This is a genomic window from Sunxiuqinia elliptica, assembly GCF_900113005.1.
In the GTDB taxonomy this organism is placed as follows: Bacteria; Bacteroidota; Bacteroidia; order Bacteroidales; family Prolixibacteraceae; genus Sunxiuqinia; species Sunxiuqinia elliptica.
Map to the genome: position 1 here is coordinate 173,015 of NZ_FONW01000002.1, position 57,671 is coordinate 230,685.

At 41.7% G+C, this 57,671-nt stretch carries 56 protein-coding genes (2 of these 56 running past the window's edge); 27 read left to right on the top strand and 29 right to left on the bottom strand.

The annotated features are described in order from the left end of the window. From BM156_RS05385 to BM156_RS05415, 7 genes are all read left to right on the top strand, one after another. On the top strand, positions 1–1,560 hold the 3' portion of the coding sequence (locus tag BM156_RS05385) for a nucleoside kinase (RefSeq protein ID WP_244525712.1). It extends 156 nt beyond the left edge of the window; only the last 1,560 of its 1,716 coding nucleotides appear in the window; its start codon lies off the left edge, out of view; its stop codon occupies positions 1,558–1,560. Between the two features lie 420 nt (positions 1,561–1,980). Beyond that, a complete protein-coding gene (locus tag BM156_RS05390) occupies positions 1,981–2,580 on the top strand; it encodes a TetR/AcrR family transcriptional regulator (RefSeq protein ID WP_093918822.1) in 600 nt (199 codons plus the stop codon). A 51-nt stretch (positions 2,581–2,631) separates the two neighbouring features. Beyond that, a complete protein-coding gene (locus BM156_RS05395) occupies positions 2,632–3,249 on the top strand; it encodes a TetR/AcrR family transcriptional regulator (RefSeq protein ID WP_093918823.1) in 618 nt (205 codons plus the stop codon). 41 nt (positions 3,250–3,290) lie between these two features. Next, on the top strand, positions 3,291–4,589 hold the full coding sequence (locus BM156_RS05400) for a TolC family protein (RefSeq protein WP_093918824.1): 1,299 nt from the start codon (positions 3,291–3,293) through the stop codon (positions 4,587–4,589). Positions 4,590–4,610: 21 nt separating this feature from the next. Continuing rightward, the gene (locus tag BM156_RS05405) at positions 4,611–5,660 is read left to right on the top strand and encodes an efflux RND transporter periplasmic adaptor subunit (RefSeq protein WP_170846871.1); all 1,050 of its coding nucleotides are present in this window, start codon (positions 4,611–4,613) and stop codon (positions 5,658–5,660) included. 39 nt (positions 5,661–5,699) lie between these two features. Further along, the gene (locus BM156_RS05410) at positions 5,700–8,819 is read left to right on the top strand and encodes an efflux RND transporter permease subunit (protein ID WP_093918826.1); all 3,120 of its coding nucleotides are present in this window, start codon (positions 5,700–5,702) and stop codon (positions 8,817–8,819) included. Positions 8,820–8,871: 52 nt separating this feature from the next. After that, positions 8,872–9,165 (top strand): PG0541 family transporter-associated protein, encoded by a 294-nt coding sequence (locus BM156_RS05415; RefSeq protein WP_093918827.1) that lies wholly within the window; start codon positions 8,872–8,874, stop codon positions 9,163–9,165. 121 nt (positions 9,166–9,286) lie between these two features. Here BM156_RS05415 and BM156_RS05420 read toward each other — a convergent pair whose 3' ends face one another. Continuing rightward, positions 9,287–10,594 (bottom strand): MATE family efflux transporter, encoded by a 1,308-nt coding sequence (locus tag BM156_RS05420; RefSeq protein WP_093918828.1) that lies wholly within the window; start codon positions 10,592–10,594, stop codon positions 9,287–9,289. Positions 10,595–10,851: 257 nt separating this feature from the next. Between BM156_RS05420 and BM156_RS05425 the strand changes: the two genes are divergently transcribed. Both BM156_RS05425 and BM156_RS05430 read left to right on the top strand, forming a co-directional pair. After that, positions 10,852–11,451 carry a superoxide dismutase gene (locus BM156_RS05425; protein ID WP_093918829.1) on the top strand — a complete coding sequence of 200 codons (600 nt, stop codon included), beginning with the start codon at positions 10,852–10,854 and terminating at the stop codon, positions 11,449–11,451. A gap of 136 nt (positions 11,452–11,587) precedes the next feature. Then, complete coding sequence (locus tag BM156_RS05430; RefSeq protein WP_093918830.1) at positions 11,588–12,265, top strand: VOC family protein; 678 nt, start codon at positions 11,588–11,590, stop codon at positions 12,263–12,265. Here BM156_RS05430 and BM156_RS05435 read toward each other — a convergent pair. Beyond that, positions 12,262–12,621, bottom strand: coding sequence for a cupin domain-containing protein (locus BM156_RS05435; RefSeq protein ID WP_093918831.1), 360 nt, complete (start codon positions 12,619–12,621; stop codon positions 12,262–12,264). The two genes, BM156_RS05430 and BM156_RS05435, sit on opposite strands and share 4 nt — an antisense overlap. A gap of 282 nt (positions 12,622–12,903) precedes the next feature. Between BM156_RS05435 and BM156_RS05440 the strand changes: the two genes are divergently transcribed. Further along, the gene (locus tag BM156_RS05440; protein ID WP_093918832.1) at positions 12,904–13,482 is read left to right on the top strand and encodes a superoxide dismutase; all 579 of its coding nucleotides are present in this window, start codon (positions 12,904–12,906) and stop codon (positions 13,480–13,482) included. A 27-nt stretch (positions 13,483–13,509) separates the two neighbouring features. Next, positions 13,510–13,686 (top strand): minichromosome maintenance protein MCM, encoded by a 177-nt coding sequence (locus tag BM156_RS05445; protein WP_093918833.1) that lies wholly within the window; start codon positions 13,510–13,512, stop codon positions 13,684–13,686. Between the two features lie 42 nt (positions 13,687–13,728). Here the strand turns inward: BM156_RS05445 and BM156_RS05450 are convergent, their stop codons facing one another. The 6 genes from BM156_RS05450 to BM156_RS05475 form a co-directional block, all read right to left on the bottom strand. Then, positions 13,729–15,594: a pyruvate kinase gene (locus BM156_RS05450; RefSeq protein WP_093918834.1), complete on the bottom strand. Its 1,866-nt coding sequence runs from the start codon at positions 15,592–15,594 to the stop codon at positions 13,729–13,731. Between the two features lie 127 nt (positions 15,595–15,721). Next, positions 15,722–17,107, bottom strand: coding sequence for a D-xylose transporter XylE (gene xylE / locus BM156_RS05455; RefSeq protein ID WP_093918835.1), 1,386 nt, complete (start codon positions 17,105–17,107; stop codon positions 15,722–15,724). Between the two features lie 81 nt (positions 17,108–17,188). Next, positions 17,189–18,514, bottom strand: a complete 1,326-nt coding sequence (gene xylA, locus BM156_RS05460) for a xylose isomerase (RefSeq protein ID WP_093918836.1) — start codon at positions 18,512–18,514, stop codon at positions 17,189–17,191. A gap of 164 nt (positions 18,515–18,678) precedes the next feature. After that, positions 18,679–20,031, bottom strand: a complete 1,353-nt coding sequence (locus tag BM156_RS05465) for a Gfo/Idh/MocA family protein (protein WP_170846872.1) — start codon at positions 20,029–20,031, stop codon at positions 18,679–18,681. A 30-nt stretch (positions 20,032–20,061) separates the two neighbouring features. After that, positions 20,062–21,540 carry a xylulokinase gene (locus BM156_RS05470; RefSeq protein ID WP_093918838.1) on the bottom strand — a complete coding sequence of 493 codons (1,479 nt, stop codon included), beginning with the start codon at positions 21,538–21,540 and terminating at the stop codon, positions 20,062–20,064. A gap of 113 nt (positions 21,541–21,653) precedes the next feature. Then, the gene (locus BM156_RS05475; RefSeq protein WP_093918839.1) at positions 21,654–22,649 is read right to left on the bottom strand and encodes a GntR family transcriptional regulator; all 996 of its coding nucleotides are present in this window, start codon (positions 22,647–22,649) and stop codon (positions 21,654–21,656) included. A gap of 319 nt (positions 22,650–22,968) precedes the next feature. Here BM156_RS05475 and BM156_RS05480 point away from each other — a divergent pair, with 319 nt between their 5' ends. Continuing rightward, positions 22,969–23,535: a nitroreductase family protein gene (locus BM156_RS05480; protein ID WP_093918840.1), complete on the top strand. Its 567-nt coding sequence runs from the start codon at positions 22,969–22,971 to the stop codon at positions 23,533–23,535. A 117-nt stretch (positions 23,536–23,652) separates the two neighbouring features. On the opposite strand, the gene BM156_RS05485 is transcribed toward BM156_RS05480, so the two are convergent. Next, on the bottom strand, positions 23,653–24,564 hold the full coding sequence (locus BM156_RS05485) for a proline dehydrogenase family protein (protein ID WP_093918841.1): 912 nt from the start codon (positions 24,562–24,564) through the stop codon (positions 23,653–23,655). Between the two features lie 323 nt (positions 24,565–24,887). On the opposite strand from BM156_RS05485, the gene BM156_RS05490 reads away from it, so the two are divergent. After that, complete coding sequence (locus BM156_RS05490) at positions 24,888–25,484, top strand: OmpH/Skp family outer membrane protein (RefSeq protein WP_093918842.1); 597 nt, start codon at positions 24,888–24,890, stop codon at positions 25,482–25,484. Positions 25,485–25,553: 69 nt separating this feature from the next. After that, a complete protein-coding gene (locus tag BM156_RS05495; protein WP_139218218.1) occupies positions 25,554–26,765 on the top strand; it encodes a glycosyltransferase family 2 protein in 1,212 nt (403 codons plus the stop codon). A gap of 6 nt (positions 26,766–26,771) precedes the next feature. On the opposite strand, the gene BM156_RS05500 is transcribed toward BM156_RS05495, so the two are convergent. The 3 genes from BM156_RS05500 to BM156_RS05510 form a co-directional block, all read right to left on the bottom strand. Continuing rightward, entirely contained in the window at positions 26,772–28,208 is a 1,437-nt protein-coding gene (locus tag BM156_RS05500) for a pyridoxal-dependent decarboxylase (protein WP_212733427.1), read from the bottom strand. 112 nt (positions 28,209–28,320) lie between these two features. Continuing rightward, positions 28,321–28,602 (bottom strand): acylphosphatase, encoded by a 282-nt coding sequence (locus BM156_RS05505; protein ID WP_212733428.1) that lies wholly within the window; start codon positions 28,600–28,602, stop codon positions 28,321–28,323. Beyond that, the gene (locus BM156_RS05510; RefSeq protein WP_093918845.1) at positions 28,592–28,978 is read right to left on the bottom strand and encodes a hypothetical protein; all 387 of its coding nucleotides are present in this window, start codon (positions 28,976–28,978) and stop codon (positions 28,592–28,594) included. The genes BM156_RS05505 and BM156_RS05510 overlap by 11 nt, the downstream gene beginning before the upstream one ends. A gap of 299 nt (positions 28,979–29,277) precedes the next feature. On the opposite strand from BM156_RS05510, the gene BM156_RS05520 reads away from it, so the two are divergent. The 4 genes from BM156_RS05520 (at position 29,278) to BM156_RS05535 (ending at position 31,107) form a co-directional block, all read left to right on the top strand. Then, on the top strand, positions 29,278–29,748 hold the full coding sequence (locus BM156_RS05520) for a hypothetical protein (RefSeq protein ID WP_093918847.1): 471 nt from the start codon (positions 29,278–29,280) through the stop codon (positions 29,746–29,748). A 24-nt stretch (positions 29,749–29,772) separates the two neighbouring features. After that, on the top strand, positions 29,773–30,213 hold the full coding sequence (locus tag BM156_RS05525) for a peptidase associated/transthyretin-like domain-containing protein (protein WP_093918848.1): 441 nt from the start codon (positions 29,773–29,775) through the stop codon (positions 30,211–30,213). 38 nt (positions 30,214–30,251) lie between these two features. Then, complete coding sequence (locus BM156_RS05530) at positions 30,252–30,638, top strand: hypothetical protein (RefSeq protein ID WP_093918849.1); 387 nt, start codon at positions 30,252–30,254, stop codon at positions 30,636–30,638. A 220-nt stretch (positions 30,639–30,858) separates the two neighbouring features. Beyond that, positions 30,859–31,107: a hypothetical protein gene (locus BM156_RS05535; RefSeq protein WP_093918850.1), complete on the top strand. Its 249-nt coding sequence runs from the start codon at positions 30,859–30,861 to the stop codon at positions 31,105–31,107. A 251-nt stretch (positions 31,108–31,358) separates the two neighbouring features. Here the strand turns inward: BM156_RS05535 and BM156_RS05540 are convergent, their stop codons facing one another. Then, entirely contained in the window at positions 31,359–32,363 is a 1,005-nt protein-coding gene (locus tag BM156_RS05540; protein ID WP_093918851.1) for an FAD:protein FMN transferase, read from the bottom strand. 405 nt (positions 32,364–32,768) lie between these two features. Between BM156_RS05540 and BM156_RS05545 the strand changes: the two genes are divergently transcribed. Both BM156_RS05545 and BM156_RS05550 read left to right on the top strand, forming a co-directional pair. Further along, complete coding sequence (locus BM156_RS05545) at positions 32,769–33,479, top strand: YebC/PmpR family DNA-binding transcriptional regulator (protein ID WP_093918852.1); 711 nt, start codon at positions 32,769–32,771, stop codon at positions 33,477–33,479. A 146-nt stretch (positions 33,480–33,625) separates the two neighbouring features. Then, positions 33,626–34,813, top strand: coding sequence for a transglutaminase-like domain-containing protein (locus tag BM156_RS05550; protein WP_093919408.1), 1,188 nt, complete (start codon positions 33,626–33,628; stop codon positions 34,811–34,813). 110 nt (positions 34,814–34,923) lie between these two features. Here the strand turns inward: BM156_RS05550 and BM156_RS05555 are convergent, their stop codons facing one another. Then, a complete protein-coding gene (locus tag BM156_RS05555) occupies positions 34,924–36,783 on the bottom strand; it encodes an alpha-1,3-galactosidase-related protein (RefSeq protein WP_244525713.1) in 1,860 nt (619 codons plus the stop codon). 192 nt (positions 36,784–36,975) lie between these two features. Next, on the bottom strand, positions 36,976–38,442 hold the full coding sequence (gene pdxR, locus BM156_RS05560) for a MocR-like pyridoxine biosynthesis transcription factor PdxR (RefSeq protein WP_093918853.1): 1,467 nt from the start codon (positions 38,440–38,442) through the stop codon (positions 36,976–36,978). 87 nt (positions 38,443–38,529) lie between these two features. Between pdxR and BM156_RS05565 the strand changes: the two genes are divergently transcribed. Then, on the top strand, positions 38,530–38,976 hold the full coding sequence (locus BM156_RS05565) for a GNAT family N-acetyltransferase (RefSeq protein ID WP_093918854.1): 447 nt from the start codon (positions 38,530–38,532) through the stop codon (positions 38,974–38,976). Between the two features lie 130 nt (positions 38,977–39,106). Here BM156_RS05565 and BM156_RS05570 read toward each other — a convergent pair whose 3' ends face one another. Together BM156_RS05570 and aroB are read right to left on the bottom strand one after the other, a co-directional pair. Next, complete coding sequence (locus BM156_RS05570) at positions 39,107–40,336, bottom strand: 3-phosphoshikimate 1-carboxyvinyltransferase (protein ID WP_093918855.1); 1,230 nt, start codon at positions 40,334–40,336, stop codon at positions 39,107–39,109. 17 nt (positions 40,337–40,353) lie between these two features. Next, complete coding sequence (gene aroB, locus BM156_RS05575; RefSeq protein WP_093918856.1) at positions 40,354–41,418, bottom strand: 3-dehydroquinate synthase; 1,065 nt, start codon at positions 41,416–41,418, stop codon at positions 40,354–40,356. A 99-nt stretch (positions 41,419–41,517) separates the two neighbouring features. Between aroB and BM156_RS05580 the strand changes: the two genes are divergently transcribed. The 3 genes from BM156_RS05580 (at position 41,518) to BM156_RS05590 (ending at position 44,554) form a co-directional block, all read left to right on the top strand. Continuing rightward, complete coding sequence (locus tag BM156_RS05580; RefSeq protein ID WP_093918857.1) at positions 41,518–41,967, top strand: hypothetical protein; 450 nt, start codon at positions 41,518–41,520, stop codon at positions 41,965–41,967. Positions 41,968–42,016: 49 nt separating this feature from the next. Then, positions 42,017–43,123: a DNA-processing protein DprA gene (dprA, locus tag BM156_RS05585; RefSeq protein WP_093918858.1), complete on the top strand. Its 1,107-nt coding sequence runs from the start codon at positions 42,017–42,019 to the stop codon at positions 43,121–43,123. Between the two features lie 117 nt (positions 43,124–43,240). After that, the gene (locus BM156_RS05590) at positions 43,241–44,554 is read left to right on the top strand and encodes a DEAD/DEAH box helicase (protein WP_093918859.1); all 1,314 of its coding nucleotides are present in this window, start codon (positions 43,241–43,243) and stop codon (positions 44,552–44,554) included. A 48-nt stretch (positions 44,555–44,602) separates the two neighbouring features. Here BM156_RS05590 and BM156_RS05595 read toward each other — a convergent pair whose 3' ends face one another. The 9 genes from BM156_RS05595 to BM156_RS05635 form a co-directional block, all read right to left on the bottom strand. After that, complete coding sequence (locus tag BM156_RS05595; RefSeq protein WP_093918860.1) at positions 44,603–46,408, bottom strand: histidine kinase N-terminal 7TM domain-containing protein; 1,806 nt, start codon at positions 46,406–46,408, stop codon at positions 44,603–44,605. A gap of 47 nt (positions 46,409–46,455) precedes the next feature. Then, on the bottom strand, positions 46,456–47,019 hold the full coding sequence (locus BM156_RS05600) for a manganese efflux pump MntP (RefSeq protein WP_093918861.1): 564 nt from the start codon (positions 47,017–47,019) through the stop codon (positions 46,456–46,458). 33 nt (positions 47,020–47,052) lie between these two features. Continuing rightward, positions 47,053–48,390, bottom strand: coding sequence for a 1-acyl-sn-glycerol-3-phosphate acyltransferase (locus BM156_RS05605; RefSeq protein WP_093918862.1), 1,338 nt, complete (start codon positions 48,388–48,390; stop codon positions 47,053–47,055). A 70-nt stretch (positions 48,391–48,460) separates the two neighbouring features. Continuing rightward, positions 48,461–49,408, bottom strand: a complete 948-nt coding sequence (locus BM156_RS05610) for a bile acid:sodium symporter family protein (RefSeq protein WP_093918863.1) — start codon at positions 49,406–49,408, stop codon at positions 48,461–48,463. 106 nt (positions 49,409–49,514) lie between these two features. Beyond that, positions 49,515–50,663 (bottom strand): alkaline phosphatase, encoded by a 1,149-nt coding sequence (locus BM156_RS05615; protein ID WP_093918864.1) that lies wholly within the window; start codon positions 50,661–50,663, stop codon positions 49,515–49,517. Positions 50,664–50,751: 88 nt separating this feature from the next. Then, the gene (locus tag BM156_RS05620) at positions 50,752–51,528 is read right to left on the bottom strand and encodes a zinc metalloprotease (RefSeq protein WP_093918865.1); all 777 of its coding nucleotides are present in this window, start codon (positions 51,526–51,528) and stop codon (positions 50,752–50,754) included. Between the two features lie 132 nt (positions 51,529–51,660). Continuing rightward, the gene (locus tag BM156_RS05625; protein ID WP_093918866.1) at positions 51,661–52,329 is read right to left on the bottom strand and encodes an AlbA family DNA-binding domain-containing protein; all 669 of its coding nucleotides are present in this window, start codon (positions 52,327–52,329) and stop codon (positions 51,661–51,663) included. 46 nt (positions 52,330–52,375) lie between these two features. Continuing rightward, positions 52,376–53,257, bottom strand: a complete 882-nt coding sequence (locus tag BM156_RS05630; RefSeq protein ID WP_093918867.1) for a VIT1/CCC1 transporter family protein — start codon at positions 53,255–53,257, stop codon at positions 52,376–52,378. A gap of 3 nt (positions 53,258–53,260) precedes the next feature. Beyond that, positions 53,261–53,785 (bottom strand): GNAT family N-acetyltransferase, encoded by a 525-nt coding sequence (locus tag BM156_RS05635; RefSeq protein WP_212733429.1) that lies wholly within the window; start codon positions 53,783–53,785, stop codon positions 53,261–53,263. 131 nt (positions 53,786–53,916) lie between these two features. On the opposite strand from BM156_RS05635, the gene yjjX reads away from it, so the two are divergent. Further along, complete coding sequence (gene yjjX, locus BM156_RS05640) at positions 53,917–54,441, top strand: inosine/xanthosine triphosphatase (protein ID WP_093918868.1); 525 nt, start codon at positions 53,917–53,919, stop codon at positions 54,439–54,441. Here the strand turns inward: yjjX and BM156_RS05645 are convergent. The 3 genes from BM156_RS05645 to miaB form a co-directional block, all read right to left on the bottom strand. Then, positions 54,438–54,746 carry a NifB/NifX family molybdenum-iron cluster-binding protein gene (locus BM156_RS05645; RefSeq protein WP_166642784.1) on the bottom strand — a complete coding sequence of 103 codons (309 nt, stop codon included), beginning with the start codon at positions 54,744–54,746 and terminating at the stop codon, positions 54,438–54,440. The two genes, yjjX and BM156_RS05645, sit on opposite strands and share 4 nt — an antisense overlap. Positions 54,747–54,783: 37 nt before the next feature. After that, the gene (locus tag BM156_RS05650; protein ID WP_093918870.1) at positions 54,784–55,128 is read right to left on the bottom strand and encodes a carboxymuconolactone decarboxylase family protein; all 345 of its coding nucleotides are present in this window, start codon (positions 55,126–55,128) and stop codon (positions 54,784–54,786) included. A 100-nt stretch (positions 55,129–55,228) separates the two neighbouring features. Next, positions 55,229–56,563, bottom strand: coding sequence for a tRNA (N6-isopentenyl adenosine(37)-C2)-methylthiotransferase MiaB (miaB, locus tag BM156_RS05655; RefSeq protein ID WP_093919410.1), 1,335 nt, complete (start codon positions 56,561–56,563; stop codon positions 55,229–55,231). Between the two features lie 326 nt (positions 56,564–56,889). Here miaB and BM156_RS05660 point away from each other — a divergent pair, with 326 nt between their 5' ends. After that, positions 56,890–57,369 (top strand): SPOR domain-containing protein, encoded by a 480-nt coding sequence (locus BM156_RS05660; protein ID WP_170846873.1) that lies wholly within the window; start codon positions 56,890–56,892, stop codon positions 57,367–57,369. After that, a protein-coding gene (locus BM156_RS05665) for an amidophosphoribosyltransferase (protein ID WP_093918872.1) crosses the window boundary here: on the top strand, positions 57,362–57,671 show its beginning. It continues 1,589 nt past the right edge of the window; the window shows 310 of its 1,899 coding nt (coding positions 1–310); its start codon is at positions 57,362–57,364; the stop codon falls past the right edge of the window. The genes BM156_RS05660 and BM156_RS05665 overlap by 8 nt, the downstream gene beginning before the upstream one ends.

Here is a 57,671-nt window from a genome sequence, read left to right on the forward strand (position 1 = left end):
AACCCAGTTTGTGGAGCCTTGGTCAACCATAAGGTGAAAGAGTTGTCTTTTGCTGTCGTTAAATCAAAACGAATTCAGTTCATCGATTATTCTCATGTCGATGGGCGACGCTTATACACCCGTTCCTTGTTGTTTTTGTTGTACGTTGCCGTTCGGGAGACTTTCCCTCAGGTGAAACTTCGGATTATGAACGGAATATCGCAAGGATACTATTGTGAGCTTGTTGGTTTGGAGCGGGAGATTACGGAATCGGATATTTTTGAACTGAAAAGCGAAATGCGTTCGTGGGTTGAGCGCGATTTACCTTTTGTGAAAAAGGGAATTCCAACAGAAAAGGCTGTTGACATTCTGGTACAGCAAGGATTGGAGGAAAAAGCTAGGTTGTTCGAGCAGCAAGGTACCTTGTTCTCTTACTTGTACTTTGTTAATGGCTTAGCGAATTATTTTTATGGACACCATGTGCCGTCAACAGGATATTTGACCAACTTTGGCTTGGTTCCTTATTTTGATGGCCTTCTACTTCAGATTCCTCAGACAGATAATTTTGATTTGCTTTATCCGGTCATCGAACAGGAGAAGCTTTTTGGAGTGTTTAAGGAACACAAACAACGAGCTACCATTCTGGATGTCCCGGATCTTGGTAAGCTGAATGAATATACGCAGATGGGCAAGAGCGGAGATATTATCAAAATATCGGAAGCACTTCATGAAAAGAAAATTGCAGAGATTGCCAACCAAATTGATGAACGAAGGGATGAGATTAAAGTTATTTTGATTGCTGGACCTTCAGCGTCGGGAAAAACAACTTTTAGCAAGCGATTGGCGGTTCAATTGGCGGTGAATGGTTTGGTCCCTCATATGATTTCTCTGGACGACTACTTTGTCGATCGGGAGAAAACACCGCTTGATGAACACGGTGAATATGACTTTGAGTCCTTAGAAGCTATCGACATTGCCTTTTTTAATGAACAGCTGTTGCAGTTGTTTAATGGCGAAGAAGTTGAGTTGCCCAAATTTGATTTCAACCTTGGTAAACGTACCCGCTCAGGTGAAAAACTTCGCATTGGTGATGGGCATTTACTTATTGTAGAAGGGATTCATGGGAATAATCCGGGGCTTACACCTCATGTGTCAAATCACCAGAGTTTCCGAATTTTCTTGTCCGCATTGACTCAGATTTCATTTGACGATCATAACCATATTTCGACAACAGATAATCGTTTAATTCGACGAATGATTCGCGATAGCCTTTATCGTGGCTACTCAGCTGCCGAAACCATCAAACGATGGCCAAGTGTAAAAAATGGAGAGGAAAAGAATATTTTCCCCTACCAGGAGAATGCGGATATCATGTTCAACTCAGCCTTAGTTTACGAATTGGCTGTGTTGAAAAAATATGCCGAGCCTTTATTGAAGAATGTCCCTGAGAATCAGATTGAATACTGTGAAGCAAATCGACTATTGAAATTCTTTAGTTACATCAATAGTATTGATGATATTGAAATTCCACCAACGTCGCTGATTCGGGAATTTTTGGGAGGCAGCAGCTTCCTTTATTAAGGAAAAGAACTTGGAAGAGGCAATGCTGCTGGTTCATTAAGAGTCAGTGCTGCAACCTTTTTTGTTGGGTAACGATATTGTAAAGAGTTTTTAAGTGCGCATGGAAACAGGCGTATTTAAAAACTCTTTTTTGTGGTTTGAAGTGTGCAAACTAAGAAATAATGCAATTTCGCTTGTAAGCAGAGTTCGCTTGAACTACACCTTTGATTTTAATTTCCTTGCCTAAGGAACGCAAATAACCGATCCCTTTTGTAGTCTTTGTTTGTTGTATGGTATTGATTGTTAATTTATTATGTGCTTGTGTGACAGGGGGAGTAAATGTTAACAGGATATGTTGAAAAATGAGAAAATCCGTTAAAACTCTACAAAAACTATTACAGTTCTCAAAGTTTTTATATATTTGCGTCTAATTAGAAAACAATGGAAGTACGCGAAAGAATTATTGATGAATCAGCCAAACTCTTCTTTAAGTTTGGAATCCGCAATGTCACTATGGATGATATTGCTGTATCTTTAGGTATCTCAAAACGTACTGTCTATGAGGTTTTTAAGGATAAGACAGAGTTGATTGAAACTTGTTTGCGGTATTTGTCTGAGAAGCAAGAAGAACGGAATCATAAGGTGATGGCCGCTTCTGCAAATGTGGTTGAGGCAATCATAACTTCGATGAAGGACGGAATTAAGGCGATTAATGCTATAAATCCGGTGTTTTTTTATGACATAAGAAAGTATTATCCAAAGATTTGGACAACGCTTTATGAGGAAAACCAAAAACGGAATTATAACAATATATACAGACAGTTACGTAAGGGAATTAATGAAGGTCTTTTTCGGAAAGATATTAATGTGGATATTGTTACGAAGCTGTTTCAGGCCCAGATTAGCATGCTTTCAGATCAAGCGATCTTTCCTTCGGAAGAATATCGATATGCTGATTTATTCGAAAACCTCATGGTAAATTTTGTAAGAGGAATAAGTACCCAACGGGGGATTGAATTAGTAGATAGTATGTTGGACTAAATTTTTTTGCCCAATAGAAAACTCAAAGTAACTTCAAAGTTTTTTTGGTTTATGGTTGATGAGAGAACAATAGTGGAGAAAACTTATGAGCTGTACCGTAAGTATGGTGTCAAAAGTGTGAGCGTGGACGAGATTGCTGTTGCTTTGGGGATTTCGAAAAAGACCCTTTACCAGCATATTCGAAGTCGTGATGAGTTGCTAAAGCTGGTTGTCGAGCATAGCTTGAATAAGTTTTCAACAGAACTAATCAAGCTGGTTACACCCGAAGAGAATCTGATAAAGAAGCTGGCTTTGCTTTATGCTTTTATTGTGAAAAGTTCAAGAAATGTGAATCCAACCTTCATTTTGGATTTGAAAAAGGTGAGTTACAAGCAGTATTTGTATGTGCAGGAATTTAGAAACAAGAGGCTTTATGATGGGGTGAAATCCATTTATGAACAAGGTGTTGAAGAGGGGATTTTCCGAACTAATGTAGATATCCGGTATGTCTATTACAATCAGATTTACAAAGTCTCGGAGATCGCTTACAAGATTTTTCCCGACTATGATGAAGCAAGCTCAGGCGATACGCTTTATCGGTTGATTTTAAATGACATTGCCGGAATAACGACCGTGAAGGGACATCAGGTATTTGACGAAATATTTGACGAACTGCTTCAATTGCTATGAAGTATTTAGATAGAAAAACAGAAAACAATTACAATTAAACAATGAGACGAAAACAGATTGCTATGCTGTTGCTGGCGGGCTTGCTTTGTCATGGGGCTTGGGCTCAAGAGCAACTTCAGATTAATTTACAGGAAGCCAAAAACTATGCTTTGCAGTTTAATAAAACGATTGCAAACTCGGGTTTGGCCGTTGAAAAATCGCAGGAGCAAATTTGGGAAGCTATTGCCAGTGGCTTGCCCCAGGTTGATGCGACCGCCGATTACACCAATGCTTTGGGGGCCGAAATCTCCATCCAGTTTGCCGAAGGTCAACCTGCCTCTCAAATTCCGATTGATCCAACAAGTAGCTTCAACTTAACAGTTGGACAGCTGCTGTTTAGTGCCAATTATTGGGTGGGTGTTCAAACGGCAAAACTGTATCAGAAGTTATCTGAAAAGAACCAGACAAAAACCGAACGGGATGTGGTTAGCCAGGTGATTGAAAGCTACTACTTGGTTGTGGTTGCCGGTGAAACACTGGAAATTTTACAGGAGAATGTTAACAACTTGCAGGCAATTTACGACAAAACAGCTCCTATGGTTGAGTTTGGAGTGACCGAGAAAGTTGAACTAGATCAATTACTGGTACAGTTAAATTCGTTGAAGAATGCAGTAAAGTCAGCCGAAAGACAGCATGTTATGGCAAAAAATATGTTGCGCCTTCAATTGGGAGTTGATGCCGATACGGAGCTTCTACTGACTGAGGAATTGGAAAACTTATTGGCAAACGAAGATTTTGATGGCCAATTGCTGGAAGGATTCAATCTTTCAGAAAATGTTGATTATCAGTTGATGGAAGCGCAGGGAGCACTTCAGGAGAAGCAGGTTGAGATGCAGAAAGCCAATTACTTGCCAACGCTTTCAAGCTACTATTCATTTAACCACAAAATTCTGAAACCAGCTTTTGATATGGCTCCAAACCATGTCGTTGGATTACAGATGAATATTCCAATTTTTTCGAGTGGTGAACGACGTTCCAAAGTTCGCTCAGCCAAAATCGATCTGGAAACTTATCGGAACGAACAGGCGCTGCTGGAAGATCAACTTTCAATTCAACACAAACAGTTGAACTTCAATTTAAAGAGTGCTTTGGAAAACTACAGAAATCAGCAAACGAATATTGAAGTATCGCGTGAGGTATATAAAAACTTGAAACAGAAATACGACCAGGGGATGATCTCCAGTTTGGAGTTGACCAGTGCTGATAACAACTACCTCAAAGCCGAATCGGACTACCTGCAAGCAGCTTTGGAATTGCTGCAGGCCCAAAACCAATTAAACACGTTAACAGGAAAACTTTGATAAACAATGAAACAAATAAGCATGAAACGATTGAATTACAGTATAGCTCTGGGAGCATTGGTTTTATCTAGCTTGGGAGCTTGTTCTTCTGGTCAGGATAAAAAGGCAAAGGCTACGCCTGATGTAGTTACTGAACGGGTGAGAACAACAAGGTTGGGGAGCGAAGAAATTACGCGAACAGTAGTTTACACCGCAACTTTGGAACCTTTTAAAGAAGTTCACATGGCGCCAACTTCTCCGGGACGAATTGAGAACATCCAGGTAGAGCTTGGCGACCGGGTAAAAAAGGGACAGGAGCTCGTTCGAATGAATGATACCCAACTGATTCAGGCAGAAATTCAGTTGAATAATTTGAAAGCAGATTATACCCGTTTAGATACCTTGAAAAAATTGGGAAGCATTGCCCAGCAACAATACGAGCAATTGCAGGCGCAGTACGAAGCAGCTCAGGAAAATGTTGATTTCTTAAGAAAAAATACCATCCTGAAAGCTCCTTTCAATGCGGCAATTTCCGGTAAGTATTTTGAATCGGGTGAAATGTACTCGGGAACACCCGTGGCAGCTGTTGGTAAAGCAGCCATTCTTTCGGTTATCCAAGTGGATAAATTGAAAGCAATTGTGAGTGTGTCAGAGAAGTATTTCCCTAAAGTAGAACTGGGAATGGCTGTTAACTTGCGTTTTGACGTTTTTCCAGAGGAGTCTTTTGAAGGCAAAATCTTTCGTATAGCACCTACAATTGATCCACAAAGTCGCTCATTTGAAGTTGAGGTAAGTGTTGATAACTCCAATGGTCAGCTGCGTCCTGGTATGTTTGGTCGGGTAACCATTGGTTTGGAAAAAACGGATGCAATTGTGCTTCCTGCCTTGGCTATTTTAAAAATGCAAGGCTCTAACGTGCGTTACCTGTTTATTGAGGAGAATGGTCGCGCAAAACGGATTGAAGTTCAGCTTGGAAACCGCTTTGACGATAAAGTGGAAGTGATTTCAGATCAACTAAAAGTGGGGAATCAGGTGATTGTTGAAGGTCAGGCCCGCTTGTTGGATGGAGGCCCTGTTGAAGTGGTACGGTAAGCATGCCAGAAACATTGTAGAATTTTAGAAACAACAATTATGAGTATATATAAAAGCGCGGTTGATAAACCGGTAACTACCTTCATGATTTTTATAGCGATCATGGTCATGGGGGCTTTTTCGCTGATTAATATTCCGATTGACCTGTATCCGGAAATGGAACCTCCTTATGTCTCGGTGATGACAACTTACTCGGGAGCTAACGCAGCGGATATTGAAACGAATGTGACCAAAGTACTTGAAGATGCTTTGAATTCAGTCGATAAATTGAAGGAGATTTCTTCCACATCGTCTGATAATATTTCGGTAATTTCTCTTGAGTTTGAATGGGATGCCAACCTTGATGAGGCGACCAACGATATCCGGGATGTGATTGACAGGATGTTGGATAATCTTCCGGATGGCGTTGACCGACCCACCATTTTCAAGTTCAATACCAGCATGTTCCCAATCTTATTCTATGCCATTACGGCTGAAGAAACTTACCCGGGATTGGAAAAACTGATTGATGAAAAAGTGATTAACCCATTGAATAGGGTTGATGGAGTAGGATCAGTGGCGATGGTTGGAACCCCTCAGCGGATGGTTTATGTTGATGTGGATCCGAAGCGTTTGGATGCTTATGATCTAACCTTGGAGCAAATTGGTTCAATCATCTCTGGTGAAAACCAGAACCTGCCATTGGGTAATGTGAAGATGGGTAAGATTGATTACCAGCTTCGCGTTCAGGGAGAATTTTCAGAAAGCGAACGAATAAATAACCTGGTCGTTGCAAATAGAGATGGAAAGCAAGTTTATGTGAGAGACATTGCAACAGTGCGCGATACGCTGAAAGATGTTACGCTGGAGGAACGGATTAACGGAGAAGAAGGGGTACGCTTGTTCGTAATGAAGCAGTCTGGTGCCAATACCGTAAAGGTTGCCCGTCAAATCAAAGATCGGCTGGAAGAGCTGAAAACTACCTTGCCTCCAGATGTAAAAATTCAGGAGATTTTTGACTCGTCAACCTTTATTAAAGGCTCCATTAGCAACTTGTCATCGACCTTGATGTATGCCATGATTTTTGTGGTATTTGTTGTCTTGTTCTTCTTAGGGCGCTGGCGAGCCACCTTTATTATTGTACTAACAATTCCAATCTCACTGATTGTTTCGTTTGTTTACCTCTATTTAACAGGGAACTCGTTGAACGTTATTTCCTTGACATCGCTGTCGATTGCGATTGGTATGGTGGTGGATGATGCGATTGTGGTATTGGAAAACATTACGCGACATGTGGAGCGGGGAAGTAGCCCTCGGGAAGCTGCCATTTATGCAACCAACGAGGTGTGGCTGTCGGTTATCGTAACAACCTTGGTGGTTGTGGCTGTGTTCTTCCCACTGACCTTGGTTTCAGGAATGACGGGTGTCTTGTTTAATCAGTTAGGATGGATTGTAACAATTACGGTTGTAACGTCAACGGTTGCCGCAATCTCGCTAACGCCGATGTTGGCTTCTCGCTTGTTAAAACTGAGTAAAAAGAAAAAGCCACGCAGATTCTCTTGGGAAAACACCGTTGAAAAATGGCTTGTAAAGTTGGATGAGATGTATGAGCGGTTACTGCGTCGCTTGTTGCATTACAAATCTGTTGTTATTATTGGAACCTTCCTGGTGTTTTTTGCTTCTTTATTTCTGACGAAGTTTATTGGAAGTGATTTTATGCCTGAGTCCGATGAAAGCCAGATTACAGCCAATGTTGAATTACAAACAGGCTTACGGGTAGAAGAAACTTCGAAAGTGACTCGTCAGTTGGAAGCTATTATTAAAGAGCGTTATCCTGAAGTGGAACTAATCTCTTCATCTTCTGGTGCTGATGACGAGGGAGGTTTTATCTCCATGTTCAGTACAACAGGATCGAACATCATCAACTTTACCTTGCGCTTGAGCGAGATTGACGAGCGTCAGCGGACTGTTTGGGAAATTGCGGATGATTTCCGGGCTCAGATTGCTTTGCTGCCAGAAGTGGTTAGTTCAACGGTTTCAACCTCAAGTCAGGGACTTGGAGGTTCAGGGAACACCGTAGACTATGAAATTTATGGTTATAACTTCGATGTCACCAACCGCTATGCCGAGCAAGTCTTGGAACGTTTACGCAAGCTTGAAGGAGCTCAGGATGTAACCATTAGCCGGAAGAATGACAAACCGGAGTTACAAATTGTGTTGGATCGGACAAAACTGTCAGAACACGGTTTGACCAGTGCTCAGGTTTCTATGTTTGTTCGTAACCGGGTCAATGGGCTGATTCCTTCTTATTATAAAGAAGAGGGTGAAGAGTATGATATTAAGATACGTCTGGAAGAAGATTACCGGAACTCAATTTCTGACCTCCAGGAGATGACGATAATGACTGCTACCGGCAAGAAAGTCAAACTGAAAGAGCTTGGAACGATTGAAGAATATTGGTCACCACCCAGTATTGAGCACAAACGTCGTGAGCGTTTGGTAACAATCTCGGCTACCCCAAGTGGAATTTCGCTGGGAGAGCTAGCAAACCGGATTAAAACGGAGACTGCCGCCATTGACACTCCTCCGGAGATTGTGATTGCTGTGGGTGGAGCCTATGAAGATCAGCAAGAATCGTTTATGGATTTGGCGATGTTGTTTGGCTTGAGTTTGATCCTGGTATTTATTGTGATGGCTTCTCAGTTTGAGTCTTTGCGAATGCCATTGATTATTATGATGTCTATTCCGTTTGCTTTCACCGGCGTAATTCTAGCCTTGGTTCTAACCGGAACGACCTTGAGTGTTGTTGCTGCATTGGGAGCAGTGCTGCTGGTTGGTATTGTTGTGAAAAACGGAATTGTATTGGTTGACTTTATTAACCTGATGCGGGATCGTGGCATGGATTTGTATGAAGCCATTGCCCTGTCCGGAAAATCACGTTTGCGTCCGGTATTGATGACGGCTGCAACCACAATTCTAGGTATGCTTCCTTTGGCAATGAGCACAGGTGAAGGTGCTGAGATTTGGCGCCCGATGGGAATCACCGTAATCGGAGGTCTGATTTTCTCAACTTTGGTAACGATGGTTATTGTGCCTGTAATGTACGCGGTGTTAGCCAGCAAGGGAGAACGTCGTAAGCAGGATGAAGTGAGAAAGCAATTCGTATTTATGGATGAGTAGGAGTCTTCGCTTGAAGACTTCTTAATGAATTCAAATCAAGAAATTAAAGAAAATGAAAGCCGTATTTATAGTATTTAATCAAGCTAATACCGAACGTGTTGAGTACATGTTGGATCGTTTGGAAATTAGAGGTTATACCTGGTGGAACGATGTTATGGGCAGAGGATCGGTTGATGGGGAACCCCGGATGGGGACTCATACCTGGCCCGAAATTAACTCGGCCGTGTTGACAATTGTTGGAGATGAGCAAGTAGATGTCCTGTTGGAAAAGGTTAAGAAGATGGATGAAATAAACAAGGAAGTAGGCGTTAGAGCCTTTGTTTGGGACATTTTAAAGACCGTGTAAATCAGTTTTCTCTCAGCTTGGGGCTTCTTTCCTTTTGGTTAAACGATGGAAAGAGGCCCCTTTTTTTTGCCTTTTTAGCAGAAGTAGAGAGGCTTTGACAAATTTATTTGTGTTGGTGCTATTAAGAAGCAGGGAAGGTTTTTTGAAGAACTTTAGGAAATAGAAAGGTCTGAAAAACACCTCGGCTTAGCATAAATAGCAACATAGCTACCCACAAAGCATGATTTCCTATAACTGGTTGCATTAAAAAGTACCCGGGAAGAAAAATAAGTATGGTTGCCCCCAGCATACTGTTGCGCATTTCTCGCGAAGCCGTGGCTCCAATATAAATGCCATCCCAGATAAAAGAGGCAAAGGATAAGACAGGAGTTACCACAATCCACCACCTAAAATCTAATGCTGACTGAATTAACTCTTGCTGATTGGTCAGAATACTTAGAATAAGTTTATTGGCGACCAGGTAAAGGAGTGAGAATGCCAAAGCCAGTAAACTTCCCCAGTAAAATAAAGAGCGGGTCACTTTTTTAAAGTGTGAGCGACTCTTCTCTCCAACAAAACGACCAGCCAGGGCTTCTCCGGCATATGCAAAACCATCAATGAAAAAGGCGAAGAACAGGAGAAACTGAATCAGGATTGAATTAACAGCTAGAATGTGATCATTGATACTTGCCGACTTGGAAGTAAAGAAGGTAAAAACAAAAATGACACAGAAGGTTCGGATAAAAATGTCAGAGTTTACCTTGAAAAAGCTTTTTAAGGTTGTTGGATTGATAATGGCTTTCCAGTTCCAGTGCTGTGTTAAACTTTTGTAGGATCGGAAAAACAAATAGACACCAATAACAACTCCCAAATATTGAGCAAGGACTGTTCCTAAAGCTACTCCTGCTGAGTTTAGATGAAATAGTTTGACAAATGAAAAGCTAAGGACAATATTAAATACATTGGCAGCAATTGAAGTAATCATTGGATAGCGGGCATTTTGCATCCCCAAAAACCAACCGTTCAGAACATAAAGTCCGAGTGTCGCGGGGGCTGCCCAAATGCGAATTCGAAAATACTCGCGGGCCAGTGCCTCCACTTCCTGGCTGCCGTTGATCAGCCGGAAACTTAACCATTCGATTGGAAATTGCAGGCTGATGATCACCAGGCTGATCGCCGTTGAAATGAGCATGGCTCGTGAAAGGATGTGATAGCTTTCTGCTTCTTTCTTTTCACCATAAGCTTGGGCTGTGAATCCGCTTGTGCCCATGCGTAGAAAGCTAAATCCCCAGTAAATAAAGTTGAAAATCACTGTTCCCAGAGAAACAGCACCAATAAACACTTCCGAATCCAGGTGTCCCATGAGGGCAAGGTCGACCAATCCTAATAAAGGGATGGTAACATTACTAACGATATTGGGAATTGCTAGGTGGAGGATTTTTCGATTCACAGCTTTTTAGGGGCAAAGAAAGGAAAAAATAATGAATGTGGGTTTTGAAGAAAAATCAAAGATTAACAAAATTTTGGAGTAAGTGACTGAACGCGAGTTATTCCCCGTGGTTGTTGGGGTTTGCCTTATTGAATATCCCTATCAGGTATAGAAAAATTCAATAAAAATTAACTAATTCTGATTTGGTGGAGAACAATTTAGCATGTAGTTTTGTATATAAAGATAAAGAAATCTGAAAATCATAAAATAAATAGACTATGTCATTTGAATTACCAAAATTAAATTACGCATACGACGCACTCGAACCATATATCGATGCGCGCACAATGGAAATCCACCACAGCAAACACCATGCTGCTTATACCAGTAAATTGAACGATGCTGTTAAAGGAACCGATTTAGAAGGAAAAACGATTGAAGAGCTGCTGGCTAATGTTTCAGCACATTCAGGAGCGGTTCGTAATAATGGTGGCGGTTTTTATAACCACAACTTGTATTGGGAGATTATGACACCGGGTGGTGCCTCTCAACCTGAAGGAGACTTATTAAACGCAATAAATGGCTCATTTGAGTCAGTTGAAAACTTTAAAGACGCTTTTGCCAATGCTGCTGCAACCCGATTTGGTTCAGGTTGGGCTTGGTTGGTAAAGCAGGGTGATAGTTTGGTTGTTTCATCAACACCCAATCAGGATAATCCATTAATGGATGTTGCTGATGTAAAAGGGACACCAATTCTTGGAATTGACGTTTGGGAACATGCTTACTATTTAAAGTATCAGAACAAACGTCCCGATTACATTGAGGCTTTTTGGAAAGTCATCAATTGGGATGAAGTGGCCAAACGGTTTAAAGGTTAGTTGATTTTTGGTTTTTTTCCCCGAAGCAGAGGCTTCGGGGTTTTTATGCTTTAAATCCTAATATTATTGTTCAATTGATTGCTTTGTAAGTAGTCGGTTGACAAAACATAGAGTTATTTCTTTGCTAGGTTCAATTATGAAAATTCAAGAGCTTACATTATATACGTCTCAGCTTGCTGCCCAAAAGGAATTTTACAGGAAGGGATTTGGCTTGCCATTGCTTCATGAGTCGAAAGATTCCTTTGGAGTTCAGGTGGGGGCATCGGTTTTGAATTTTGTGTTTAAGAAAAATGCAAAGCCTTATCATTTAGCTTTTAATATTCCGTCAAATCAAGAGGTGGAAGCCTTGCATTGGCTGCAACAGCGAGCTCAAGTTTTAAATTATAACGGAATCGAGCTGATTGACTTCGTGAGCTGGAATGCGAAATCTGTTTATTGTTATGATCCGGATCGAAACTTGGTTGAGTTGATTGCCCGCAAAAACTTGTTTATAGAGAATAAAGATCCCTTTTCTTCGAAAGCATTGTTGAATATCAGTGAAGTTGGTGTGCCGGTTTCAGAAATTGAAACCTGTTATAATCAGTTGAATGAGCTGGTTGAAACACCCATTTTTGATGGCGATTTCGATCGTTTTTGCGCTGTTGGTGACGAAGAAGGTCTGCTAATTCTGATTAATAAACTCAAGCGAAACTGGTTTCCAACGAACGACCGGGCTTACTCGGCCGACTTTGAGCTAATTCTTAAAAAGGATGATACTGACTTCCCAATCCTGTTTCAAAAAGGGCAACTTCAAAAAAAGAAATCAACGGTTTAATAAACCTCTTCATCTTCAATTCGCCAGGCTGGATCAACAATACAGATAAACTTCAAATCAGTCTTTCCAGTGTTGGTAATGTATTGCTTTGCATGCGGTGGAATGTAAATGGCCTGCCCGGGATAAACCATTTGTTTTTCCTGGTCGATGTGCATCAAACCTTCTCCTTCCAAAATATAATAGACTTCTGATGTTTTTAACGAATGCAGTTGAGAACTCAGCCCCGGATTTAGAACGGCATGAGCCAAGCTATAGCGTAGTTTTAGGTCAGCTTTGTCGGGGTGAAGTAGCTCACGTAAAATGGTATTGTCTCCGGCGATAAACTCTTCACAATCTTTTAGGTCTTTGATATGCATATTTTTTTGTTTAGTGAATAACAAAGATAAAAAGAGTCAGTCAGCATCGGTTTTTTAGGTCAATTTATTTTAATGATCGAAGGTTCGTTTTAGCCTGACCTGCTTCTCTTTCTTATTGCTAAGCGATGATGCTCAAAATACTAGATGAATGGGGTGATGCAGTAATAATCTGGAATAGTTTTAAATAGCCAAAATTCACTTTTTTCTTCAAACTTTTTGGGCTTACTTCATGTTAGAAAGACAAAACTGAAGGAAATCACTAACTTTTAAATTATAAAGATTATGTTATTTGAATTACCAGCGTTGCCATACGCAAAGAATGATTTAGAGCCATACATTAGCGAGCAAACATTGGAGTTTCACTACGGGAAGCACCATCAGGCTTATGTAAATAACTTGAATAACTTGGTTCCGGGAACCGCTTTCGAGAATGCTGATCTTGAGACGATTGTTAAAGAGGCTGAAGGCGGAATTTTCAATAATGGTGCCCAGGTTTGGAACCACACATTCTATTTCTTCCAGTTTTCAGCAAGTCCTGCAACTGCACCTGCTGAGGCGTTGAAAGCAGCCATTGAAGATTCTTTTGGCTCAGTCGAGGAATTCAAAGAAGCTTTCTCAAAAGCGGCAGCGACTCTGTTTGGTTCGGGTTGGGCTTGGTTGGTAAAAGACCAGCAAGGAAAATTGAGCATTGTACAAACCAGTAATGCCGGTAACCCATTGCGCGATGGATTAACGCCATTGATGACTTGCGATGTTTGGGAACATGCTTACTACCTGGATAAGCAAAATGCACGTCCGAAGTACATCGAAGATTTCTGGAAAATCTTGGACTGGAAAGTGGTTGCAGAACGTTTTGCCTAAGTGCACTTGATTTAATTTATTGGGAATATGAGCACCGAAAAAGTGTTGAAAACCTTGCAGGATGCAGGGAAACCAATGAAAGCCGGAGAAATAGCAGAAGCTTCTGGCTTGGATAAGAAAGACGTGGAAAAAGCGATGAAGGAGCTAAAAGCCACAGGACAAATTGTTTCACCTAAGCGGTGCTATTGGGCACCTGGAAACTAAGAAATAAGAAAGCCTTTTGTTGCAGAACAGGAGGCTTTTCTATTAGGAGTTGTAACTGTCGTGTGAGAGTTGAAGCTGGTTTGCTTCGTTCAACCGAGGAAGCAAAGTTTCTTTCTTTTTGTTGAAATGCTGCATTCGTTGTAAGATACGGTCAAGCATCTTGACCGCCTTTTCGATGTAGGCTCCTTTGTTGAGCATGACACATTCGGCCCGTTGAGCCATTGCTGCATCTGTAATTTCAGATCGGGTAGGGACTCCTTTCTTAGCCAATGATTCAAGGACTTGAGTCGCCCAAATGTCAGGAATATGGGCAGCTTCACAAATTCGTAAAATCTCTTCCTGGATGCTTGCAAAATTCTTCCACCCGGTTTCAATAGCTAAATCACCACGGGCAATCATCACCCCAATTGGGTAGGTTTGCATTGCTTTCAACAGGATGGAAGGCAGATTTTTAAAACCTTTCTGAGTTTCAATCTTCAGAATTATTCCAACCTGCTGATTCAGTGATTGAAAAACATCCAATAAGTCTTGAACGTCTTGTTGATCATTGACAAAAGAGAGGTTCACAGCATCGGCATGTTTACACACAAAGCGTAAATCTTCTCGATCTTTGTTGGTAAGCCCACGAATTTTCAAGTCAGACTCAGGTAAATTAATGCCTTTATCGGATCGAAGCCGGGTTCCATTTGTCTTGGCATGAATGATCTCGATGTGAAGTTCTTCTGCATGAGCTTTCTTGATAATGCCTTCGATTTTTCCATCATCAAAAAAGATGGGGTTTCCAACTTTAACATCCTTAAAAACTTCAGGCAAGGTGCAGGAAATATGTGCGGGGCGTACAAGTTTTCCTCGTGAACTATAGCTCGCAGGTTCGCCATTACGTGGGTTTTTATGAAGGATCAAAGGATCTCCCGGATGAAGGATAATGGCTTCTTCAACAGGGAGCAATTCACCTACTTTCAAATTGATCGTGTTGCCTTTTTGTTCTTTCTGTAGCGTCAGTACGGCACCGGTTTCAACAAAGGCTGAATCGTAGGATAAACCAATTCGGCCTTCGTCAAGTTTGTTGTCAATGATAATTTCCCGCTTCTTACCACGAGTATCTTCAAACGATAAAATATCGCTTTTTTTCAGTTGCTCAAAATACTCCTCATTAATCGGGAGAATGGCTTTGACCAATCCTTCTGGAGGGTTAATCCCGGGAGGAGCCAACCAAACCTGTGCTGGCTTGGTTACTCGTCCCAAGGCATTGCGCTTGGGCTTGATGTGAACAACCTGAGGTCCAGGTTGCATCTGTCCTGTTCTCAGTTTTGGACCTGCCAGATCCATCATGATTTTGCATTTTCGTTGTTTGGCGGGGCAGGCATTTTTAACTTGCTCAATCATCTTCTCCCATACTTCCGGGTTGTCATGAGCACAGTTGATTCGTGAGCTGTTCATGCCTAGCTTCAACAAGCGCTTAATAAACTGAGGATGTTTTGCCGCAATCCCCGGTAAGGTCACCATAATTCTTGTCCGGCGATTTTTCGATTTACTTCCCAAAAGCATCTTGGTATTTTTCGTTAACAGACTTTTGCTCTGAGGGATTGTTAGAACTCCTGGGATCTTTTCAACAACTTGCTTCCCCTGTAAATGATTGATGATCGTTTTAATATTGAGCAAGCTGTGAACGACGTGACTTTCAATATTGGATAAACTGGGGAGACTGAGTTCCCGCAATTTATTTTGTAAGTGATCGACATCGAAATTTCTGAACGCCAGGTAGTGAATCAGGTTTTTGGCACTTTTTGCATAGACCGGATGCACCTGCCTTAGTTCCTGGGCATATTCCTTTTCCATCGCGATAGCCTTTTCCAGAATCAGACTGATCTCTTGGGCGATTGTTTCCAGTTTCTGAGGTTGATACATTGGTTCATCTTTTTGATCTTACCTCAAAGATAGAAATCTATGGATCTTAAAGCTATTATAAAGGCGAAAAGGGACTGCTGTAGCCCCTTTCCGTTGATTGGTGTGTATGGTGTTTGTAGTAAATCTCTTAGTTCTTCGGTTTGAGCAGGGTTTCCATTTCTTCCAGTGTTTTTCCTTTGGTTTCGGGAACAATTTTCCAAACAAAAATGAAGGAAAGTAAGCTCATTGCTCCATAAAAGCAATAAGTTGCACCACTGCTAAATTCCATCATCGCGGGGTAGGTGGATGAAATGAAGTAGTTGGCAGCCCATTGTGCGGCTACAGCAATCGCGACCGCCTTGCCCCGGATCTTATTCGGGAAGATTTCCGAAATCAGGACCCAGGTAATTGGTCCCCAGGACATCATGAATGAGGCCGTATAGACGATGATGAAAATGAGCGTGCCAATTCCGATGACTTTGAGAAAAGCTAAGGTGCCAATGGCAAACATGCCAATTGCCATGCCGATAGAACCAACCATCAGTAGCGGTCTGCGTCCCCAGCGATCGACTGTAAGTATGGCAACAACGGTGAAAATGACGTTGACAAGTCCCATTACGACTGTTTGCAGCATAGAGGCATCTTTTTCAGCGCCCATACTTTCGAAAATTCGGGGGGCATAGTAAAGGGCAACATTGATTCCGACAAACTGTTGGAACACGGAAAGCAAAATACCGATGATAATGATGAGCTTACCATAAGCAAACAAGCGGGCGGAGCTTTGTTGAACAGTGCCTTTGATATCTTCGAGAATTGTTTGGGCTTGTTGAGCTCCATTAATTCGTTTTAAAATGGCCAAGGCCTTTTCATCCTGATGGTTGATTGCTAAGTAGCGCGGGGTTTCAGGCACAAAAAATAGCAATGCTCCAAAGATGCCGGCAGGAATTGCTTCAGAAACAAACATGCGGCGCCAGCCGATGGTGTTGATCCATTCCAGAGATTGCCCATTGGCAATACCCCAATTGACAAAATAAACCACCAGCATCCCAAAGATGATTGCAAACTGGTTGAGCGACACTAAACGTCCACGAATGTCTGCTGGTGCAATTTCTCCGATGTACATGGGGCATACGGCTGATGCCAGGCCAACACCAATTCCTCCAATAATCCGGTAAAGGTTAAAGACGTATAGTAAGCCCATGGTTGGCTCCCCTTTTTGGAAGAACAAGAATTCGGGATTACCAGAACCAAGAGCAGAAATAAAAAACAAAACAGCTGCAAGCATCAGCGAGCGTTTTCTTCCTAAACGAGAAGCTAAAAAACCGGAGAGAGCCCCCCCAATGATACAGCCGATTAATGCGCTTGATATGGTTGCTCCGTGAGCCCACGAACTGAGCCCAAGTCCGTTTATCAAGTATGCCTGAATTGATTTTTCAGCTCCGGAGATTACAGCGGTATCGTAACCAAAGAGTAAGCCGCCTAAGGTTGCCACCAAGGTGATGGCTACAATGTAAAGTGTGTTTTGACCTTTCATGCCTGTTTAGTTAATACCAAGACATTGGAATTTGGCTCCAGATGTCTTGGCTTTTATGAGTTTAGCTAGAAAATTGGAGCTTTAAATATAGCTGTTAATTAGTTGTTCAAACATCTCCTGTTTACCACTAACCTGCTTAGGTTCTCCAGCTTCTTTGCAGTACGTATATAAATCTTCTAACTTTAGTTTGCCTGCTTCAAATTCAGCCCCTTTGCCCGAATCAAATGATGCATAACGCTCTTTGCGAAGCTTAAGGTAATCAGATTCTGTCAAAATCCTGTCAGCAATGACCAATGAGCGGGCAAAAGTGTCCATGCCACTAACATGGGCAATAAAAATGTCTTCGAGATCAGTCGAGTTGCGACGGGTTTTGGCATCGAAGTTAATTCCACCATTTGTGAAGCCTCCGGCACTGATGATTTCCAACATGGCCTCAGTTGTCTCATAAATGTTTGTTGGGAATTCATCGGTATCCCAGCCATTTTGGTAGTCTCCTTTGTTGGCATCAATGGAACCTAACATGTTGGCATCAGCAGCCATGCGTAGTTCGTGAGCAAAAGAATGGCCGGCCAGGGTGGCGTGGTTTACTTCAACATTAATTTTGAAGTCGTCAGCAAGCCCATGTTGGGCCAGAAAACCCAAGATTGTTTGTGTGTCGTAATCGTATTGATGTTTGGTCGGCTCCATTGGTTTAGGCTCGATTAGGAAGGTTCCTTTAAAACCTTGCTTGCGGCCATAGTCACGAGCCATACGCAGGAATTGTCCCATGTGGTCAAGTTCCTTTTTGGTGTTGGTGTTGAGTAAGCTCATGTAGCCTTCCCTGCCGCCCCAAAAGACATAGCTTGTTCCTCCTAGCTCGATGGTTGCATCGATGGCATTTTTTACCTGTACAGCAGCATTGGCCAAAGCGGAAAAGTCAGGATTGGTTGAGGCACCATTCATATAACGGGGATTTGAGAAAACATTCGCGGTTCCCCACAGTAGTTTTACTCCAGTGGCTTCCTGACGCGATTTGGCTTCACCAACGAGTTGGGATAAGCGCTGTTCAATTTCAAAAACCGAACCGTCACCAACTAAGTCAACATCGTGAAAGCAATAGAATGGGGCTCCCAGTTTGGTAATAAACTCGAACGCAGCATCCATGCGTTCCTTGGCAGCATCCATTGGGTTGGCAGTACCGTCCCAAGGAAAAATCTGGGTTCCCGGCCCAAAAGGGTCGCTACCGGTGGCGCAGAAAGTATGCCAGTAGGCCACAGCAAACCGAAGGTATTCCTTCATGGTTTTTCCACCGACTAAACGATTTTCGTCATACCACTTAAATGCAAGTGGGTTTTTGGATTCAGGGCCTTCATATTGAATTTTATCAATGCCCTGAAAATACGTTTTGTTACCTTTAAATACAGTCATGTTTTTTAATTTATACCTGCCACCTATTGGTCTCTCTACTACTTGTTACAGGACTTGAAAGTCATGGTAGCAAATCTATCCTATCAGCACAGTAGCAGGTTTTAATGATTAATTATTTTCTGGAATATATTGATCTTGTCTTTAATTCGGCGTTTTCTTGCGAACTACCACAGGTTTTCTCCATACGACCATCCTTCGCGTACCGGTTCTTTGATGTAAGCATCCAGTTCCGGACGGTTAGTAACTTTCATATTGTCTGCATCGTAGTCGAGTCGGCCACCAAATCGCTGGGCTAAAACACCTACCTGTGCCATTTCGGTTAGGCTGGCAGCATAGTCGAAGTTGGAGCCCGGTAAAGTTCCATTTTTGATGGCAGCAACCCACTCCTGAACGGGCTGTTCTTCGCCAACCCGCGGAATGGTTTGTGCGGGCGCATTTTTCAAAAAGGCTTTCAGTTCTTCTTCCGGGACAAGCAGGCGAGGATCATTGGGGCGGGCACCTGTCAGTAAGGTTTTTTTATCACCAATCATGAGCATGCCACTTCCAGGGAGCTCATCAATTCCCCATTCAGGTCTTACCTCTGGCTTGGCAATCCCTTCGTACCATTTCATGGTTACCGGAGCTTTATTCTCACGTGTTGGGAAATGCCAGGTAACGACAGACTCTTCAGCAACAAAGCTGTGATCTGGAACGGGATTCGGGATCATAGCTTCAACCGTTTGGGGCATTCCTAGATCTAAGGCCCAGAAAGGAGCATCAAGGGTATGGCAGCACCAATCTCCAAGCTTGCCGTTTCCATAGTCGTAGAACCCTCGCCAGGTTCTGGGGGCATAAAGTTTATTGAATGGACGTTGGTGAACGGGACCTTGCCACAAATTCCAATCGAGTCCATTGGGAACTTCATGAGTTGATGGAGGGAATGTTGCTGGTTTGCCAAAATAACCATCGTTTTCAAAGTCAATCTTGCCTTGCCACGCAATCACTTCACGCACTTCTCCCAACACTCCTGCCTCGTACCATTCTTTAACGAGACGAATTCCATTGGTGGTATGTCCTTGGTTACCCATCTGAGAAACAACACCATAATAGTTGGCTGCCTTTTTTAAGGTGCGTAATTGCCAAATATTGTGAGCCAATGGCTTTTCAACGAATACATGTTTGCCTAATTGCATCGCTGCCATGGCTGCAGGAAAGTGGGTGTGGTCTGGAGTGGCTATAATGACAGCATCAATGTCATTCCCCATTTCGTCAAGCATGACTCTAAAATCTTTGTATTTTTTAGCATGAGGACGTGCTTCAAAACCTTTGGCCGATGTTCGGTCGTCGACATCACACATTGCCACGATGCTTTCTGGTCGAACTTGGGTCCAGCATGCAGATCCACGTCCTCCGACACCTATTGCAGCGACATTTAATCGGCTATTGGGAGAACAGCTTATCATGTTGGGAATGACAGCTACGCCGGCTGTGGCTGCAGCTGCTGTTTTCATAAATGATCTTCTGGAGAAATGTTTCATGAGTATAGGAATTAGGTTTTAATTAGTTCGTTACATTATTTTATGAAGTTCATATTTCCACTTTTCATAAGATGCTTGGTATTGCTCAGCATTTGATGGTTGAGGGTCAATGGATGCTAGCTTAACTAGGTTCTCAAATGCTTCAGCTGGCGACTGATAGTATCCTGAGCCAATACCGGCTCCTCGGGCAGCACCAATCGAACCATCGGTATTGTACAACTCAATGGTTGCTCCGGTAATTCCAGCGAGTGTTTCGCGGAAAATAGGGCTGAGAAACATATTGGCTTTTCCGGCACGTATTACCTTGGGCTGAATGCCCATGCTTTTCATGATTTCCATGCCATAGTGGAAGGAGAACACAATCCCTTCTTGTGCTGCGCGGAATAGGTGAGCTTTGGTGTGGGTGTTGAAATTAAGCCCAGCGATAGAGGCTCCTGGATTTTTATTTTCAAGAACACGTTCAGCGCCATTGCCAAATGGCAGAATACTTAGGCCCTCAGAACCAATGGGAATTTGAGCAGCTAGTTCGTTCATTGTTTCATAAGAACTGGCTCCAACTTGTTTGTGCAGCCAAGAATTTAAGATCCCTGTTCCATTGATGCAAAGTAAAACGCCCAACCGGTTGAGGTTTGCTTTGTGGTTGACATGGGCAAAAGTATTTACCCGCGACTTAGGATCGTATTTGACTTCCTCGCTAACGCCATAAACAACGCCAGATGTTCCTGCTGTTGTGGCTACCTCACCCGGATTGAGCACATTGAGTGATAGTGCATTGTTGGGTTGATCTCCCGCCCGGTAGCTGATTTTTGTTCCGGCCGCCAACCCGGTCTCGCGGGCAGCAGCTTCGCTTACAACGCTTTGCACTTCAAATGTGGGAACAATATCGGGGATGAGACTTTCACTAATTCCATAATAATCAAGTAAAAGCTTGGCCAGTTTGTTTTCTTGGAAGTTCCAGAGAATTCCTTCGGAAAGTCCACTGACGGTAGTTTGGATTGCTCCACTGAGTTTCATCGCAATGTAATCACCCGGAAGCATGATTTTATGTATGCGGTCGTATGAGTCAGGTTCATTTTCTTGTACCCATTTTAGCTTGGAAGCAGTAAAGTTCCCCGGAGAATTCAGCAAATTGGCCAAGCACTTATGCTCACCAATTTCATTCATTGCTTTTTCTCCGATGCCTGTCGCCCGGCTGTCGCACCAAATAATGGAAGGGCGAATTACTTCGTGTTGCTTATCAACCAAAACTAATCCGTGCATTTGGTACGAAATACCGATGGATTCAATATTGGATGGATTGATTCGGGTAGAATTCAGGAGTTCCTGTAATGCGAGTTTTAGGTTGTCCCACCATTGCTCGGGGGCTTGCTCGGCCCACCCGGCTTGGGGAGCTGTGATCGTCATCTCTTGTTTTGGGAAAAAGGACGAAGCAAGACATTTGCCTGTTTTTCCGTCAACTAATGAAGCTTTCACTGAGGAGCTTCCAATATCAAAACCAAGTAAATACATATGGTAATGTTTATTTTAAAAAGTGAGCCGTTCTGTTCTGGTATGCTTCTGTAAAAGTAGATGGACTCTATTCGATTTCAAAATCGTTTTTTTATGTTTTAAAACAGATATTGCTACAAGGAGCTTCGTAAAGTCAATTTTGTGGGTACACAAAAGTTCACCGATTCTCCTCCAGAGACAAATTCAGCCGCTTTGCGTCCCATGAGTTCAAAATCGGTAGAAATAACGGTGATACCTTCTTTGACATATTTTTTCATAGGCGTCTCGTTGTAAGAAATAACGCCCACATCTTTTCCTGGAACCAGTTTTTTCTGGTCACACTGATCCAAAAAACGAGCAAGCATTCGGTCGCTAACCATCAGGTATAAATCGCCGGGTTGGATATTGAATTCGCGGCTGTTCTTTAGCACTTCGGAACTTATCTTATTGTCCTTACAGAAAGCGTTAAAATGGGTGATTGACTCCTGCGGATGGTACGTGAACTCCGGATACATGTAGATAAAACGTTCGTACTTTTTTATGGGCTGAAGGTGGGCTTGTAAACAGTCGTACAAGCTCTGCCCAAAATCTTGGAAAACCGATGAGTTCTCTGGTTTTGCATGCACCTCCCAATCGATAACCAGTAGCTTGTTGTTCGGAATTTGTTTGACAATTTCAGGAACCCGCTTATGGTCAAAGTTCATGACAATGTATTTGGTGTATTTCCCCAGACTTTCTTTAATGATGGTTTCAAACACATTGATGTTGTAGTGATGAAAATGTAGATCAACGGCAATATTGTCTGGAAGATTCTCAAGGAAGGAACCGTATAGCACCTCTTTGTATGCTTTAAAGGTATCCAGAAACAGGAAAACTTTCGTCGTTGCTTTGCTCACAAAGTAGCCTTTATTTGGAACAGACTCAATGATTCCACGATTTTTCAATTCAGCATAAGCTTTAAAAACGGTGTCGCGCGACAGTGAACTTTCCTTACATAATTGGTTGACCGAAGGCAGGATGTCGCCTGCCTGAAGCAGGTTTTTACTGATTGCTTCAGTAACGGAATCGATTAACTGTTGAAATTTTAGTTGATTAGAGGCTGGATCAATTTTAAAGTGGAATTTGCTCATTGATGTTAAGCTATTTAAGTGGTCTGTTCTGGTATGCAAACATACAAAACTAATTGTGAAATTTCTGATTTTCTTTTTGAATGAAAGGTAATAATCGGAAGTAAATGCCGTTTAAAGAGCAAAAGGATAAGTGGAGAGCTTTCAATTTATACTTCTAAAGTTTGGTCAATTCGGTATATTCTCCCTTATCCTTTTGATTTGCTAAATTTAATCTTTTCCAATCAGATCTTAAAGCCTTTAGATCGAAAACAAGCTTTATTTAATACCTTAGTGGCTCCTTGGTTTTAGTAGATCAAAGAAATCCAAAAATAAAACTGAAATGTTGAAAGAATTAATCATGAAAAACCGGAGCTATCGACGGTTTGACGAAAAGCAACGATTAAAACCTGAGCAACTGCTTAAATGGATTGATTTGGCTCGTTGCTCTGCCAGTGCACGAAATGCCCAGTCGTTGAAGTATTTGGTGGTTACCGAAACGGATCAATGCGAGATACTGTTTCCTGTATTGGCATGGGCGGGCTACCTGAAAGACTGGAAAGGGCCTCGAGAGGGGGAGCGTCCGGCTGCCTACCTGGTGATGTTGAATGATCTGCAAATTACGGAAAACTATTATTGCGATCATGGAATTGCTGCCCAAAGTATTTTGTTGGGCGCTGTTGAAGACGGCTATGGTGGTTGTATTGTTGCGGCGGTCAATCGGAATAAGTTGAAACAACTGTTTCAGCTTGCTGATCATCTGGAAGTGGTTCAGGTAATTGCTTTAGGAAAGCCTGTAGAGCAAGTTGTATTGGATGAAATGGTTGACGAGGATTATAAATACTGGCGCGATGAACATCAGGTTCATCATGTTCCCAAAAGGAAATTGGAAGATCTTATTATCAGCTAAGAGACCGTTTAAATTTTAGCGACAAAATAACTCAAAATAAGATGAGCGATAAACCTTAAACAGTTTCAAAAAGGAAGGGGTGATTCTGGCAATGAATCCCCCCTTTTCCTATCAAAATTAACCCCTAAAAAACAGTGCTTTGATAATATGGCTGGCCATTTTGGGATTTTCTTTCAACCGTCGGGTTGAATAGTTAAACCATTGTTTCCCAAAAGGCACATAAACCCTCATTTTATGTCCGCGCTTAACAATTGAACTACGTAGCTCCGGTGTTACACCATAAAGCATTTGGAATTCATACATCGTTTGGGGGACCTGGTATTTTTCAATAAGCTTTAAGGCTTCTTCAACTAGAAACTTGTCGTGAGTTGCGATACCTGCGTACATCTTGTTTTGAAACATGAATTCCAAATCTTCCAGGTAATGCTTTCTAACTTCTTCGTAATCCTTGAAAGCGATTTGTTTAGGCTCAACATAAATGCCTTTACATAGTCTGAAGTTGAGCGGGTAACCATTGGATGGAAAGTTGCTAAAGTCGGTCAAGTCTTCAAGTGTGCGTCGAAGGTAGGCCTGAATCACAAGCCCAACATGTCCGCTGAATTCCTTTTTTAATTTCTTGAACAGTTCAATTTCAATGTCAACACATTGAGAATCTTCCATGTCAATACGGATGAAGTTATTCTTCTCCGCTGCTTTGGCAATAATCTCTCGGATATGTTGATAACAGACCTCCTGATCAATTAGTAAACCGAACATGGTTGGTTTTAAAGAGAAATTCCCCTGAATTCCTTCAGCGGTAAATCGCTCAATAATTTCGAGGTATTGATTTTTATTCTCCTCCGCCTGCTCCAGATTGGTGATAAACTCACCAAGCAGGTCGATCGTGACTTCAATGTTCTTTTCATTGAGTTTTTTCGATACTTCCAGGCCTTGGTCAATCCCCTCTCCTGCGATGTATCTTTTGCTGAACAGCCAAATCAGCTTTTTTGGCATGTAAGGCAGCAAGTTGGCAAGCATCTTATTAAACATGTTCAATTTAAAATTTAGGTGTTTAGTTTTTGGGCTTTTTAAAAATACGCAATAGGCGAGCTTGGTATCAATGATGTTTATCAGCGAATATTTATGATTTTACGCATATTTTCGCTCGAATACAGAAATGATGGGGCCTCAAAAAAATATTGGAATAAGGCTTTAAACCTAATTTTAAATTTTTATTTTTGGCTGAAATTATTTGTATGACCTGGCTTTTGAAACTGGCCGGTCGAATTCGTCCGGATTTTGTGGAAAGGGATGACATCAGATACGGACAGGTTTTTTAAGTTTCTGAAAACAAAAAAACTAATACATAAGAAATGAAAAATACTTCATTGATCCTGAACTTGGTTTTGGCCGTTGCTGTAATTGGTATTTATGCTTTGCATTTTAGTGGAAAAAATTCGAAAGAAGTAGTTGCTGAAAAATCATCAAGCGTGAGCTCTTCCGATGGATTGAAAATTGCCTATGTTAAAGTGGATTCACTAATTGTGAATTACGATTTAGCTCAGGAACTCCACGATAATTTCACTAAAAATCAGGAAGCTTATACCAAAGAATATACAGAAAAGCGTTCATCTTTTGAAAAGCGTGCTGCTGCTTTTCAGGAAAAGGTTCAACGGGGTGGTTTCTTAACACAGGACCGTGCAATTCAGGAACGTGACCGTTTGGTTAGCGAAGAGCAAGAGGTATTGACGCTGGATCAAGAGCTGTCAACCAAACTTTCAGAAATGCAGGCTGCCAATAACCAACAGCTGATTGATAGCTTGATGAGTTATTTGGAAGAATTTAATGCCGACCAGAAGTACAATTACATTTTGAACTCTGGAGATGTATTAATTGGCGATGAGGCTCATAACATTACCAAAGAGGTACTGGAAGTGTTGAATAGCCGGTACAACTCAAATAAAAAGTAAATCTTACAAATACGATAGTTGAAAAATCCGGACTTTTGTCCGGATTTTTTTTATTTCTACCTTTCCTACATGAGTTTTGCTGATCGTTATATCAACAGGAATATTATCTATCCTCCGTTTATTGAAGAAGCTCCGGCTTCAACTCTTGGAATGGTTGTAGTGATTCCTTGTTATGATGAGCCAGAAATATTAAATACCCTCGAAGCTTTGAAGGCTTGCCAGCCACCAAGCTGCCAGCTTGAGGTGTTGGTGGTTATCAATCATTCTGAGCTAAGTTCACCAAAGATCATTGCCCAAAATGAACAAACAGCTCAGCAGCTACACGATTGGAAAAAAGAAAATGCATCGTGCTTTTTTCAACTGCATGTCATTCAGGCTCCTCCTTTTCGGAAAAAGCATGCCGGGGCGGGGCTGGCGCGAAAAACAGGAATGGATGAAGCGATCCGACGGTTTGCTGCCATTGATTTTCCAGATGGCGTGCTTGTTTCGCTGGATGCGGATACCACGGTTGATCAGAACTATTTTTGCGAGCTAGAGCAACATTTTCAGAGTTTTCCCAAACAGGTGGGAACAACCATACGCTTTAAGCATCGCACAGAGGAATTGGACGATGAACGTCACCGCCAAGGAATGGACTTGTATGAAGACTACTTGCACTACTATAAACAGGCGATGGCTTACACGGGGTTTCCACACGCAATTTACACCATTGGTTCTGCCTTTGCTGTTCGTGCCTTACCCTACGTGAAACAAGGTGGAATGAACCGAAAGCAAGCGGGAGAGGACTTTTACTTTCTGCATAAGTTGACCCAGGTGGGTGAGATCGGAGAAATAACTACCACTTGTGTCTATCCATCTGCACGCATTTCTCATCGGGTGCCGTTTGGTACCGGGCCAGTATTGAAAAAGTGGCTTGAGGGCGAGGAGACTTTACGCGAAACTTACAACTTTCAAGCTTTTGATGATTTGAAGCAGTTGTTTGATTTGCTGGAAGAGTTGTATCAAAGCTCTTCGGAGGATTGTCCCGGTTTGTTGGTGAAGCTGCCAGGGGCTGTGAAAAGCTTTTTGCAAGCGGATGATTTTGAAGCGATTCTTTTGGAAATAAAAGAAAACTCAGCTCGATTTGACAGCTTTCAGAAACGGTTCTTTTTGAATTTTAATGCTTTTAAAATTCTGAAGTACCTGAATTTTGTGCATCCCGCTTTTTTTGAAATGCAGGAGTTGGGTGAAGCAATTCAGCTTTTAGCTGCCCATGACCAAGCAAAGACAGCTAAAAGCTGAAAGGGTTTATTTTTTTAGTTGTTGGGCTGTTTCCTGAATCAAATTCCAGGCATTTTCGACATGACGACGTTCGGTCGACGTTTGCCCAATACTCATTCTAAGCCAAAACTGCTCATTCAAAACGGTGTGTGTTAGATAGATTTTTCCGCCTTTATTCAGCGTATCCATCAACTGTTTATTAAAAGCATCATCAGCCTTGTAGCGGAAGCAAACCAAGTTGAATGGCGGCTCATTTAGCAATTCAAAGTCGGACGACTGGTTGACCCACTGGCTGAAGCCTTGTGCGAGTTGGATATGTTCCCGAATGTGGTGACGCAGCCCTTCAACCCCATAGTGACGAATAACAAACCACAATTTTAGCGCACGGAAACGTCGCCCAAGCTGAATGTGCCAATCGCGATAATCGATAACTGCCCCTTGTTCAGTCGCTTCGTTTTTTAGGTACTCGGGCAAAATGCTAAGTGTTTTGATCAGTACCGATTTATCCGAAACATAAAAGCAGTCGCAGTCAAAGTTGGTGAACATCCATTTGTGCGGATTAAAGGCATAACTTTTCGCCAGTTCAAGCCCATCAAAATGGCTGCGCTTTTCGGGGCAAATAGCAGCAGTTCCCGACATGGCCGCATCAACATGAAGCCAGATGTCATATTTGCGGCAAACCTCGCCAATGGCTCGAACAGGATCTACGGCATTGGAAGAAGTGGTTCCAATGGTTGCACAAGTAAAGAATGGGATAAAACCTTCTTCAATGTCTTTTTGAATTTGCTCTTCCAGCTTCTCCGGAATCATGGCTTGGTTCTCGTCAGCAGCAATGATGCGCAGGTTGTTAATACCAATGCCAGCAATCTTAATTCCCTTTTCAACGGAGGAATGCGTGTGTGAAGAGATGTAGGCAACCGTTTTAGGGCATCCTCCCAATTGGTTGGTGCCAAAGTTGGTTTTCATCTCACGTGCGCAAAGCAGGGCAGTTAGCAAGGCATTTGAAGCAGTGTCCTGAATAACGCCACCGCCTTTTTCTGTGGTTTTAAATTGTTGCGGAAGCCCCATCATATCAACAAGCCAGTCGAGGACATGGCTTTCCAGCTCGGTGCAGGCCGGACTGGTTGCCCAAAGCATACCTTGCACACCAAGACCGGCCGACAATAGTTCGCCTAAAATAGAAGGGCCGGATGTGTTGGATTGAAAATAAGCAAAAAAGTTGGGAGACTGCCAGTGGGTGATTCCGGGCATGATGAATTGCTCAACATCTTTCATCATGTGATCGAAGCTTTCTCCTTGTTCGGGAGCTTGTTCCGGCAGGTGTTTCCGAACGTCACCTGGCTTGGCCTGTGACAAAACCGGGTAACTTTCAACTTGCTCATAATAATCCGCAATCCAATCGATGAGTTTCTTGCCTTGTTCCCGGAATTGCTCCGGGCTCATGTGGTAGTTTTTTGTTGTCATGGTATTATTTCAGGGGTTGAGTTGTGATTATTCTTTTTCTGTTAGATGTTATTTAACCCTATTGGGTTGGTGATTATTGTTTGTAAAGATTTAAAACGTGTTAAAAAAGTGTTTAGTAGTGTATCTCGAAATCAGTATAGTTCCTGTTTGGCTCTAACTGACTTTGGTGTAATTGGTCTGTTCGGCTAAAGCCATTTCCCAGTTTCAGGTAATCAATAAAGCAATTGATTTCGCTCGATAAACCTTCGACTTCAATTTCCACTTTGCCATTTGGCAGGTTGCGTACCCAACCTGTGAGTTGACATTCGCGAGCTTTGGTGGAAACAAAATGGCGGAATCCAACACCTTGCACCCTTCCCGAAACGATGATATGGCGAGCAGACCTAGGATTCAACCGTGGGCGTGTTTTCCGGTTGCTTGCCAAACTGGGCAACGACATCAGTTTGTACCAAGGCCCAGATTGAATAGGCTCCAACAGCTGTGCCAATAGGAAAGTTAAACAGGTTGAGTACCGATAAAATGAGGACCAAAATACGAGCCCATTCTTTTCTTTTGAACAGTCCAATACCTCCAATTAGTCCGGGAATCGACATGAGTAAAAAGAAAATAACAAGCACATTGGCAATCATGGTAATGATAAAACTGGCTTCGGGCTCCTCGACAAAATCACCCGTCAAATTTAGGACAGCGTAAATTAAAACAGAGAAGATAATACCGAATATACTGAATCCAATTTGCAGGGCGGCTACTACGTTGATATGCTTTTCCATAGTCAGTTTTTTTGTTTAAAAATAACAAGAATGTTTGATAATTGCATGCGATTTAAAAGTACTTCTTTCAATAGCTGCTTTTGAGTTGAAAATTGTAAAAAATGGTTCGTTCAACTTTCTGATTTTTGTACAGGAGAATCGTTTGGATAAAATAAAGATTTTGAAAGTGCTGAAGTTGTTATATAACATAAGTGTTCCTGCGCAACTGAAAGGGAGCTTCAGTCATCTATGTTACAGTTGCGATTTGATAGGGACGAAAAGAAATGTACAAGCAACTTAAAATAAGCAGTTCTAGACGAATGAAAGCATTTCACTTAAAGATTAGTATAACCTTTTTATTCTTTGTCCTTATAGGAGTAGGTTGTGAAAAGGAAGAAGATTTAGCGATGGCTGAAGGTTATGTGGTTGGTTCGTTTGTCGCCGATGTGATAAGAGAGGGGCAAGTAACAGGGGAGAAGACCGGAAGAGGCTACTGCATATTGCTAAAAGGAAGTAAAAACAAAAGCATGGATTTTTATACATTTAATTTTCCTGATGACTTCTTTCAATTTCAAGAAGAACTGCTTATTCCTGAATACAATGGGAATAACTGTGGACCTAATTTCTTCCCGGATAGTTTGAAGTATATCTATAAAATAAAATTCAGTTACCAATTGGTTGAAGAACTTAACAAAGTTCAGTTTGTAACTGGAGCTTGCACTGCTTTGTACCCAACATTTGCTTGGGATGATTTTAAGCAAGTGATCTTATTTGAACCAACGGTAAATTAATCTGTAAACTCTAATCTAAAGGAGATGGACGTTAATCTCATCAAGCAAATTGCAGTTAATGCAGCTAAGTCAAAAATGAAAACAACTATTTTAATAAGTTCAATTTTTCTCATTCTGGCATGGTCTTGCAACGATCCCGTAATTGTTGGTAGTAGTGCAGAAATCATCGGCCGGAGTATAGACGAAACACTTAATGATTCTGCATTGATTTATGGGTTTGTATATTCAGCAGGATCTATTAAGAGCCCCTACGCTAATGCAAACATTTGGATAAAAGGAAGTGACCTCGAAACAACCAGCGACATTTCAGGGAATTTTAGCCTTGCAGTATTGCCCGGAATATACACTATAAAATGCTTGGGAAATCAAGAAGAAGATAGGTTTACCGCAGTGATAGAAAATATGGAATTATCTCCCAATGAGAAAATTGAAATAATATTTTATCACGGTAGTAAGAGTGAATAACCATCTATTGAAAAGTTAAAACGGAAAAGAATAGTCTCATGAAAAAATTGATTGTGTTTCTCGTATTCTCTGCGTTGATAGGAACAGGGTGTGAAAAAGAGGAAGAAGTTCTATTTATTGAGAATATGAAAGTAGAGGTTACAAATAATGAGTGGCAAAATGTTAAGAATATTAACTATATCTGGTCTTTGAAAATTGTGGAAGAAGAGCAACAAAAGACTAATGAGCCTCCATATGATCGTGATTATTTGGTTCCTGACGACTTGGCTGATGACTTTAAAGTATCCGGTCTAGAGGTATTAGTTAGTGGTGAGTTATATCTAGATGTACTTAAAAGTGTGTCACAGTCTGAGCCATTTATAAAACTAGCACCAGGCTATGCCTTTAAAATAACATCTATTGAAAAGTTAAACGGGAAAGAATAATCTCATGAAAAAATGGATTGTGTTTCTCGCACTCTTTGCGTTGATAGGGACAGGAGGTGAAAAAGCGAAAGAAGGTAATTGATCTGCTATTTAGAGTAAAAAAGTCTAAACTTAAACAACCATTGGTTGTTGCTAACTGTTTAAAAAGCAAAAGGCTAATTTTCGGAAAAAATCAGTTTTTTGCGTATTTTTGCAGCACTTATTAAGAAAGGAGAGAACAATGGAATTTTTGCTTGTATTTGGCGTTGCAGTAGCCTTGGTTGCTATTGCTTTTGTGGGCTTGGCAATCCGGATCTTAATCCAGAAAAAGGGGAAGTTCCCGAACCTGCATATTGGAAGCAATAAACACATGAAAGCGCGGGGAATTACCTGTGCGCAGACTTTCGATAAAATGGAGCAGGCGAAAGCAAAACGCCAATTATCATTTAAACAACTTTCACTGATTGAAGATACTCCCGGTGGATGTTGATCGATTTTCAGCTCATCAGAGCTTATAGGCAATCAGCCGTCTTTTGTTGTTCAAAGGACGGCTGATTGTTTTTAGGACTATGGTGTTATCTTTTAGGTTTTATTTCGATTAGCGGAGCCTGCGCGCTGTTTCTCTGTTGGTGATGTTGCGGACTTAACCATCTAATCACTCAATCTCTTTTTTTTCTTCCGGGGGCCCAATTCCGGGGCCGATTTGCTCATAGGCCTGTGCTCTTGGTAATATCCCTTTCCTTATTCGTACTCTTTCTTTAAGAGCTTTTTAAATCCGGGGCTGACGTATGTTTGATAGTCCCCATTTTCATCTGAATAAATAAAGTAAACATCAATTTCATCAACTTGGTTGGCAATTTCAATGGACTTTTCAAGCCCGCTAACCATAAATGATGTTGCAAAAGCATCAGCGGTCATACAATCGTTGGCAAGCACGGTTGTACTCAACAAACTGTGTTGAACCGGATAACCGGTTTTTGGGTCAATCGTATGTGCATATTTTACGCCATCTTCCACGTAAAAATTCCGGTAGTTGCCTGATGTTGCCAACGCTCGGTCAGTCAGGCTTACAATTGCTTTGAGTTTTTGCTGGGTGAAGAATTCGTGATCATTGGGATTACTAATTCCAATTGACCAGGCATTTCCTTTGGCATTTTGTCCATGGGCAACCACTTCACCACCAATTTCAACCATGAAGTTTTCACAGCCTTGTTGTTGTAAAAAATCAGCAACCAGATCGCAGGCAAAACCTTTGGCAATCGCACTGGCATCAAGCATCGTATTTGGATGTTCCTTAACTAACTGGCCATTTTCGATGTGTACTTTTTGATAGCCGGTTAGCGCTAAAAGCGAGTCAATCAACTCGGGGGTAACTTGTTCTTTATTTTTAAAGCCAAAGCCCCACACATTCACCATCGGCGCAACGGTCATATCAAAAGCCCCTTCGGTGATTGTTGAGATCTCTTGTGCTCGCTTAAAAACTGTCAAAAAGTAAGGATCTAAGGTGGTTGGTTCGTTGCGGTTTACCTTGGAAATTGTCGATGTTGAATCGAAGGTTGACATGGATTGATTTAACTCATTCATGACTGCTTCAATCTCGGGTTGAAGATCTTTTCCTCCTTCACTTTCATAGGTGATGTGGTAGACCGTCCCGTAAACAAAACCTTCGTTAGAAACATATTGTTTTGGTTGTTGGCAGGCGGCAAAAACGAATAGTGCCAGTAATAAGATCCAATGTGTGCGCATGTGCTTTTCTTTTTTGTATTTCAGGTTCTTGTGGATGCGGATTCGCTCTAACTAGTCGCATGTTGCAAAAGGTAATTAAGCGAAATAAAACCGTAACTTTTACTATGGGCTAAAGGTAGCTATTTTGAGTGAATCATGAGGAGAACCAGCTTTACTTGAATCCTGTTTTTTCGACCTTGAGTGTCAATCCAGAATTTGGGTAGTTGTTCATGTTTTGTGAAAAACAGCTTGAAACGCTTGATTGGGACCTAGGGCTGTCCTTTTTGTGAACAAGATGATTGACAGGGGCATGCAGCTAACATGAGCACGGATCAAAAAACTTAAAATTTAAAACGGAGGAATGTTGAATGATTATTTTTATTTTTGCAGTCGTTAAAAATTCATTCAAACTAAAATAGTTATACCGTGGGAAGAGCATTTGAATACCGCAGAGCAGCAAAGGAAAAGCGCTGGGGGCATATGTCCCGAATTTTTCCAAAGTTATCGCGTTCAATAACAATTGCAGCTAAGGAAGGTGGGCCTGACCCGGATATGAATGCCAAATTGCGTACTGCAATTCAGAATGCGAAGGCACAAAACATGCCTAAAGACAATATTGATGCGGCTATTAAACGGGCTGCAGGGAAAGATGCCAGCGAGTACACCGAGGTGAACTATGAAGGCAAAGGTCCTCATGGCGTACTGATTTTTGTTGAGTGTGCAACCGATAACAGCACACGTACAGTGGCCAATGTGAAATCGTATTTCAATAAATCCGGTGGTAGTTTAGTGCCAACGGGTTCACTGGAGTTTATGTTCGCGCGTAAAGCTGTTTTTCAGTTCGAAGCCTTTGAGGGAATGGACTTGGAAGAACTTGAGTTGGAATTGATTGATGCTGGGTTGGAAGAAATTGAGCAAAACGAAAATACGGTTTATGCTTACGCAGACTACACTAGCTTTGGTACCTTGTCAGCAGCTTTGGAGGAGTTGAAAATTGAGGTTACGAAATCAAACTTGCAACGAATTCCTACTTCACCGGTTGAATTCTCAGAAGAAGACTTGGAGGAAATTGAAAAATTATTGGATAAAATTGAAGAAGACGATGATGTCCAACAGGTATTTACCAATATTGCCTAATCAATATTTCTAAACACATAGTTGAACGGCTGCTACCTTTGGGTGGCAGCCTTTTTTGTTTCAAGCTTGATCGTAGAGGAGATGAAGAAATTCGAAAAGAGGACGATCGTATGTGGCTAAAATGTAAAAAGGATTATTTTTGCGTCATGAGAAAGATATATACAGTATTGGTTATGATTTTGGTTGTGTTAAGCTCCTGTCAACCAGAATTTACAAAAGAAGAGCAAGCCCAGTTGGAGCAGGCTTTAAGCAAAGCAGGAGGAAATAAAGTAGAGTTGGAAAAAGCTTTGGAGCAGGCACCTGAAGCTCATCGCAAGGCTGTATGGTTTTTGATTGCCAATATGCCGGAGCGGGACTTGACAAGTTTGACTGCCGATTTCATTTTAGAAAATACCAAAGTAGCCTACCAGGCGCGTGAGCAATTTGCTTGGTGTAAATCTTTGCCAGACTCTTTATTTTTCAATGATGTGCTTCCCTATGTTAGTTTGAATGAGCGTCGTGATAATTGGCGCCAGGACTTTCTGGATCGTTTCACTCCGCTGGTTGCCGATTGCGCCAATGGTTTTGATGTTGTAGATTCAGTTACTCAAAACATCAATGAAGTGGTGAAGGTGGAGTACAATACCAAGCGTCGCAAGGCGGATCAAAGCCCCTACGAATCGATGGAGCAAGGAATGGCTAGTTGCACCGGCTTGTCTGTCTTACTGACTGATGCACTTCGTGCTGTTGGTATTCCTGCTCGTATTGCCGGAACTCCACTTTGGACAAACATGCGCGGAAATCACAGTTGGGTTGAGGTGTATTTGGATGGAGAGTGGTATTTTACAGAGTACTATCCTGATGAACTGAATAAAAGCTGGTTTTTGGCTGATGCCGGAAAAGCTGATCCTGAAAATCCAATTCACGGAATTTATGCAACTTCGTTTAAAAAGACGGACTTGAGCTATCCATGTGTTTGGGACGAAAGCATTGAGTACATTCCTGCGGTTAATGTAACTGATCGCTACATTCGCCTTTACCAGGAGCAGGTGATGAATACTGCCTTGGAAGCTGATGAGTTGATGGTGGACTTTGTAGTATACAAGAATGAGGATACTGCCAAGGGAGATAACCGGGTGTCTGATCGTGTAGAGGTTTGGCAAGGCGATAAAAACATCGACTTTGGCTATTCTCCAAGTACCATCGATGATCTGAATAAATTTCTGAAATTTAAGCTGAAAAAGAACTCTGACTATACCGTTCGTTATGCCGATGGTAAAGGAGGTCAGCTGGAAGAAAAAATTAAAACAGGCGAAAAAGCGGAATTGGTAAAACTTTACCAAGAAAGCTTATAGTCAGCTCAAAAGAGCAGAGGACAATACGCCAGGAAATGATAAAGGCGATGGAAGCAGTTTGTAAGCTTGCTTCCATCGCCTTTTTTATGCAGTTACTCCGAGATGGACTATTAATTGTTATCCTTGATCACTACCGAATCGGGAGCTGATAATTCGGTTCTAACCGCATGATCCCAATCCATCTCTTTTCCAAAATGATTGTTGCTGATCAGAATGTTGTTTACTTTCTCAAAAAAGAAAGGATGCTTATTCCAGTGAAACGGCTCAAATTCGGTATTGTACTGAATGGTGTTATCCCGGAAGATCAGCCCATCCGTTGATTTGGCATATAAAATCGGTTGGTCAAACATATCGAAGGTGTTATTTTCGATCACAATCCCCGAGTGAAACAGCTTTTGTTGATCCTCCAGGTTTGGTATTTCCGGATAGATGGAGATGACCGCATTGGTAAACTGGTAGTTGGCAGTAAGTGCATTCACAAAGCGATTATTTCTGATCATTACATCTTTACAAGCCCCCGTTTCAAACCAACCATTGCAATCGCCACATAGCAGGATGGCGGTTCCATGCGTATGATCAAATAGGTTGTTTTCGCAAATCACCTTCTTGGGCGTGCTGAACAGGGAGCCTCGGGCGCGGTTGTTGCGGACAATATTATCAGAAAAAATGACTTCTGGTGTCCAGCTTAGGTTTTCGATTCCGTAATCTCCATTTTCTGTAACTTGCACAGGAAGTTCGTTGGCAAATACAATTTCAAATTCTTTAGCTCCAAAATCTGTTGGCTTATCAATGGCTTTAATTTGTTTAATTTCATTGATGTGAGTACCTACCAACTCCATTTTTTTCGACTCAACAAACTGGATTTTATCGCCGGGCTCACCCCATTTAAATCCCCACGATTGTGAATGCATGTAGCGACCTTGTAAGGTGTGGTCATCTACTCGCTTGGTGACTTTGAGATAAGTTCCGTGCACATTAATGGCGTCGTCCGCCATTCCTTCATATAACCCATTTTGAGACCGAATTATTCCTTTGCATCCAGAGAAATGGGTCGCATCAGCCTGGGTGGTGAAAAAGCGTTTGTCGTCATCGCCTCTTAAGCGAACGCTGAACCCATCCAGTGTAATGTTCTCGCTCATTTGCGCAATCAGTCCCATTCCTTCGGCATAATGCACATTTACATTTTTGAATTTGGTGTCGGTGCATTCACTAACAAAAATGCCGGGAGTCGGACGGTGATACGAACGTAACACAAAATGCTCTCCGGGCGAAGTGTGCTTTGTTTGTTCCCACCCTTTAATGCTTAGCGTATTGGGCGCTTTTTCGGTGATCTCAGTAGGGTTGAATCCGACATCAGCTCGATTGTAAGCTAGCCGTTTATCGGCTCGAAAAGGCATACAAACGTATGGGGTGAATTCATAACTCTCTCCTTCAACAACCAATTTGTTATTATCAATACGGTAATTTCCCGGGGGATAGATTTCAGCGATAACTTCGTCCGCTTCCTTGTTTACAGCAGTAATTTTTAGCTGGCGTAGTGCCGGAATTTCAAAATCAATATGCACATTTTTCAGCGTGACATTGGTGTTGTTCAAAAGGGCAAAGGGAATCATTCTTCCATGAAAAATAAAGTCAGATCCTTGCCCGTCCAGGACAATGTTTTTCAATCCTTCAAGAGCAAAGCCTACTTTTTTCGGATTGTCTTGGTCGTGATTGGAAATGTAATATTCCCGGGTAAATGCGCCATCCTCGTAAAAGTCGTATCGTCCCTTCGGAAAGGTAACGGTTAGTTTCGAATCGCTTTCCCGCGACTGTAAGTACTTAATTAATTTCACGGCGGCAACCGATGCATTTTCCTTTGAATTGGGGTGGACTCCGAACGTGTCAAAAGAGATTGTCTTGTGTGATTGAGAGCAACTGAAGCACAAAAAGAGTAAAGTTGTTAATAGTAGTGTAGTCGTTTGTTTCATAAGAATGAATAATAAAAATGAGGAATGAATTGAGTGTTGTAAAAATCTCTCGCTAAAGTAAAGAATCTATTCTAATCGATGAATAGTTGGGAATAATGAAAGATGTTTTAGGATTGCTGGTGTCGCTTTGTTTTAGTCGGTTAGTTGCTTTCAGAATATAGAGAGTGCTTAGTTTATGGGGTATTGGGAAGGTTAATTCGTTTGGATTAGTTGTTCAATAGCTTGTTTGATTTGATCAACGGTTTCCTCCAGTTCTTGCTCTTCCATGGAAGCAAAACCAAAGCGGAAAGCATTTTCAGTTTTATCGATACAGCCAATTTTTAACTTGTTTTTGGCCAATGTCTCAGCCAATTCCTGAATGTCAATTGTGCTATGGAATCGAATCCACATAGCCATACCTCCGGATGGAATTGAGAAAGATACATGGGAACCTAAGGCTTGCTGCAACAAGTGTGCGAGTCGGTCTCTTCGTTGGTGATATACTTTTTTTGCTTTTTTCAGATGACGGCTTATCTCACGTTCCTGAATCAATACCGCCAAAGCATCCTGCATATACATATCTCCACCAATGTCGATGAGTCTGCGCAGTTCTGTAGCTTGTGCTATAAAATTCGTTGGAGCAACCATAAAACCAATTCGAACAGCTGGATCCAGTACTTTGGAAAAAGAGCCTATGTAAATGATGTTACCATAATGCTGAGCACTGGCCAGCGGTAAGTATGGAGAAGAGCTGTAGTGATAGTCATAATCATAGTCGTCCTCAATAATCACAAAATTGTACCTTTTCGACAGCTCCAGCAGTTTTATTCTTCGTTCAACACTTAAAGTTACAGTTGTTGGATAATGATGATGGGGGATGACATAAACAACGCTTATTTTTGTTTTTTGACAAAGCCGCTCGATTCTATCAACATCCAATCCATCCGAATCCATCGCAACTTCAACGAGTGGTGCATTCAGTTGGTTAAAAACCTTGTTGGCCATGGGGTAATTGGGTTTTCCAACAATAACCGAAGTTTTTTGCGCAGCAAGTAAGCAGGCGCCCAAATAAATACTCATTTGCGCTCCATGGGTAATCAGCAAATTCTCTTCTGAGATGTTTATCCCTCGGGTCTCCGACAGGTAGTTGGCTAGCTCTATTCGTAAACGAATTGTCCCTTGGGTATTGTCCTGAGCAGTTTTTTTAGAAACTGATTTTCTGGCTGCAAGTAGCCGGTAAGTTTTTAGTAAGGACGAGATGGGGGATAATCGGATATCTGGTCGGCCATCATCAATAAACCAATGAAATGAATCGGTTGGTTGGGGTGTTGTGATCGGACCAACTTCTACAAAAGGAATATTCAATGAATTTTGATAGGGGGGAATTTGTTTTTCTTTCTCCCATTTTTGTGGATTAAGGAGAGGAATCTTCTCTGAGATATGAACTTGCTTGCGGGGGATGATCGTAATCCAGTCCTGAGCGTTTAGCTCATCATAAGCAGCAATGACTGTTTTACGGTGTACGTTTAGCAAACTGGCCATTTCTCGAGTACTTAATAGCGGAGTCCCTGGTTTTAAAACTCCGTTTCTAACAGCCTGAATAATATTTACTGCAATTTGTCTGTATACAGGTAATTTCAGATTTCTGTCGATGGTAATGATGGTTTCAAAAGGGAACATGCTGGACTATCTGTTAGTTTAAAACTGGATGATAAAGATAGTCCAAATGGGCTTTAATTTTGCAGTACAACATTAAAACTTAATTGCATGAAATTTACGATCAGAAAAGCAAATCCAGAGGATCTGGATGTAGTAGCATCTTTATTTGATGCCTACAGAGTGTTTTACCGGCAGGAATCAAATTATGAAAAAGGGAAAGCATTTTTGAAAGAACGATTCCTGAATAGTGAGTCGGATATATTTCTTGTTTTTGTGGATGACAAAGCGGTTGGATTTGTTCAACTCTACAAATTGTTTCATTATATCAAACTGGAGAAACAGTGGCTGCTGAGTGATTTATTTGTCCACCCAGACTATCGGGGCCATGGGCTTTCTGTTGCTTTAATTGACAGGAGTAAGCAGTGGTGCGAAGAAACCAGTGCTTGTGGACTGATGCTTGAAACCGAAAAAACAAATGACATTGGAAATCGTCTTTATCCACGTTGCGATTTTAAATACGACGGATTGCACAATTACTATCATTGGTGGAGATAACCATATTTTTGAAATGTTTCGCATGGAATAGACATGCTATTTGTTGTGTAAGACGAAATACACCAAAAGCCGAATGGGGAACACTTAGTGCTCCCCATTCTAATATCATTTTGTCGTGTTTTGTATCGATTTAGGACTGGCTGATTTCAAAACCAACTTGCTTGAGGTGGTCATAGTATTTTGGGTACGACTTGGTAACGACCATCGGATCATCAATTGCAATTGGGAAATTGAGTGCTGTAGGAGCAAAGGCCAAAGCCATCCGGTGATCGTGATAAGTGGCAATGCATGGAATAGCTTCTTTGGGAAGCGAGAAGTTGCCGTCCCATTTTAGTTCTCCATGCCGGGGTTCTGTAATTGCAGCTCCCAGTTTGGCCAACTCATTTTGTAGGGCAGCGATGCGATCAGTCTCTTTTATTTTTAAGGTTTCCAGCCCTGAAAAGTGAAATGGAACTTTTCGGAGTACACAAAGCACAGCCATCGTTTGAGCAACATCAGGGTTCTCAACAAGATTGAGTTGCAAATGCTTGGGTAACTTGGTTTCTGTTTTAGTTAAAATGACTCCATCAGGAGTGGCTTTGCTGTCAACGCCAAAATCTTTAAACCAAGCTGCAATTTGGCAATCGCCTTGCAAGCTCATTAAACGGAGGTTTTTGAGTTCAATGCTGGCTTCATCAGCCAAAGCAGCCAGCTGGTACCAATACGAAGCACCTGTCCAGTCGGCTTCAACGGTAAATTCGCGCGCTTGATAGGGCTGCTCACTTACCCTGATTTCATTGCCTTTCCAAACCGAACGAACGCCAAATTGTTTCATCAATTTCAGGGTTAACTCAATGTAAGGGCGCGAAGTAATTTTGTTTTTTAGTCTCAAAGTCAGGCCTCCTTCAATACAGGGGGCAATCATCAGCAAGGCCGAAATGTATTGGCTGCTGACACTTCCATCCAGCTCTAGAATCCCTCCTTTAAGGTGCGAACCCCAGATTTTTAGAGGTGGATAACCTTCGTTTTCCAGGTATTCGATTTTGGCTCCCAGTTGCCCCAGCGCATCTACCAGAATGTGAATGGGGCGTTGTTTCATCCGATCCGACCCGGTAATGGTCCATTCACCAACAATTTGCGATAGGAAAGCCGTTAGAAAACGCATGGCGGTTCCGGCATGTCCCACGTCGAACTGGTTGGTGTTTGAGTTAAGCACTTGTTGCATCACCTCCACATCGTCACTTCCTGATAGGTTTTGCAGTGTATAGGGGCTGTAGCTCAGTGCCTGGATAATCAAGGCACGGTTGGCAATGCTTTTTGATGAAGGAAGATCAATACTTCCATTGATCTTTTTATTGGGTTTTGAAAGTTGAAATTGCATGGTTGTTTTCTGTATGTTTATAATTCACGATAAAAATCAAGAGCTTCAAAGATGAGTTCTTTAGAGCAGTCCTGGTTGATGGCTACTTGTCCAATCTCTGAAATCAGGGTGAAATTAATCCGGCCTCCTTCATTCTTTTTATCGTGGGTCATCAGTTCGTACAGAGAATCGTAGTCACTTGGTGTAATGTCGAATTTACCATAGACTTTTAGCATCCACTGGCTGATTGTTTGCAGTTGATTTTGATCAAAACCACATACTTTAGCTGATAGGTAAAGCTCGACCAGCATGCCATAAACGACAGCATAGCCATGTAAAATTGGACGTCCGCTATGTAATGCGTAACTCTCGAAAGCGTGCCCAGCCGTATGCCCAAAATTCAGGGCTTTACGAATGTTTTTTTCGGTCAGGTCGTTTTGCACGTGCCAATCTTTTACGACAACAGAGTGGGCTATGATTTCCTGAAGTGCATCATAATCGATGTTTTCCAGCGAATAACTCATCAACTCATCCCAATGCGCGGGATTCTTGATGAGCCCATGTTTCAGCATTTCTGCATAGCCCGAAAGGAAATTTTGATCATCAATTGTTTTCAAAAAGCCGGTATTGATGATGACGGCATCGGGTTCATTAAAAACACCAATTTCATTTTTCAACCCGTTGAAATTGATGCCTGTTTTTCCGCCTAGTGAAGCGTCAACTTGAGCCAAAAGGGTTGTTGGCAGGTTAACGAAAGCCATTCCCCGTTTAAAGGTCGATGCCACAAAGCCGCCAAGGTCAGTGAGCATGCCACCTCCAATGTTGATGAGCAGCGATTTCCGATCGGCTCCGTTTTTTGACAGGAATTCCCATACTTTTTCAACAGAGCGAATTGACTTGTTGGTTTCCCCTCCGGCAATTGAAGTTACCTGGATGCCATAATCTTCAATGAGTTTCTCCAACTGCGGTAAGCACAATTGGCGAGGAGTTTCTTCCGTGAGTAGAAAACGTTTTCCCACAGGATACTGCTTGACAATTTTCTCGAGTTCATCGGCCACCTTTTGGGAAAAGATAATATTTGAATGTATTTTTGATGTAGTCATTCTGTGTGTGTTTAGCAGCAAGCAAAGTTAAAACATTTTTACCAGCACTATAAAATCAATATCTAAAACGCTGGATTATTTACGATTCATTAAAAAGCTATGGAAGTTTCAAACCAAAAACGTTCACGAAGTATAAAACGGACCTTTAACTTGGGAGTCGTATTAATGTTATTTCCTCTGGTTTATTTTATTTGGCAGGAAATGGACTTGGCTGCGTTGATCAATGGAGGAGTTGTCGTCCTTTTTGTTATCGGTTTTCAGATTGTTGGGCTCAACTACGTACATTACCAATCGACCGATGATTTATTGGAAGTTCGTTACTATCCGATCATTACTTTCTTTGGTAAGGATTACAATACCATCAGGTTTAAAAAGAGATTGCTTTATCGAGGAGAAGTGAAAAAGACCTTCTTATTTCATGACTTGCATCTGGAAATCAAAACGAAACAAGGGGTTGCAGAGTATCCTGCATTGAGTTTGGCAGCGATGAGTCGTAATGATATTCGGGCCATTCAACTCGATTTGGCGACCATTCAAAAAACAAAATAACACTTGCAAAAGCTGGGATGATTGTATAAATTTATCATAAATCCCAGAAATGAACCACATTGATCAGTTAAAGTACCAAATTGCCTTATCGTTAATTCCGGGTGTTGGCCCTTCTTTAGCAAGGCAACTCCTTACTGTGTTCGGAAGCATTGAGCCTATTTTTACCTCAAGAAAACAGGCCTTAATGAAAGTTCCGGGAATTGGCGAGATTACTGCCCAAAAGATTGTGGAAAGCGATGTGTTGGAGCGAGCTGCCGAAGAAGTTGAATTTATTCAAGAGAACAGAATCCAATATGCTTCAATTTGGGATGAACATTATCCTGCCCGGTTAAAACGATGTGTCGATGCGCCATTGCTCCTGTTTTGGAAAGGGAATATCTCATTTAATGCGAGCAAGGTGGTGGCCATTGTTGGAACACGCAATGCAACAAACTACGGGAGAGATTTTTGTGATTCCTTGGTGTTGGAGATGGCTCAACGAGGTGGCTATACCGTTATCAGCGGTCTGGCTTATGGGATTGATATTGCTGCACACAAAGCATCGTTAAAGCACGGTGTTCCAACAATTGGAGTGTTGGGGCATGGCTTGGATCAGGTGTATCCCCGGCTGCACAAATCGGTGGCCGATAAAATGTTGGAGTATGGTGGTTTGGTTTCTGATTTTATTTCTGAAACGAAGATTGACCGGCAAAATTTTCTACAGCGCAATCGGATTATCGCGGGATTGGCTGATGCGACAATTATTGTGGAATCAGCAGAAAAAGGAGGCGCATTGGTTACGGCTGACATTGCTGATTCCTATAACCGGGATGTGTTTGCAGTTCCCGGGCGTCATGCTGATTTGTTTTCCAGAGGATGTAACTTGCTGATCAAATCCAACAAGGCATCGATGATTGAAACGCTGGATGATCTGGAATACGCGATGGCTTGGCAACAAGAGGTTGACAAACCCACCCGAATTCAAAAACAGTTGTTTGTAGAGTTAACCGATCAGGAGCAACAAGTAGTTGACGCAATGGAACGTCAGCCACTGTACATCGATCAATTGTGCCAGCGATTGGGAATGCCGGTAGGCAAAGTGTCCTCTGTTTTGCTGGCTCTGGAGTTTAAAGGAATTGTAAGTAGCTTGCCCGGGAAGATGTATAAATTAACTTAAGCAAAGGAAGCAAGAGGTGTTTTGTCTGCAGCTTTGTTTCTGCCCTTTCTACTTGACCTTTGTCAAATTACAGGTCCCGCATGAATAATAAATCAAAAGAATGTATCTTTGCGGCCTATGACAAGTTTCAGCGAATTAAAAGTAAACAAATCGATTTTAAAAGTATTGGATGAGCTTGGCTTCGAGCAGCCAACACCAATCCAGGAAAAAGCTATTCCGGTCATTCGGTCGGGAGCCGATGTGGTTGGGGTTGCCCAGACAGGCACAGGAAAGACTGCAGCTTATTTATTGCCAATTTTTATGAAGTTGGTAAAAGCAGAAGGAGATGATCCTCGAGTTTTAATTTTGGTACCAACGCGGGAACTTGCCATTCAGGTAGGAGAAGACATTGAAGAGCTGACTCGTTATAGCAATATTCGCCACGCTGCTGTTTATGGTGGTGTTGGTTGGACCAAGCATGCAGCTTTGATTGAGCCAGGAATTGACATTTTAGTCGCAACTCCTGGTCGTTTGCGCGACTTGTACCAAGCGGGAGCAGTGTCGATGAAAAAAATTAAGACGTTGGTAATTGACGAGGCTGATCGTATGCTCGATATGGGATTTATGCCACAAATTCGGCAGTTGCTGGAGATTATCCCTGTCAAACGACAGAACCTACTTTTCTCGGCTACTTTTAACGAAAAAGTGGAGACGATGACGGAAGAGTTTCTGGACTTCCCGGAACGTGTGGAGGTTGCTCCTTCAGCAACTCCTGCTCAACTCGTAAAGCAGTCCTATTATCAAGTTCCGAACTTTAAAACCAAGCTAAATTTGATTCGGTCTTGGTTGGAAGATGAAGAAGCCTTTAGCCGGGTTTTGATTTTCGTTCGAACGAAAGAGCATGCCGAAAATGTGTTTAAGGTTATCCGAAGGAAGACCGAAGGAGAAAAGCGAATTTTACACTCCAATAAAGGACAGAGTGCTCGGATTAATGCAATTCAGGCGTTTAAGGATGGCGATGTTCGTATTTTGATTTCGACAGATGTTTCAGCGCGAGGGTTAGATGTGAGTTTGATTACTCATGTTATCAATTTTGATTTACCACAACGCTATGAGGATTATGTACATCGGATTGGACGTACCGCCCGGGCGAATAATCATGGAGAAGCCATTTCATTAATTGATCCAGCTGAAGAGTATCACCTGAGAAAGATTGAGGAAGTCATCCGGATGAAGATCGAGAAGAAAGAGTTACCGGAGGAGCTGGTGGTTGAGTCAACCGGAAAAGCGGAGCACCAGCTTCAAATGCGCGAAATTGATCGCCAGAAGAAAATGGAAGATCCAGATTATCAAGGAGCCTTTCACGAGAAAAAGAAACGACCAACCAAAAATATTAAGCCAGCGGAGCGTGCCAGAATAAAACGCAAGAATAAAGGAAAACGTCGTCGATAGCCGATCCTCGTTCTAATTTTATTTTTGATTGCGGAAATTAATGGGGCCTTATTTTTTTGATGGATCTTCCTGTGGAAGGGTGAAGTAAAAAATACAGCCTTCCCCGGGAATGGCATTGCTTAATACGCCGACATCGCCTCCCAGCTTTTCTATAATCCGTTTCACAATTGATAAGCCAAGTCCGGTACCTTCAATGTGCGTTTGATTAAATCGTTCGTATTTCTGAAAGAGCTTTTGTTGTTTGTCCTTGGTCAGTCCGTTACCATTGTCTTTGATCCAATAGCGGATTTTTTTTTCAGAATAGAACAGCGTTGAGCCCAACTCAATAACCGGTGGTTTTCCTCCATACTTAACGGCATTGCTTAAAAAATTCACCCAGACTTCTTCAATCCAAGGGCCATAGCCGTATGCGGATGGCCAGTCATCTGGTTTTATGATTGTTGCCTTGGAGGTTTTGATCATATCTTCGATACGCTTTTCACTCTCTTCAAAGATTTTTTGCATATCTATTCGTTCCATTCTTACATCTTGCTGGCGAACGCTAGCCAGAGTGAGTAGCTCTTTGATGACGTGAAAAGATTTATTGGCTGATAGCTTTATCAGACTGATAATCTCTTCCAGATTTTCGTGGTTTTTACTGTCAATTTCGTACTGAAGTAAATCTGTTGAAGTGACAATTGCTCCAATAACATTGTTGAGGTCGTGGGCTACCGTATGATCAAAAGCATCCAGATCAGAAATAAGTTTTTCTTTCTCTCTAATTTCTTGCTTGAGTTGCTTATTGGCTTTGCTGATGGTTTGTTCGTAAATCGTTTTCTCGGTGATATCCCGAAAAATGACAAGTCGCCCAGAGAGATTATTTTGATGGTCATAAAGTGACGAAATACGCATATCCATGAAATGATTTTGCCCATCAATAACGGTTTCTAGCTCCATGGGGGGGATCTCTTTCATTTGGCTCAATTGCTCAATCAGTGAGGTCCGTTTAGGAAAAACATCAATCAAGGGACGTCCAATGATTTCCTCTTTGGGTTCTCTTATTAGTCTTAGAAAAGCCGGATTAACATCAGCCACGCGTAAGAATTTATCGATGACTAGAATGCCATCAGGAATGGTATCCAGCAGTTTGTTTCGGGCGAATGGAATGAGGTCAAACGTTCCGTAACGAATATTGATATAGGAAAGCATGATTCCTGAAAAAACAAAAAAGATAGGCGTCCAGTCAAAGCCTGGGATGGGGCTTGTATCAAACACATACATCATATTTCCAATCACAGGAAATATACAGGCTGTAATTATTAAAGCAATTTGTACCTGGAAGTTCTCTGGAAATTTAAATACTAAGGGGACAATGTTGGCAATGCTCAATATTAAAAGGAAGTAGTTAAATGCAAACACCATCCAAAATAAGATACCATATTGATAAATGGTCGTATTGTAATCTGTTGATATTGAATAGGACTGCCAGTGAAGATGATGATAGTCGTTGGTTGCCACTCCAACCATAAATAGAATGGCAATTGCTGGCAGGCTGTATCGAATGAACCGTTTTAGCTTATGTTGTTTGTTGGCAAAATGTAAGCTGAAAAAATAGAAAAAGACGGGGGCAAAGACAATTCCAATGTAAGAGAATTTCGACCAAAATATTTTTAAGTCAATCTCGGTGGCGGCATATTCAAGGCCATAAAAGAAAGCCCATAAAGCAGTTGAAAACTGCATTAATGACAAGAAAAGTGTACCCGGATTTTTTCGGTATTTCAGCAAGTAGAAGCTTATCAGCAAACCCGCAAGCCCTGAAAATAGGAGAACGAGCAATAATGGCGAAATAAGGTATGTACCAATCTCGTGCTTCATTGGTTGTAATTAGCAATTGTGAAGATACAAAACTTTAGAGGATAAACTCAAAAGAAGGGGAGATGTTCAACCAAAATTTTTGTTCCGATTGATACGAGAATGGCGCCCCCTGCAAGTTCTGCATAGCGACTGATATGAGGGCCAGTCTTTTTGCCAATAAGAATTCCAGTCATGGAAGCAAAGTAGGTGGTTGATCCGATGATCAAAATGGCAATTAAAATTTTTGATAGAAGGTTGGCAACACTGAAGCCAACCGCAAAAGCATCGACACTTGTTGCTAGCCCCAGAAAAAATGCTACACGAAAGTGGAGGGGATTTGAGATGCTCTCTGTCTCTGTTTTGTTGAGGCTGTCATAAATCATTTTGCCTCCAATTCCTGCTAGCAAGACAAACGAAATCCAGTGGTCGATAGGAGCAATGAAATTTCTAACGTTACTTTCAAGAATCCAGCCCAGCAGCGGCATTACTGCTTGAAATATGGCTAAGATAATGGCCAATTTGGAAGCTTGTAAAAAATCTATTCTGGGCACGCTTAGTCCACTGATTAGTGAAACTGCAAATGAATCAAAAGATAAGCCAATGGCAAGTATTGTGAGCGTTATATAATCCATTTTTTCAAAATTCGCTGCAAAGCTATAAAAAAATCAGAAGTTAACTATTTTGATCATTTGTTCTTTTAGTATTTCTTTTTTGTGCTTTAAATCATTTAGTTCTTGCGGATGTTTCTTCGAGAAAATGAACCATTGGATTCGAGCCATTAGTATTTTACCCCAGGCGAAGGAGAGGAAAGAAAGCTTGCCTCCCAGTAAAAAGCTTATAAGGATAAGTAAAGCAATTGGTAAGCTATTAAATAAGTAGAGGGATAGGACTGTAATAATTAACGAGCTGATGGAATAGAGGATCAACCCCGAAACAAAATGAAATGTGCTGTAAAAAGCTGGATCTTTTATGTTTTTTTGAATGAAGTGTCGGGGAATGCTGAAAGGGATGATGTGAAAAATTAATCCGACAAAGATTAGAGGCGTTAGGATAATGCCTAGCAGGCTTTGAAGGATGGTGTTTATTCCCTTGGTTTGTTTTTCAAGTAAATCGACTGGAAAAGATTTTGAGTCCAGCGTAGCACGGATCTCATCAATTTGTCGGTGAATATCCATCCACATTTCCGGATGTTCTGCTTCGTGAGTCTCTAGCAAGCCAATAAGTTGCTGGTCACTCATAAAGCGTTCTTTAGCCGTTGGCTCTTTGCTCAGTTGCTTTTGGGCATACTCTCTCCCAAGTAATTCTCGCAACCATTCATAGTTTTCGTAATGTGTCTTGCTTTTGATGTTGATGGTTAACTGTTCTACACGTTTACTTAGTTCTTCCCGGAGCTGTTTGGTTGCTAAAAGAGGATTGGTTTCATACTGTTTCTTGTAATCTTTCAGATTGATTGGAGAGCCGTAGTTTACAAGAAGTTCACGGTTGAAATGCCAGTAATGACTGTAATAAATACCCACAGGAATAATTTGAAGCTGTAGCTTGAAATTATTTTTTGATTCAGCCAGGAAAGCAATTCGAGGGACAGCTTTCTTGTGCGGAAGCATTTGTCTTTTGCCGGAGTGAGCTGCTTCGGGAAATAAACCCAATTGTTTTTTATGTTCCAACACATCGATAGCTTGACTGAAAATTTTCTCGTTTTCGCCAAGGTTTTCTTTGCCATCGCGAATGCGGTATACGGGCATTATTTTAAGAAAGTGAAGAATTGGACGAACGAGTTTCATTTTAAAGATATCGGCACGGGCCAGCCATACAGGTTGCATGGGCGTGGTACATAAAACGGCTAAGGGATCCATTAGTGCATTCTGGTGGTTGGGCGCAAATATCAGTGGGTGGCTTTTGCTTAGGTGTTGTTTCCCAATAATGGTAATTCGTTTATGGCTAATCCAAAACGCAAAACGAACCACTTGTTTGAGTATCGCATATCCCAGAGACCATTTTTTCATTGTACAAGCTATTTGTTTTTGGTTGGCGGCTAACTTAGCTAATTTGTTCCAATTCTGCAGAGGGTGGTAATCAGGCAAACAGCGGTTTCCTGGACCATAAACTGGCCATGGTTAACCCACTTAGGATATGCCAAATTCCCCACCACGCAGCAATAACAGCCATCCCTCCAAGTTCGAGTTCAGGGGGAAAGATTTTGGGATTGAACATCAACGCTAAAGCAAGGCCCGAATTTTGAATTCCTGTTTCAATCGTAATTGTTCGGCGGTCAACTCTTGGGCGTTTCATCAGGGTGCTGAAAAGAAAGCCGGTTGCCAGCGCCAGTGCATTGTGCATCAGAACAATAAAGAAGACTAAGTGCACAAAACGTTTAAAATGATCGAAATTGGCTGATAGCATGGCTATTACCATGATAATGAAGAACAGCAGTGATGCCGTTTTTAACGGCTTGATGATTTTTGCTGTTGTTTTGGGATAGCGCGACGCAAAAAGGATACCGGCAATAACAGGAAGCCCAAGCAAAATAAAGACCGTTTGAAACATCTGTAGCTGATCAATTTCGAGCGGCCGCATGAGTGATTCAGCAACCCTATTATTGTGAAATTTTACATATAGGTTGCCCCATATGGAGAAATTTAAGGGAGTCATGAAAATTGCGCTTAACGTTGCAAAAGCCGTTAAACTAACCGATAAAGCAGCATTGGCTTTAGCCATTGAACTTATGAAATTGGAGATGTTTCCCCCTGGGCAGGAGGCCACTAAAATCATCCCTAATGCAATGGTTGGCGATGGTTTTACCAATAGTACCAGTAAAAAGGTTAGTAAAGGAAGTAGGATGAACTGAGCGATGATTCCGGTAATCGCTGACTTTGGTTTTTGAATGATGTCCTTAAAATCATCAATCTTAATTCCCAGAGCAACACCAAACATGATGAAGGCTAAGGCAATGTTTAGAAAAAGTAAGCCGGATGGAGAGAAATTCAACCGCACATGATCCAGCACTTCCATGGAGGAGTTCATAAGCTTCACTTTAAATCAACGAAGCCCTAAAAGTAAAAAACTATTGAAAGAACCTGCTTTCTTTCAATAGTTTTTTTAAAAGTTGAGTATCCGAGTATGCTCGGTCTTATAGTTCTAACAATTCACTAATTCTTTTTGGAATGTCGGTGTTTTCCATGATGCCAGTGAAATTTTCAGCACCGGGGCCAAAAGCAAAGACAGGTACCATTACAGCGGTGTGGCTTCCAGTGGTGTATCCACCTTTTACGTTTTGTTTATTGATATTGCCTTTGTTGATTCCTAAACCTCCAGTTTCATGGTCGGCGGTAACAATAATCAACGTCTCTTTGTCTTTTGCAGCAAATTCAAGGGCTTTGCCAATACTTTGATCAAAGTCTAATACCTCTTCAACAATATAGATGGTGTTGTTTTGGTGCCCACCCCAGTCAATTTGAGACCCTTCAACCATCAAAAAGAATCCATCTTTATTGTTTTTCAATAAGCTGATCGCTTTGTCAGTTGCCTTTGGTAACATGCCGTCACGCTCAGGTGCACGTCCATTATGCTCATAAGCAGTAAGTCCTGCCAATTTGCCTTTTTTAACTTTTTCAATCTTGTTCATGTCCTGAAGCACGGTGTAACCTTTGCTTTCCAATTCGTTAATCAAGTTACGACCGTCTTTACGCTCGGTGAAGTGTTTGTAGCCGCCACCAATGAAAACGTCAATGTCCGTATTCATAAAATCGGCGGCAATTTCTTCATACATGCTACGTGAAGGCTGGTGGGCAATAAAGGACGCTGGAGTTGCATGAGTAATGGCTGAGGTTGAAACCAAACCAGTTGCCAAACCTTTTTCTTCAGCTTTTTCCAGCACACTCGGGTGAGCAATGGTATCTTTGTCAACACCAATCGCACCATTGTATGTTTTGTATCCTGCAGCTAAAGCTGTTCCGCCTGCAGCCGAGTCGGTTACGTAATCACTGGCTGATTGGGTTTTTGAGAACCCGACATGTTTGAAGTTATCCAGAAAAAGATGTCCTCCATTCGCGGTAATCCCTGCGAAAACCTGGGCAGTACCCATCCCGTCACCAATCATCAAAATGATGTTTTTGGGTTTTTGCTTCTTGAAGGTAGCTGAGTACGATTTTACATCGTAAGTGCTTGCCCCGTTGTAAATCTTAAGGGAGTCTTCCTTGGATAAGGTTTTGTAGTTTTCCTGAGCCAATAAGGGGGCTGCCATTAGGAAAACAAGCAGAACTGATAATATTCTCTTCATTTTAGTAGTTATTTTAGGACGATAAAACTAGTCATAAAAATAATAACTGACATTTTCGTCTGTATTAAACTTTGGTTAATGATTGGTTTCACTTTCCTCCGTTGTTTTTTAAGTCTTGCAAACACTGGTCCTTTAAGGAAGGTGGGGTGTTCCAGAGGAAATGACCTAAAAATTGACTAGTTTCGGCAGCATAGTACATCAGGCAGTCTTGGTTACTGCAATGATGACCATGGGTTGCATCTTGGTGGTTGGTGATCATAGGTGTGCCGTTATTGACCAGTCCTAGCAGGTGGCAAAATTCATGCATTAATACCGTACTTTCAAGGACCGCTGTTGTTGGTTGATTAAGCCCTCCACTATAGTCTTTAATAGTTTTTCCAAACAAGGCAATGGACGTTGGTCCATAGGCGAGCCCCAGGATTTTGTTGTCGTCTTTATTACCTGAATAATGGCCATCAGCAACAAAAATCCACACCACAAGTGTCTGTTCCGAGGTTTCGTTGGTTCGATAGGCTTCTTCCATTATTTTCAAGGTTTCCAGCGAAAAGTCATCTTCCCCGGGAGATAAAATGGATTTAGCGAAGATTTGTACCCCTTTTTTATGTAATCGTGAATCGATCAATGAAAGGAGATGGTATTTGGAAGTATTGGTTGGCTCATAACCTTCAATATAAACGATTTCAACAATCAGCTGGGTATATTTTTCCTCGCTTAAAAAGTCAGCGGGCTGAATCGAGTTCTCGATTGGTTCTTCTGGCTCTTCTGGTTCCTCGGGTTGAGGATCAGGTTGCGTATGCTCTGTACATCCCACGAATGCACCAACGAGCAAAGCCAGTCTCAAAAAGGTCCGAATCCGGGTTATCATTTTAGTTGCCTTTAGGTAATGTTTGCATTTAGATAAACTCAGTTTTTGCACAAAAAGTTTCTGAAAGACGAAATAATCTTTCTTTTTTATAGCTATTTTGGGAATGACTTGGAAATGAGATCTATTTATTGCTTAGTGCCACTGATCGGCTTCCCATTCCTGGCGGTCAAAATCTTCTGCGATGGTGTACTGGATATTTTTTTCGTCGGCTTGGATCTCTAAAATTCCAAGGGTGATAAAATCTGAGAGAACTCGTTCCGCTTCCCGGTAAGTAATTTGTGCTTTTCGACTAAATGCTGATTGAGAGATCGAACCGTTTTTTTCGAGGTAGTCCAGTAAGAAACGTTCTGTTTCAGAATAGCTTAAGAAGATGCCCTGACTTCTTTTTTGCTTTTTCCAAACTTCAATCATGACTTTGTTAGCTAGCTTGTTTTCGTCATCTTTTCTGAAGTAGGCCAGCCACTTCCCTTGGTCATTCTTGGCAAAATGAGGTTTGTTGGAGCTTGACTCAATGATGACCTCAAGCACTGTTTTGTTTTCAATAAAATGCTGCCTGGTATCAAAATCAATGGGTGGCTTGCTGAATATTTTTGCCGCTGATTCGACCATGTAATATTCTTCTTCCGATCGCACGCCGGCAATGTTGCCATTGTCTTTAACTCCAATGAGCAATCGACCTCCATCGGTGTTGGCAAAGGCGACCAGTGATTTTGCGATTTTTTTTGAATCGCTGATGCAGTATTTAAAATCCTGTTGTTGGTGTTCACCTTCCAGAATTAACTTTTGCAGGTATTGACTCATGCCCTTTCTCCGTTTTTCAAATCAACAAGCTGTATGGTGGAATGTTTTAGACTTCGATGCCAAATGCAACACGCACTAAATAGCCCAGTCCGAATGAAATTAGCCCGACAACGGTACTGAGAACCACCATCTCCAGGAAACGCTTTCGGAATGGTTGATCGTTGGCAATGGATATGTAATAGCTATAAACAAAAACCACAAAAACAGAATCGAGCACAGCAACGAGCAAGGCTGTAAATGGCGATGCAAACAGGAGGTAGGGGGCTACCAGAAAAACAACAGCAACGATATAGGCCAGCCCGGTAAACAGAGCCGATTTTACGGCACCTGCGTCGTTCCCTTCCGATTTATTTGAAAGATATTCGGACGAAGACATTGAAAGTGCACCTGCAATCCCCGCAATAATTCCGGCTAAAGCAACAAGTTTGGTATTTTGCAGCGCAAACGTAAGTCCGGCCAGTGTTCCCAAAATCTCAACTAAAGCATCATTTAAGCCTAACACTATCGAACCGATGTATTCTAATTTGTCTTCCTTTAAAATATTGATCAGCTCTTCTTCGTGGTCGTTCTCCTCCTTGCTGATGGTTGCTGCTTCCGGAATTTCGTGAGCAATCTCGGCATAATTGATTCGGGCGCTTTCTTCCCCTTTTTCCATCAATTTGATGCCAAAGGTGATGCCGAACAAACGAGAAATCCAGTAAAACTTAAACATATCCCATCGGCTCGGGCTCACTTCACGTCCGGTATATTTTTTCCAGATGTTGTAATGTTTCAGTTCGTCTTGGGCAATGGCATTCAACACTTGGCTGTTGTGCTTGTCCTTGAGCTTTTTAGCCAGACGCTGATAAATATGGTATTCTGTAATCTCATTGCGCTGAGCAATAATTAACTGCTGGCGCACTTCCGGAGAAATTGGTTTACGTTCCATGGGTTATTCTTTAAGCCATTCAAAAAGCTGATAATGCTCGGCAGTCATGCCGAGTTTCTGATAAACTTGTTGCGCCCGAGTATTGGTTTGGTCAACATAGAGTCGGATGCCCTTCAGTTGGTCATTCTGTTCAACGAGCTGTTGAATGTGCTGGTACATTTTTTTATAAACACCGTTTCCGCGTTCTTCTGGAACAACATAAACAGATTGAATCCAAAGAACGGTACCGTTGCGCCAATCGCTCCATTCAAAGGTGGTTAACAGCGAGGCAATCACTTGTCCCTTTTTCTCGGCAAGGTAATAGGTGCCTTTGCTTGGATCGTCGAAAACCTTGGCTACCCCTAAATCAACAGTTGGTTTGTCTAGTTGAAGGTCTTCAGTTTCCAAAGCCATAGCCAACTGAAACGTTGCAATGCTTGGAGCATCCTCTTTTTTTGCTTCGCGGATAATCATTTTAGGATGGAAAATTTGATGGTTATAAATTGTAAAAGTAGCTTTATTGCCTATTTTAGTTATTGTATCGTTCATCGATTTCTTATCGTTGTCTGATGTTTAGTAGCTCTCAATCCAGATAAACGGCTCGAGATTAAAATGCTACCAATGTTTGACAGTCTGAGATTTGAAAATCTAACGATCTGTTATCTTAAAGATTTTGTTTTATGAAGGTTTTAGTTGCTTCACAAAATCCGGTCAAAGTTAATGCCGTTAAAGAAGCTTTCAAAATTTGTTTTTCAACGCCTGCTGATGTTTTGGGAGTTGCTTCCGAGTCAGGAGTTGCAGATCAGCCAGCTACGAGTGATGAGACTAAACGCGGAGCACAGAACCGAGTTGATTACTTATTGAATCGCGTAGGAGATGCTGACTTTTTTGTTGGTATTGAAGGAGGACTTGAAACGATTGATAACCGCTTGCAAGCTTTTGCGTGGATTGTAGTTTCGGATGGTGAAAAACAAGCACTTGGGCGCACCGGAAGTTTTGAGTTGCCGCCGGAAATTGCTCGCCTAATTGCTTCAGGCTTGGAATTGGGTGATGCGAATGACCAGGTTTTCAAGAAAGAGAACTCGAAACAAAAAAATGGGGCTGTTGGCTTATTGACCAATGATTTACTAACTCGCCAACAGCTATACCAACACGGACTTGTGTTGGCATTAATTCCATTTTTGAATAAAAAATTGTATCCCTAAAAGTTGATTTTTTTCAAAACCTGGTTGATCTTGATGCGTTCTTCATCAAGCATGATGATCTGGATATTTTGTTTGAGCAATCCGTCATGTGCTTTAGGACCAACTTCTCCGGTTATAATTTTCGATACGTTCTCGTTGGCGAGTAGTTGTACCACGCGAGGAGCAACGTCATTTTCTTCCTGGCAATAGGGGTTTACAATAAAACGAGATTCTTTTCCGTCAGAAAGATAGAAATAGGGCGCGCGTCCGAATCGAAGATCCATCGGGGCTGTTACTTTTTTGTCAGTAGCACTGATTGCAATCATACACATTAATTTATAAAGTTCACATTTTGAGTTTGTTTTACTTCTCAAGAAGAGCTTCCCAATATTCAACAGCTCGCCTGGTATGAGGAATAACAATTGTACCTCCTACAAGGTTTGCAATGCTTAAAACTTCGAAGAGCTCTTCGGTTGTTGTCCCTTGCTCAAAACATTTTTCCAAATGGTATTTCACACAGTCATCGCAACGCAAAACTAATGACGATACCAAGCCCAGCATCTCTTTGGTTTTTATGCTTAGAGCACCTTCCTGGTAGGCCAAGGTGTCAATGCTGTAAATACGCTTCATAACCTTATTGTTTGAAGCAAGGATTTTTTCATTCATCGCTGTGCGATAAGCTTGGAAATCTTCAATTAGTTTGCTCATAGAATTCGAATTTGCCTTTTATAACGGGGTTTTTGCTGAATAAGTATGCAGCAATATAAGTCCTTTTCTTTTGTTCGGGTAATTTGTCGATTACACCTATTTAATCAACTAGTTCCGCAATTAAAGTTGTTTGTGTGCATTGCGTCACCCTGACTTGTACTGTTTCTCCTTTGTGGAAGTTACGGTCAGGGAAAACAACTACCTTATTGGTCGAAGTCCGTCCAACTAATTCTTGATCACTCTTTTTAGAGGTTCCTTCCACTAAAACATCGACTATTTTGCCAATATCGTTCTGGTTACTTTGCAACGAGAGCCGATTCTGAAGGGCAATGATTTCGTTTAGTCGACGTGTTTTAACTTCCTCCGGTACATCATCCTCCAAGTGTTTGTGGGCATAAGTCCCAGGACGCTCCGAGTATTTGAACATGAAAGCCATATCGAAGCCTGCCCATTCCATCAGTGACAGGGTTTCCTGATGATCTTCTTCTGTTTCAGTGCAAAATCCGGAGAAAACATCGGTTGATATCCCACAGTCTGGAATAATGTTGCGTATAGCTTCAATACGCTTCATGTACCATTCCCGATCGTATTTCCGGTTCATCAGGTTGAGTATTTTGGAACTTCCCGATTGCAGGGGCAGATGAATATGACGACAAATGTTGGGGTGTGCTGCAATCTGGGTTAAAACTTTGTCCGACATGTCTTTGGGGTGCGAGGTTGTGAAGCGAACTCTCAGCGAAGGAACGGCTTCGGCAACCATACCTAGCAAATCCCAGAAACGAACCGGTTTGCGTTCTCCTTCAGGTAACCATTTGTAAGAGTTAACATTTTGTCCAAGCAAGGTAATTTCTTTATAGCCTTTACTTTCCAGGTCACGCACTTCGTTTAAAATATCCTGTGGCGAACGGCTGCGCTCGCGTCCTCGGGTGTAGGGTACAATACAGTAGGTGCAGAAGTTGTTACACCCACGGGTGATGCTGACAAATCCGCTAATGGTTTTGTCGCCAATACGTACCGGCGTGATTTTATCGTAAGTTTCGTTTGTTGATAACTCAACATTGATGGCTGGTTCATGATCCATTGCCTTGTCCATCAAGTAGGGTAAATCACGGTAAGCATCAGGCCCGGCAACTAAGTCCACAGCTTCATGTTCCAAAAATCGGTCACCAACTCGTTCTGCCATACATCCTAAGATGCCAACAACCAGTTGCTTATTTTTCTTTTTGAAACCTTTTAGGTGATTTAGCCTTCCCCAAATTCGCTGCTCGGCATTGTCTCGGATTGAGCAGGTATTAATGAAGATGGCGTCGGCTTCTTCTGCGGTGTCACAAAGTTGATACTTGCGGTCCTGTAAAATGGCGGCTACCACTTCACTGTCGGCTACATTCATCTGGCAGCCATAGGTTTCGATAAATAGTTTTTTCTCTCTCATCATATTCAAATCAGCCTGCAAATTTATTGATTTTAAGCGGAACCGGAAATGTAAAATTTTTAGGTGTTTTATTCGTTCTTATTTGGAGAGAAAAGGAAATGGGAATGACTCAAGCCAATGTAAAGTTTTTGGATTTTTTTAGGTGATAAAAAAGATGAATTCTTGTATTCCATCAATTAAGTATATATTTGCACTTTCAAAGGACACCTGTTAAGAAACGGACACAAAAATAATTTTTAGTGCTAGTACTGAGTTAGTTATATTTTGTGTGAATTCCCCGTTAAAGCGGGGCGGGCATCTGTTGGAAATGACACTAAATGATTAGGCAGATGAAGTTTGTATTTATTCAGATTGTATTTATCCTTTTTAGCTTGAGCCTTCGTGCTCAGGAGTTCGTTTACAACCCTACCCAAAATGTTCCAGATGTAACGTCAGAGACGATCGCAGACCGGCTTTCAGTAAGTCAGGATGCTCGAATTGACACCTTGTTGAAAAGACATGTTGCCATGAATAAGCGCGTGAATGGAACAGAAGGTTACCGATTGGAAATTTTCTTTAGCTCGAGCCTAAGAGCAAGAGAGGAAGCATTGGAAGTTAAAACTGATTTTCTGAGAAAGTATCCGGATGAGCAGGCGTATATGATTTTTCAAAGTCCCGATTTCAAAGTTCGGGTTGGAGATTTCAGAACAAAAAGTGAAGCATTAGTTCTTCGGAACCGTATCAAAAAAACGTATCCGAATGCTTTTATCGTGAAAGATATTATTCAGTTTCCAAAACTATTTATTACCGACAGACAGAGCAATGAGTGAATCGATTAAACATGAGTGTGGAATTGCGCTAATCCGACTGAAAAAACCTTTAAGTTATTATCAGGAAAAGTATGGCACTTGGCGATATGGAATCAACAAGCTATACCTTCTAATGGAAAAACAACACAACCGCGGGCAAGATGGTGCAGGTGTGGTTAGTGTGAAAATGAATCTGAAACCAGGCCAGGAGTATATTAGCCGTTACCGCTCAATCGAACAAAATCCAATTAAAGATGTGTTCGATAAAATTTCGAAGAGTGTTACTAAGGCGGTTAAATCCGGGAAAGATATAAACGATACAG

Coding starts and splice junctions, on each gene's coding strand:
- BM156_RS05490 (WP_093918842.1), top strand. CDS start 24,888: ATGAAAAATACTTCATTGATCCTGAACTTGGTTTTGGCCGTTGCTGTA.
- BM156_RS05610 (WP_093918863.1), bottom strand. CDS start 49,408: ATGAACTCCTCCATGGAAGTGCTGGATCATGTGCGGTTGAATTTCTCT.
- BM156_RS05595 (WP_093918860.1), bottom strand. CDS start 46,408: ATGAAGCACGAGATTGGTACATACCTTATTTCGCCATTATTGCTCGTT.
- BM156_RS05500 (WP_212733427.1), bottom strand. CDS start 28,208: ATGACAACAAAAAACTACCACATGAGCCCGGAGCAATTCCGGGAACAA.
- dprA (WP_093918858.1), top strand. CDS start 42,017: ATGAACCACATTGATCAGTTAAAGTACCAAATTGCCTTATCGTTAATT.
- pdxR (WP_093918853.1), bottom strand. CDS start 38,442: ATGTTCCCTTTTGAAACCATCATTACCATCGACAGAAATCTGAAATTA.
- BM156_RS05520 (WP_093918847.1), top strand. CDS start 29,278: ATGAAAGCATTTCACTTAAAGATTAGTATAACCTTTTTATTCTTTGTC.
- BM156_RS05535 (WP_093918850.1), top strand. CDS start 30,859: ATGGAATTTTTGCTTGTATTTGGCGTTGCAGTAGCCTTGGTTGCTATT.
- BM156_RS05440 (WP_093918832.1), top strand. CDS start 12,904: ATGTTATTTGAATTACCAGCGTTGCCATACGCAAAGAATGATTTAGAG.
- BM156_RS05625 (WP_093918866.1), bottom strand. CDS start 52,329: ATGAGTCAATACCTGCAAAAGTTAATTCTGGAAGGTGAACACCAACAA.
- BM156_RS05400 (WP_093918824.1), top strand. CDS start 3,291: ATGAGACGAAAACAGATTGCTATGCTGTTGCTGGCGGGCTTGCTTTGT.
- BM156_RS05465 (WP_170846872.1), bottom strand. CDS start 20,031: ATGAAACATTTCTCCAGAAGATCATTTATGAAAACAGCAGCTGCAGCC.
- xylA (WP_093918836.1), bottom strand. CDS start 18,514: ATGACTGTATTTAAAGGTAACAAAACGTATTTTCAGGGCATTGATAAA.
- BM156_RS05415 (WP_093918827.1), top strand. CDS start 8,872: ATGAAAGCCGTATTTATAGTATTTAATCAAGCTAATACCGAACGTGTT.
- BM156_RS05600 (WP_093918861.1), bottom strand. CDS start 47,019: ATGGATTATATAACGCTCACAATACTTGCCATTGGCTTATCTTTTGAT.
- BM156_RS05590 (WP_093918859.1), top strand. CDS start 43,241: ATGACAAGTTTCAGCGAATTAAAAGTAAACAAATCGATTTTAAAAGTA.
- BM156_RS05525 (WP_093918848.1), top strand. CDS start 29,773: ATGGACGTTAATCTCATCAAGCAAATTGCAGTTAATGCAGCTAAGTCA.
- BM156_RS05450 (WP_093918834.1), bottom strand. CDS start 15,594: ATGTATCAACCTCAGAAACTGGAAACAATCGCCCAAGAGATCAGTCTG.
- BM156_RS05430 (WP_093918830.1), top strand. CDS start 11,588: ATGAAAATTCAAGAGCTTACATTATATACGTCTCAGCTTGCTGCCCAA.
- BM156_RS05435 (WP_093918831.1), bottom strand. CDS start 12,621: ATGCATATCAAAGACCTAAAAGATTGTGAAGAGTTTATCGCCGGAGAC.
- BM156_RS05620 (WP_093918865.1), bottom strand. CDS start 51,528: ATGATAACCCGGATTCGGACCTTTTTGAGACTGGCTTTGCTCGTTGGT.
- BM156_RS05555 (WP_244525713.1), bottom strand. CDS start 36,783: ATGAAACAAACGACTACACTACTATTAACAACTTTACTCTTTTTGTGC.
- BM156_RS05645 (WP_166642784.1), bottom strand. CDS start 54,746: ATGATTGCAATCAGTGCTACTGACAAAAAAGTAACAGCCCCGATGGAT.
- BM156_RS05550 (WP_093919408.1), top strand. CDS start 33,626: ATGAGAAAGATATATACAGTATTGGTTATGATTTTGGTTGTGTTAAGC.
- aroB (WP_093918856.1), bottom strand. CDS start 41,418: ATGACTACATCAAAAATACATTCAAATATTATCTTTTCCCAAAAGGTG.
- BM156_RS05635 (WP_212733429.1), bottom strand. CDS start 53,785: ATGAACGATACAATAACTAAAATAGGCAATAAAGCTACTTTTACAATT.
- BM156_RS05445 (WP_093918833.1), top strand. CDS start 13,510: ATGAGCACCGAAAAAGTGTTGAAAACCTTGCAGGATGCAGGGAAACCA.
- BM156_RS05510 (WP_093918845.1), bottom strand. CDS start 28,978: ATGGAAAAGCATATCAACGTAGTAGCCGCCCTGCAAATTGGATTCAGT.
- BM156_RS05395 (WP_093918823.1), top strand. CDS start 2,632: ATGGTTGATGAGAGAACAATAGTGGAGAAAACTTATGAGCTGTACCGT.
- BM156_RS05485 (WP_093918841.1), bottom strand. CDS start 24,564: ATGTTTAATAAGATGCTTGCCAACTTGCTGCCTTACATGCCAAAAAAG.
- BM156_RS05480 (WP_093918840.1), top strand. CDS start 22,969: ATGTTGAAAGAATTAATCATGAAAAACCGGAGCTATCGACGGTTTGAC.
- BM156_RS05660 (WP_170846873.1), top strand. CDS start 56,890: ATGAAGTTTGTATTTATTCAGATTGTATTTATCCTTTTTAGCTTGAGC.
- BM156_RS05630 (WP_093918867.1), bottom strand. CDS start 53,257: ATGGAACGTAAACCAATTTCTCCGGAAGTGCGCCAGCAGTTAATTATT.
- BM156_RS05540 (WP_093918851.1), bottom strand. CDS start 32,363: ATGCGCACACATTGGATCTTATTACTGGCACTATTCGTTTTTGCCGCC.
- BM156_RS05475 (WP_093918839.1), bottom strand. CDS start 22,649: ATGAGCAAATTCCACTTTAAAATTGATCCAGCCTCTAATCAACTAAAA.
- xylE (WP_093918835.1), bottom strand. CDS start 17,107: ATGAAAGGTCAAAACACACTTTACATTGTAGCCATCACCTTGGTGGCA.
- BM156_RS05580 (WP_093918857.1), top strand. CDS start 41,518: ATGGAAGTTTCAAACCAAAAACGTTCACGAAGTATAAAACGGACCTTT.
- BM156_RS05570 (WP_093918855.1), bottom strand. CDS start 40,336: ATGCAATTTCAACTTTCAAAACCCAATAAAAAGATCAATGGAAGTATT.
- BM156_RS05425 (WP_093918829.1), top strand. CDS start 10,852: ATGTCATTTGAATTACCAAAATTAAATTACGCATACGACGCACTCGAA.
- BM156_RS05410 (WP_093918826.1), top strand. CDS start 5,700: ATGAGTATATATAAAAGCGCGGTTGATAAACCGGTAACTACCTTCATG.
- yjjX (WP_093918868.1), top strand. CDS start 53,917: ATGAAGGTTTTAGTTGCTTCACAAAATCCGGTCAAAGTTAATGCCGTT.
- BM156_RS05470 (WP_093918838.1), bottom strand. CDS start 21,540: ATGTATTTACTTGGTTTTGATATTGGAAGCTCCTCAGTGAAAGCTTCA.
- BM156_RS05390 (WP_093918822.1), top strand. CDS start 1,981: ATGGAAGTACGCGAAAGAATTATTGATGAATCAGCCAAACTCTTCTTT.
- BM156_RS05530 (WP_093918849.1), top strand. CDS start 30,252: ATGAAAAAATTGATTGTGTTTCTCGTATTCTCTGCGTTGATAGGAACA.
- miaB (WP_093919410.1), bottom strand. CDS start 56,563: ATGATGAGAGAGAAAAAACTATTTATCGAAACCTATGGCTGCCAGATG.
- BM156_RS05605 (WP_093918862.1), bottom strand. CDS start 48,390: ATGAAAAAATGGTCTCTGGGATATGCGATACTCAAACAAGTGGTTCGT.
- BM156_RS05650 (WP_093918870.1), bottom strand. CDS start 55,128: ATGAGCAAACTAATTGAAGATTTCCAAGCTTATCGCACAGCGATGAAT.
- BM156_RS05405 (WP_170846871.1), top strand. CDS start 4,611: ATGAAACGATTGAATTACAGTATAGCTCTGGGAGCATTGGTTTTATCT.
- BM156_RS05615 (WP_093918864.1), bottom strand. CDS start 50,663: ATGAAGAGAATATTATCAGTTCTGCTTGTTTTCCTAATGGCAGCCCCC.
- BM156_RS05495 (WP_139218218.1), top strand. CDS start 25,554: ATGAGTTTTGCTGATCGTTATATCAACAGGAATATTATCTATCCTCCG.
- BM156_RS05565 (WP_093918854.1), top strand. CDS start 38,530: ATGAAATTTACGATCAGAAAAGCAAATCCAGAGGATCTGGATGTAGTA.